The 53,598-nt window shown below is 60.1% G+C and carries 57 protein-coding genes and 3 pseudogenes; 31 read left to right on the top strand and 29 right to left on the bottom strand.

Annotated features, from left to right (window positions below; translation table 11 throughout):
• Positions 1-51 precede the first annotated feature (51 nt).
• Together L6D74_RS25370 and L6D74_RS25365 are read right to left on the bottom strand one after the other, a co-directional pair.
• Complete coding sequence (locus L6D74_RS25370) at positions 52-522, bottom strand: MaoC family dehydratase (RefSeq protein WP_003227420.1); 471 nt, start codon at positions 520-522, stop codon at positions 52-54.
• A gap of 43 nt (positions 523-565) precedes the next feature.
• Complete coding sequence (locus L6D74_RS25365; RefSeq protein ID WP_236190926.1) at positions 566-1,510, bottom strand: alpha/beta hydrolase; 945 nt, start codon at positions 1,508-1,510, stop codon at positions 566-568.
• 248 nt (positions 1,511-1,758) lie between these two features.
• Here L6D74_RS25365 and fadD2 point away from each other — a divergent pair, with 248 nt between their 5' ends.
• Together fadD2 and fadD1 are read left to right on the top strand one after the other, a co-directional pair.
• Positions 1,759-3,447: a long-chain-fatty-acid--CoA ligase FadD2 gene (fadD2, locus tag L6D74_RS25360; protein ID WP_236190925.1), complete on the top strand. Its 1,689-nt coding sequence runs from the start codon at positions 1,759-1,761 to the stop codon at positions 3,445-3,447.
• Positions 3,448-3,793: 346 nt separating this feature from the next.
• Positions 3,794-5,491: a long-chain-fatty-acid--CoA ligase FadD1 gene (fadD1, locus tag L6D74_RS25355; protein WP_074688296.1), complete on the top strand. Its 1,698-nt coding sequence runs from the start codon at positions 3,794-3,796 to the stop codon at positions 5,489-5,491.
• A 237-nt stretch (positions 5,492-5,728) separates the two neighbouring features.
• Here the strand turns inward: fadD1 and L6D74_RS25350 are convergent, their stop codons facing one another.
• On the bottom strand, positions 5,729-6,106 hold the full coding sequence (locus L6D74_RS25350; protein WP_007951149.1) for a hypothetical protein: 378 nt from the start codon (positions 6,104-6,106) through the stop codon (positions 5,729-5,731).
• 197 nt (positions 6,107-6,303) lie between these two features.
• On the opposite strand from L6D74_RS25350, the gene L6D74_RS25345 reads away from it, so the two are divergent.
• The 3 genes from L6D74_RS25345 to def all read left to right on the top strand — a co-directional run bounded on the left by L6D74_RS25345 (position 6,304) and on the right by def (position 8,165).
• Positions 6,304-6,495, top strand: coding sequence for a CsbD family protein (locus tag L6D74_RS25345; protein ID WP_064598911.1), 192 nt, complete (start codon positions 6,304-6,306; stop codon positions 6,493-6,495).
• A 177-nt stretch (positions 6,496-6,672) separates the two neighbouring features.
• Entirely contained in the window at positions 6,673-7,623 is a 951-nt protein-coding gene (locus L6D74_RS25340; RefSeq protein ID WP_039766115.1) for a YihY/virulence factor BrkB family protein, read from the top strand.
• A 2-nt stretch (positions 7,624-7,625) separates the two neighbouring features.
• Complete coding sequence (gene def / locus L6D74_RS25335; RefSeq protein ID WP_064598909.1) at positions 7,626-8,165, top strand: peptide deformylase; 540 nt, start codon at positions 7,626-7,628, stop codon at positions 8,163-8,165.
• Here def and L6D74_RS25330 read toward each other — a convergent pair whose 3' ends face one another.
• The gene (locus L6D74_RS25330; RefSeq protein ID WP_085647322.1) at positions 8,166-8,585 is read right to left on the bottom strand and encodes a GNAT family N-acetyltransferase; all 420 of its coding nucleotides are present in this window, start codon (positions 8,583-8,585) and stop codon (positions 8,166-8,168) included.
• A gap of 336 nt (positions 8,586-8,921) precedes the next feature.
• Here L6D74_RS25330 and L6D74_RS25325 point away from each other — a divergent pair, with 336 nt between their 5' ends.
• The 6 genes and pseudogenes from L6D74_RS25325 to L6D74_RS30200 all read left to right on the top strand — a co-directional run bounded on the left by L6D74_RS25325 (position 8,922) and on the right by L6D74_RS30200 (position 14,255).
• Entirely contained in the window at positions 8,922-9,863 is a 942-nt protein-coding gene (locus L6D74_RS25325) for a fatty acid desaturase (RefSeq protein WP_236190924.1), read from the top strand.
• A gap of 7 nt (positions 9,864-9,870) precedes the next feature.
• Positions 9,871-10,662 carry a phosphate/phosphite/phosphonate ABC transporter substrate-binding protein gene (locus tag L6D74_RS25320; RefSeq protein ID WP_236190923.1) on the top strand — a complete coding sequence of 264 codons (792 nt, stop codon included), beginning with the start codon at positions 9,871-9,873 and terminating at the stop codon, positions 10,660-10,662.
• A gap of 127 nt (positions 10,663-10,789) precedes the next feature.
• On the top strand, positions 10,790-11,335 hold the full coding sequence (locus tag L6D74_RS25315) for a sigma-70 family RNA polymerase sigma factor (RefSeq protein WP_085610775.1): 546 nt from the start codon (positions 10,790-10,792) through the stop codon (positions 11,333-11,335).
• Positions 11,332-12,345: an ABC transporter substrate-binding protein gene (locus L6D74_RS25310; RefSeq protein WP_236190922.1), complete on the top strand. Its 1,014-nt coding sequence runs from the start codon at positions 11,332-11,334 to the stop codon at positions 12,343-12,345. The genes L6D74_RS25315 and L6D74_RS25310 overlap by 4 nt, the downstream gene beginning before the upstream one ends.
• Positions 12,346-12,935: 590 nt before the next feature.
• Positions 12,936-13,706: pseudogene (locus L6D74_RS30205) on the top strand (PAS domain-containing protein); the annotation flags it as partial.
• 9 nt (positions 13,707-13,715) lie between these two features.
• The gene (locus L6D74_RS30200) at positions 13,716-14,255 is read left to right on the top strand and encodes a methyl-accepting chemotaxis protein (RefSeq protein WP_371320920.1); all 540 of its coding nucleotides are present in this window, start codon (positions 13,716-13,718) and stop codon (positions 14,253-14,255) included.
• Positions 14,256-14,341: 86 nt separating this feature from the next.
• Here the strand turns inward: L6D74_RS30200 and L6D74_RS25300 are convergent, their stop codons facing one another.
• The 3 genes from L6D74_RS25300 to L6D74_RS25290 form a co-directional block, all read right to left on the bottom strand.
• Positions 14,342-14,908 (bottom strand): hypothetical protein, encoded by a 567-nt coding sequence (locus L6D74_RS25300; RefSeq protein WP_085647327.1) that lies wholly within the window; start codon positions 14,906-14,908, stop codon positions 14,342-14,344.
• 153 nt (positions 14,909-15,061) lie between these two features.
• Positions 15,062-16,483, bottom strand: coding sequence for an MFS transporter (locus L6D74_RS25295; protein WP_236190920.1), 1,422 nt, complete (start codon positions 16,481-16,483; stop codon positions 15,062-15,064).
• A 125-nt stretch (positions 16,484-16,608) separates the two neighbouring features.
• A complete protein-coding gene (locus L6D74_RS25290) occupies positions 16,609-17,049 on the bottom strand; it encodes a PACE efflux transporter (protein WP_236190919.1) in 441 nt (146 codons plus the stop codon).
• Between the two features lie 121 nt (positions 17,050-17,170).
• On the opposite strand from L6D74_RS25290, the gene L6D74_RS25285 reads away from it, so the two are divergent.
• A complete protein-coding gene (locus tag L6D74_RS25285) occupies positions 17,171-18,043 on the top strand; it encodes a LysR family transcriptional regulator (RefSeq protein ID WP_236190917.1) in 873 nt (290 codons plus the stop codon).
• A gap of 1 nt (position 18,044) precedes the next feature.
• Here L6D74_RS25285 and gntR read toward each other — a convergent pair whose 3' ends face one another.
• Entirely contained in the window at positions 18,045-19,076 is a 1,032-nt protein-coding gene (gntR, locus tag L6D74_RS25280) for an HTH-type transcriptional regulator GntR (RefSeq protein WP_039766142.1), read from the bottom strand.
• A gap of 216 nt (positions 19,077-19,292) precedes the next feature.
• Between gntR and L6D74_RS25275 the strand changes: the two genes are divergently transcribed.
• Entirely contained in the window at positions 19,293-19,826 is a 534-nt protein-coding gene (locus L6D74_RS25275) for a gluconokinase (protein WP_064598881.1), read from the top strand.
• A gap of 83 nt (positions 19,827-19,909) precedes the next feature.
• A complete protein-coding gene (locus L6D74_RS25270) occupies positions 19,910-21,262 on the top strand; it encodes a GntP family permease (protein WP_064598879.1) in 1,353 nt (450 codons plus the stop codon).
• Between the two features lie 95 nt (positions 21,263-21,357).
• On the opposite strand, the gene alaC is transcribed toward L6D74_RS25270, so the two are convergent.
• Positions 21,358-22,569 carry an alanine transaminase gene (gene alaC, locus L6D74_RS25265; RefSeq protein WP_221397969.1) on the bottom strand — a complete coding sequence of 404 codons (1,212 nt, stop codon included), beginning with the start codon at positions 22,567-22,569 and terminating at the stop codon, positions 21,358-21,360.
• A 140-nt stretch (positions 22,570-22,709) separates the two neighbouring features.
• Here alaC and L6D74_RS25260 point away from each other — a divergent pair, with 140 nt between their 5' ends.
• The 3 genes from L6D74_RS25260 (at position 22,710) to L6D74_RS25250 (ending at position 24,741) form a co-directional block, all read left to right on the top strand.
• Positions 22,710-23,372 carry a LysE family translocator gene (locus L6D74_RS25260; protein ID WP_039766147.1) on the top strand — a complete coding sequence of 221 codons (663 nt, stop codon included), beginning with the start codon at positions 22,710-22,712 and terminating at the stop codon, positions 23,370-23,372.
• Positions 23,373-23,440: 68 nt separating this feature from the next.
• Positions 23,441-23,935: a GyrI-like domain-containing protein gene (locus L6D74_RS25255; protein ID WP_085647330.1), complete on the top strand. Its 495-nt coding sequence runs from the start codon at positions 23,441-23,443 to the stop codon at positions 23,933-23,935.
• Between the two features lie 317 nt (positions 23,936-24,252).
• Positions 24,253-24,741, top strand: a complete 489-nt coding sequence (locus L6D74_RS25250; protein WP_236190916.1) for a GNAT family N-acetyltransferase — start codon at positions 24,253-24,255, stop codon at positions 24,739-24,741.
• A gap of 135 nt (positions 24,742-24,876) precedes the next feature.
• On the opposite strand, the gene L6D74_RS25240 is transcribed toward L6D74_RS25250, so the two are convergent.
• The gene (locus tag L6D74_RS25240) at positions 24,877-25,482 is read right to left on the bottom strand and encodes a pyridoxamine 5'-phosphate oxidase family protein (protein WP_236190914.1); all 606 of its coding nucleotides are present in this window, start codon (positions 25,480-25,482) and stop codon (positions 24,877-24,879) included.
• A 17-nt stretch (positions 25,483-25,499) separates the two neighbouring features.
• Positions 25,500-25,985 carry a GNAT family N-acetyltransferase gene (locus L6D74_RS25235; RefSeq protein ID WP_221397967.1) on the bottom strand — a complete coding sequence of 162 codons (486 nt, stop codon included), beginning with the start codon at positions 25,983-25,985 and terminating at the stop codon, positions 25,500-25,502.
• 141 nt (positions 25,986-26,126) lie between these two features.
• On the opposite strand from L6D74_RS25235, the gene L6D74_RS25230 reads away from it, so the two are divergent.
• From L6D74_RS25230 to L6D74_RS25220, 3 genes are read left to right on the top strand one after another with little or no spacing between them, the layout of a single operon-like run.
• Positions 26,127-26,552, top strand: coding sequence for a YybH family protein (locus L6D74_RS25230; protein WP_085610764.1), 426 nt, complete (start codon positions 26,127-26,129; stop codon positions 26,550-26,552).
• Positions 26,553-26,592: 40 nt separating this feature from the next.
• Positions 26,593-26,937 (top strand): YciI family protein, encoded by a 345-nt coding sequence (locus L6D74_RS25225; protein WP_236190912.1) that lies wholly within the window; start codon positions 26,593-26,595, stop codon positions 26,935-26,937.
• Positions 26,930-28,174 carry an RNA polymerase sigma factor gene (locus L6D74_RS25220; protein WP_236190911.1) on the top strand — a complete coding sequence of 415 codons (1,245 nt, stop codon included), beginning with the start codon at positions 26,930-26,932 and terminating at the stop codon, positions 28,172-28,174. The genes L6D74_RS25225 and L6D74_RS25220 overlap by 8 nt, the downstream gene beginning before the upstream one ends.
• Positions 28,175-28,368: 194 nt before the next feature.
• On the opposite strand, the gene L6D74_RS25215 is transcribed toward L6D74_RS25220, so the two are convergent.
• Entirely contained in the window at positions 28,369-29,094 is a 726-nt protein-coding gene (locus L6D74_RS25215) for an SDR family oxidoreductase (protein ID WP_236190910.1), read from the bottom strand.
• 111 nt (positions 29,095-29,205) lie between these two features.
• Between L6D74_RS25215 and L6D74_RS25210 the strand changes: the two genes are divergently transcribed.
• A complete protein-coding gene (locus L6D74_RS25210; RefSeq protein ID WP_236190909.1) occupies positions 29,206-30,042 on the top strand; it encodes a LysR family transcriptional regulator in 837 nt (278 codons plus the stop codon).
• A gap of 75 nt (positions 30,043-30,117) precedes the next feature.
• Here the strand turns inward: L6D74_RS25210 and L6D74_RS25205 are convergent, their stop codons facing one another.
• Positions 30,118-30,972 carry a LysR family transcriptional regulator gene (locus L6D74_RS25205; RefSeq protein ID WP_064598861.1) on the bottom strand — a complete coding sequence of 285 codons (855 nt, stop codon included), beginning with the start codon at positions 30,970-30,972 and terminating at the stop codon, positions 30,118-30,120.
• Positions 30,973-31,060: 88 nt separating this feature from the next.
• Here L6D74_RS25205 and L6D74_RS25200 point away from each other — a divergent pair, with 88 nt between their 5' ends.
• Positions 31,061-31,498: a multidrug/biocide efflux PACE transporter gene (locus tag L6D74_RS25200; RefSeq protein WP_236190908.1), complete on the top strand. Its 438-nt coding sequence runs from the start codon at positions 31,061-31,063 to the stop codon at positions 31,496-31,498.
• 58 nt (positions 31,499-31,556) lie between these two features.
• Here L6D74_RS25200 and L6D74_RS25195 read toward each other — a convergent pair whose 3' ends face one another.
• Positions 31,557-32,312 carry an SDR family NAD(P)-dependent oxidoreductase gene (locus L6D74_RS25195; protein WP_064598857.1) on the bottom strand — a complete coding sequence of 252 codons (756 nt, stop codon included), beginning with the start codon at positions 32,310-32,312 and terminating at the stop codon, positions 31,557-31,559.
• 120 nt (positions 32,313-32,432) lie between these two features.
• On the opposite strand from L6D74_RS25195, the gene L6D74_RS25190 reads away from it, so the two are divergent.
• Positions 32,433-33,329, top strand: coding sequence for a LysR family transcriptional regulator (locus L6D74_RS25190; protein WP_236190907.1), 897 nt, complete (start codon positions 32,433-32,435; stop codon positions 33,327-33,329).
• A gap of 53 nt (positions 33,330-33,382) precedes the next feature.
• Here the strand turns inward: L6D74_RS25190 and L6D74_RS25185 are convergent, their stop codons facing one another.
• Positions 33,383-34,996, bottom strand: a complete 1,614-nt coding sequence (locus L6D74_RS25185) for an inorganic phosphate transporter (protein ID WP_064598853.1) — start codon at positions 34,994-34,996, stop codon at positions 33,383-33,385.
• Between the two features lie 108 nt (positions 34,997-35,104).
• On the bottom strand, positions 35,105-36,127 hold the full coding sequence (locus L6D74_RS25180) for a transporter (protein ID WP_085647339.1): 1,023 nt from the start codon (positions 36,125-36,127) through the stop codon (positions 35,105-35,107).
• Between the two features lie 275 nt (positions 36,128-36,402).
• Here L6D74_RS25180 and L6D74_RS25175 point away from each other — a divergent pair, with 275 nt between their 5' ends.
• Positions 36,403-38,025 (top strand): methyl-accepting chemotaxis protein, encoded by a 1,623-nt coding sequence (locus L6D74_RS25175; protein ID WP_236190906.1) that lies wholly within the window; start codon positions 36,403-36,405, stop codon positions 38,023-38,025.
• A gap of 112 nt (positions 38,026-38,137) precedes the next feature.
• Positions 38,138-38,581, top strand: coding sequence for a hypothetical protein (locus L6D74_RS25170; protein WP_085647341.1), 444 nt, complete (start codon positions 38,138-38,140; stop codon positions 38,579-38,581).
• A gap of 278 nt (positions 38,582-38,859) precedes the next feature.
• Here L6D74_RS25170 and L6D74_RS25165 read toward each other — a convergent pair whose 3' ends face one another.
• Positions 38,860-39,165, bottom strand: a complete 306-nt coding sequence (locus L6D74_RS25165) for a PepSY domain-containing protein (protein ID WP_085683630.1) — start codon at positions 39,163-39,165, stop codon at positions 38,860-38,862.
• A 138-nt stretch (positions 39,166-39,303) separates the two neighbouring features.
• A complete protein-coding gene (locus tag L6D74_RS25160; protein ID WP_064598845.1) occupies positions 39,304-40,431 on the bottom strand; it encodes a glycerophosphodiester phosphodiesterase in 1,128 nt (375 codons plus the stop codon).
• A gap of 218 nt (positions 40,432-40,649) precedes the next feature.
• Here L6D74_RS25160 and L6D74_RS25155 point away from each other — a divergent pair, with 218 nt between their 5' ends.
• Positions 40,650-40,976, top strand: coding sequence for a DUF2025 family protein (locus L6D74_RS25155; RefSeq protein WP_039773311.1), 327 nt, complete (start codon positions 40,650-40,652; stop codon positions 40,974-40,976).
• Positions 40,977-41,122: 146 nt separating this feature from the next.
• On the opposite strand, the gene L6D74_RS25150 is transcribed toward L6D74_RS25155, so the two are convergent.
• A complete protein-coding gene (locus tag L6D74_RS25150) occupies positions 41,123-41,437 on the bottom strand; it encodes an antibiotic biosynthesis monooxygenase family protein (RefSeq protein WP_236190905.1) in 315 nt (104 codons plus the stop codon).
• The gene (locus L6D74_RS25145; protein ID WP_236190904.1) at positions 41,434-42,141 is read right to left on the bottom strand and encodes a CTP synthase C-terminal region-related (seleno)protein; all 708 of its coding nucleotides are present in this window, start codon (positions 42,139-42,141) and stop codon (positions 41,434-41,436) included. Before L6D74_RS25145 ends, L6D74_RS25150 begins: the two co-directional genes overlap by 4 nt.
• A gap of 15 nt (positions 42,142-42,156) precedes the next feature.
• Here L6D74_RS25145 and L6D74_RS25140 point away from each other — a divergent pair, with 15 nt between their 5' ends.
• The gene (locus L6D74_RS25140; RefSeq protein ID WP_236190903.1) at positions 42,157-43,098 is read left to right on the top strand and encodes a LysR family transcriptional regulator; all 942 of its coding nucleotides are present in this window, start codon (positions 42,157-42,159) and stop codon (positions 43,096-43,098) included.
• Between the two features lie 6 nt (positions 43,099-43,104).
• Here the strand turns inward: L6D74_RS25140 and L6D74_RS30195 are convergent.
• The 4 genes and pseudogenes from L6D74_RS30195 to L6D74_RS25125 all read right to left on the bottom strand — a co-directional run.
• Positions 43,105-43,542, bottom strand: a pseudogene (locus L6D74_RS30195) (methyl-accepting chemotaxis protein); the annotation flags it as partial.
• 108 nt (positions 43,543-43,650) lie between these two features.
• Positions 43,651-44,334, bottom strand: a pseudogene (locus L6D74_RS30190) (PAS domain-containing protein); the annotation flags it as partial.
• A gap of 265 nt (positions 44,335-44,599) precedes the next feature.
• Positions 44,600-45,652 (bottom strand): diguanylate cyclase, encoded by a 1,053-nt coding sequence (locus L6D74_RS25130; protein WP_236190958.1) that lies wholly within the window; start codon positions 45,650-45,652, stop codon positions 44,600-44,602.
• A 146-nt stretch (positions 45,653-45,798) separates the two neighbouring features.
• Positions 45,799-46,407: a TetR/AcrR family transcriptional regulator gene (locus L6D74_RS25125; RefSeq protein ID WP_085647346.1), complete on the bottom strand. Its 609-nt coding sequence runs from the start codon at positions 46,405-46,407 to the stop codon at positions 45,799-45,801.
• Between the two features lie 215 nt (positions 46,408-46,622).
• Between L6D74_RS25125 and L6D74_RS25120 the strand changes: the two genes are divergently transcribed.
• Positions 46,623-47,675, top strand: coding sequence for an MBL fold metallo-hydrolase (locus L6D74_RS25120; RefSeq protein WP_236190902.1), 1,053 nt, complete (start codon positions 46,623-46,625; stop codon positions 47,673-47,675).
• A gap of 12 nt (positions 47,676-47,687) precedes the next feature.
• Here L6D74_RS25120 and L6D74_RS25115 read toward each other — a convergent pair whose 3' ends face one another.
• From L6D74_RS25115 to L6D74_RS25100, 4 genes are all read right to left on the bottom strand, one after another.
• A complete protein-coding gene (locus tag L6D74_RS25115) occupies positions 47,688-48,008 on the bottom strand; it encodes a helix-turn-helix domain-containing protein (protein WP_039773303.1) in 321 nt (106 codons plus the stop codon).
• A 2-nt stretch (positions 48,009-48,010) separates the two neighbouring features.
• Entirely contained in the window at positions 48,011-48,364 is a 354-nt protein-coding gene (locus tag L6D74_RS25110; protein ID WP_276574956.1) for a type II toxin-antitoxin system RelE/ParE family toxin, read from the bottom strand.
• Positions 48,365-48,406: 42 nt separating this feature from the next.
• Positions 48,407-48,724, bottom strand: coding sequence for a helix-turn-helix domain-containing protein (locus tag L6D74_RS25105; protein WP_236190900.1), 318 nt, complete (start codon positions 48,722-48,724; stop codon positions 48,407-48,409).
• 93 nt (positions 48,725-48,817) lie between these two features.
• Positions 48,818-49,585 carry an AraC family transcriptional regulator gene (locus L6D74_RS25100; RefSeq protein ID WP_236190899.1) on the bottom strand — a complete coding sequence of 256 codons (768 nt, stop codon included), beginning with the start codon at positions 49,583-49,585 and terminating at the stop codon, positions 48,818-48,820.
• 112 nt (positions 49,586-49,697) lie between these two features.
• Here L6D74_RS25100 and L6D74_RS25095 point away from each other — a divergent pair, with 112 nt between their 5' ends.
• From L6D74_RS25095 to L6D74_RS25085, 3 genes are all read left to right on the top strand, one after another.
• Positions 49,698-50,513: a sulfite exporter TauE/SafE family protein gene (locus L6D74_RS25095; protein WP_236190897.1), complete on the top strand. Its 816-nt coding sequence runs from the start codon at positions 49,698-49,700 to the stop codon at positions 50,511-50,513.
• Positions 50,514-50,569: 56 nt separating this feature from the next.
• Positions 50,570-51,289: a DUF6933 domain-containing protein gene (locus L6D74_RS25090; RefSeq protein ID WP_236190895.1), complete on the top strand. Its 720-nt coding sequence runs from the start codon at positions 50,570-50,572 to the stop codon at positions 51,287-51,289.
• Between the two features lie 86 nt (positions 51,290-51,375).
• A complete protein-coding gene (locus L6D74_RS25085) occupies positions 51,376-52,572 on the top strand; it encodes a hypothetical protein (RefSeq protein WP_236190893.1) in 1,197 nt (398 codons plus the stop codon).
• A 3-nt stretch (positions 52,573-52,575) separates the two neighbouring features.
• Here the strand turns inward: L6D74_RS25085 and L6D74_RS25080 are convergent, their stop codons facing one another.
• Positions 52,576-53,562, bottom strand: a complete 987-nt coding sequence (locus L6D74_RS25080) for a hypothetical protein (RefSeq protein WP_236190957.1) — start codon at positions 53,560-53,562, stop codon at positions 52,576-52,578.
• Positions 53,563-53,598 lie beyond the last annotated feature (36 nt).

Raw genomic sequence — 53,598 nt, 5'->3', positions numbered from 1 at the left:
AAACGCCAGCTGGTCTGGCGTTTTTTTGTGCCCGGATTTAACCGAGGACGATCAGCCGATGCTGATGGCCGGCAACGTCGGGAGGGTTACGGTCTGTTGCTTGCGCGGCGCCAGGATCTCGGCCTCGCCGTCCACCACCAGCTCATCGCGCTGGTTGAATACGCGCGTGGCAATACGCACGCGGAATTTCGGCAGTTTCTCCAGAATCTCCAGACGTACTGTCAGGGTGTCGCCGATCTTCACCGGCTTCTGGAAGCTCATCTGCTGGCCAATATAAATGGTGCCCGGTCCAGGCAGCTCGCAAGCCACGGCCGCACTGATCAGCGCACCGCTGAACATGCCGTGGGCGATGCGTTCCTTGAACATGCTGGCGGCGGCGAACTCGGCGTCCAGGTGCACCGGGTTGTGGTCACCGGACATCGCGGCGAACAGCTGAATGTCGCGTTCCTCGACAGTCTTGCTGTAGCTCGCGGTCTGGCCCACTTCGAGGGCTTCGTAAGGGATGTTGGTAACCTGGGTCATGGGTCTGAATTCCTGTGACGGATGAAATGAATCCACAAAAAAATTATTCGCTGCGGTGCGGCCGGCGATGGCTCAAGGCCTGGTCGATCCAGGCCAGCACATCGGCGGTCACTTCGTCGCGGTTGCTCTCGTTGAACAATTCGTGCCGCGCCTGCGGGTAGATCGTGAGTTGCAGGTTCTGGCTGCCGGCCGCGCGCAAGGCATTGGCCAGATCAGTCAGACGCTTGCCTTCGCTCACCGGATCACATTCGCCGCCGATCACCAGCAGCGGCAGGCCCGGATCAATCTGGGCGAGATTGGACGCTTTGCTGATTTGCTGCAACCCGCCGAGCAAGTCGATCCACAACTGATTGGTGCAGCGAAAGCCGCACAGCGGGTCGGTGGCGTACTTGTCGACCTCGACCGGGTCGCGACTCAGCCAGTCAAACGCGGTGCGCGCCGGTTTGAATTTATTGTTGAACGAGCCGAACGACAGCCATTCGATCAGCGCGCTGCGACCCTTGGCGCCCTGGCGCAGCTTTTCAAACCGGGCGATCTGCCGGGCCGCGCGGTACAGCGCAACCGGCTGGAAATTCGAGCCGCTGAGAATCGCGCCATGCAGGCTGGCGCTGTGATGCAGCAGATAAGCCTGGGCAATGTAACTGCCCATGCTGTGCCCGAGCAGCACGATCGGCACGCCCGAATGACGTTGGCCGAGGAACTGGTTGAGGCTGGCGAGATCCCCAACCACCTTGCACCAGCCGTCGTCGTCAGCGAAGTGCCCGAGCGTCCCATGATCGGCCGTTTTGCCATGGCCGCGCTGATCGGGTGCGTACACACCGTAGCCTTCGGCGCAGAACGCCTCTGCCAGCCGAGCGTAGCGGGCGCTGTGTTCCGCCATGCCGTGGGCCAGCAGAATCACCGCTTTCAGCGGCGCGTTCGGCAGCCACAGGTTGACGAAGAGGCGGCTGCGGTCACTCGCGTCCAGCCAGAAGGTGTCGTGGATCATGGCGATTCCTTTTGCGGCCTGTTTTTGCTCAAGCGTCTTGCAGAGCTTGCATTGTATAGCGCGTCCGATCAGCTCACGCCACGGCAGGAAGATTCACACGATCAATGACGAGCTTGCCCATATTTGCCTGATTGACCATAGCTGCTAGTGTCCGTGAAGCCCCGCTTTTTGCTCTCGGCTTTTTCAGGGACCGAAAGAAATGACAGCGAAGCGGCCCCGGATCGGCTCAGGTAAAGAGGACAAGAACAATGCAACCTGATTTCTGGAATGACAAACGCCCGGCGGGCGTACCCCTGGACATCGACGCGGGTGAGTTCAAGTCGGTGATCGAGGTGTTCGAGCGTTCCTGCAAGAAATTCGCTGATCGCCCGGCGTTCAGCAACATGGGCGTGACCCTGACCTACGCCGAGCTGGAGCGCCAGAGCGCCGCGTTCGCCGGTTATTTGCAAGCCCACACCGATCTGGCGCCGGGGGATCGCATCGCGGTGCAGATGCCCAACGTCCTGCATTATCCGATTGCCGTGTTCGGCGCGTTGCGCGCCGGGCTGATCGTGGTCAACACCAACCCGCTGTACACCGCGCGGGAGATGCGTCACCAGTTCAAGGACTCCGGCGCCCGGGCGCTGGTGTACCTGAACATGTTCGGCCAGAAGGTCCAGGAAGTGCTGCCGGACACCGACATCCAGTATCTGATCGAAGCGAAGATGGGCGACCTGATGCCCACCGCCAAGGGCTGGCTGGTCAACACTGTGGTCAGCAAAGTGAAGAAGATGGTGCCGGCGTATTCGCTGCCCCAGGCGATTTCCTTCAAGAGCGCGTTGCGCATGGGGCGGGGCCTGGGCATCAAGCCGTTGAAGGTCGGCCTGGATGACATCGCCGTCCTGCAATACACCGGCGGCACCACCGGCCTGGCCAAGGGCGCGATGCTCACCCACGGCAATCTGGTGGCGAACATGCAGCAGGTGCGCGCCTGCCTTGGTCAGTTCGGCAGCGACGGCCAGCCGCTGTTGCGCGAAGGGCAGGAGGTGATGATTGCGCCGCTGCCGCTTTACCACATCTATGCCTTCACCGCGAATTGCATGTGCATGATGGTGTCGGGCAACCACAACGTACTGATCACCAACCCGCGTGACATCGGCGGCTTCATCAAGGAGCTGAAGAACTGGAAGTTCTCGGCGCTGCTGGGGCTCAACACGCTGTTTGTCGCGCTGATGGATCACCCGGACTTCAAGACCCTGGATTTCTCCACCCTCAAGCTCACCAACTCCGGCGGCACCGCGCTGGTCAAGGCCACCGCCGAGCGTTGGGAGCAGATCACCGGTTGCCGGATTACCGAAGGTTACGGCCTGACCGAAACCTCGCCGGTGGCCTGCACCAACCCGTACGGCGAGCTGTCGCGGATCGGCACGGTCGGCCTGCCGGTGCCGGGCACCTTGTTGAAGATCATCAACGACGACGGCGTCGAGCAGCCCCTGGGCGAGCGCGGCGAGTTGTGCATCAAGGGCCCGCAGATCATGAAGGGCTACTGGAACAAGCCCGAGGCCACCGCCGAAGTGCTGGATGCCGAGGGCTGGTTCAAGTCCGGCGACATTGCAGTCATCGACCCGGACGGTTTCGTGCGCATCGTCGACCGCAAGAAAGACATGATCATCGTCTCCGGTTTCAACGTGTATCCGAACGAAATCGAAGACGTGGTGATGGCCCACCCGAAAGTTGCCAACTGCGCAGTGATCGGCGTGCCGGACGAGCGCTCCGGCGAGGCGGTGAAGCTGTTTGTGGTGGCGCGGGAAACCGGAGTCAGCCTGGAAGAGCTGAAGGCCTACTGCAAAGAAAATTTCACCGCTTACAAGGTGCCAAAACACATCGTGCTGCGTGAGTCGTTGCCGATGACGCCTGTCGGGAAAATTCTGCGCAGAGAGTTACGCGATATCGCATAAAAGAATTGCGCTTCACTCTATCGCGAGCGGGCTCGCTCCCACAGGATCATCAGTGAACCTGTGGAAGCGAGCCCGCTCGCGATTTTTTTGTTTCAAGCCCCCGAAAACCGGGACTTTCAAGGTGTTATAGGATTTTTGCTCTAAAATGACTGCCAGTAGTTCTTGAGTCATGAAAATGACTGTAGGGGCCGCTTTTGGCTCTAGTCGACCCTTGGCAAAGCTGCTACTCTCGGCGCGCTTTGTGACTTCTCGGCCTTGTAAAAAGCCAGACTCACCAATAAACAAACACCAATAATAATCGCATCAAATGCGGTGCTGAATTCGCGTTGCTGAGGAGTGGGCTTCCATGATCGAAGACTTTTGGAAGGATAAGTACCCCGCTGGAATTGCTGCCGACATCAATCCAGACGAGTACCCGAATATTCAGGCAGTGTTGAAGCAATCCTGCCAACGCTTCGCCGACAAACCGGCGTTCAGCAACCTGGGCAAGACCATCACCTACGGTGAACTGTACGAATTGTCCGGTGCGTTTGCCGCTTATCTGCAACAGCATACCGATTTGCAGCCCGGTGATCGAATCGCCGTGCAACTGCCCAACGTGTTGCAGTACCCGGTCGCCGTCTTCGGTGCCATCCGTGCCGGGCTGATCGTGGTCAACACCAACCCGCTGTACACCGCGCGGGAAATGGAACACCAATTCAACGACTCCGGTGCCAAGGCGCTGGTGTGCCTGGCGAACATGGCGCACCTGGCCGAAGCCGTGGTGCCGAAAACCGGCGTCAAACACGTCATCGTCACCGAAGTCGCCGACCTGCTGCCGCCGATCAAGCGCCTGTTGATCAACAGCGTCATCAAGTACGTGAAAAAAATGGTCCCGGCCTATCACCTGCCAAAAGCCGTCAAGTTCAACGACGTGCTGAGCAAGGGCCAGGGCCAGCCGGTGGCAGAAGCCAACCCGGACAGCGGCGACGTCGCGGTGCTGCAATACACCGGCGGCACCACCGGCGTGGCCAAGGGCGCGATGCTCACTCATCGCAACCTGGTCGCCAACATGCTGCAGTGCAAGGCGCTGATGGGCTCCAACCTCAATGAAGGTTGCGAGATCCTGATCACGCCACTGCCGCTGTACCACATCTATGCGTTCACCTTTCATTGCATGGCGATGATGCTGATCGGCAACCACAACATCCTGATCAGCAACCCGCGCGACCTGCCGGCGATGGTCAAGGAACTCTCGAAGTGGAAGTTCAGCGGTTTCGTCGGCCTCAACACGCTGTTCGTGGCCCTGTGCAACAACGAAGGTTTCCGCAAGCTGGATTTCTCGGCGCTGAAAGTCACCCTGTCCGGCGGCATGGCCCTGCAACTGGCCGCAGCCGAGCGTTGGAAAGCGGTCACCGGTTGCCCGATCTGCGAAGGTTACGGCATGACCGAAACCAGCCCGGTGGCCACGGTCAACCCGATCCAGAACATCCAGATCGGCACCATCGGCATTCCGGTGCCGTCGACCCTGTGCAAAGTCATTGACGACGCCGGTGTCGAGCAGCCGCTGGGCGAAATCGGCGAGCTGTGCGTAAAGGGCCCGCAAGTGATGAAAGGCTACTGGCAGCGTCAGGAAGCCACCGATGAAATGCTCGACAGCGAAGGCTGGCTGAAGACCGGTGACATCGCGCTGATCCAGCCGGACGGCTACATGCGCATCGTCGATCGCAAGAAAGACATGATTCTGGTGTCCGGTTTCAACGTGTATCCGAACGAACTGGAAGACGTGCTGGCGGCCCTGCCGGGCGTGTTGCAGTGCGCAGCCATCGGCGTTCCGGACGAAAAATCCGGCGAGGCGATAAAGATCTTCATCGTCGCCAAACCGGGTGTCACCCTGACCAAGGAACAGGTGATGGAGCACATGCGCGCCAACGTCACCGGCTACAAGGTGCCGCGTTCCGTGGAGTTCCGCGATGCGTTGCCGACCACCAACGTCGGCAAGATCCTGCGTCGCGAACTGCGTGACGAAGAGCTGAAGAAGATCAAGGCGAAGAACGCCGCGTAAAACAGAAAGCCCCGCAGATGCGGGGCTTTCTGTTGGTGCAGAGCAGAGCCTGGATTATGCGGTGAACCTGCCCCTCACCCCAGCCCTCTCCCGAGGGAGAGGGAGCCGATCGGGGGGCTGTTCAAAACCCGAGTTCGGCTCGATATCTCAGGTCGACGTACCTTGTCCAATCACCTCGGTCGGTCCCCTCTCCCTCTGGGAGAGGGCTAGGGTGAGGGGGGAGGGGCCCCCGAAATCTTACTGGCGGAACGGCGCAAAGTTCACGTTGGTCCCCGCCGGGCGCATGTCCTGCAGGTACGAGTCCTTGTCGGCGCTCAGTTCCAGGCTCAGGGCAGCCTTGCGTTTGCCTTCGTTGCGGATCACCAGGCCTTCGAGTTTCTCGCGCAGGAACACGGTCGGCACTTTCAGATGCAGCAGTTCGTCGGTGGCCGGGGTGTGCATCAACAGGTGGATCCACTCGTACTGACCGATCGCCAGGCGCGACACCGGCAGGTCGAACCACCAGATGTTGCGGTTACGGTTCAGTTCGGCGAAGTGGCAGTTGTTGGTGCCGAGCACGGCACCGCCCAATTCCTGGTTGCGACGGGCGATGGCCTGCTTTTTATCGAGTTTCATAACATTCCTGCGGGGTCGGTTCTGTGGCGCCTGGCGCCCTTTTGATGGGCATTCTCGGGGGTACGCTCGTAAACATAAAGCCCAACCTGCACACCGCGACGAAATGAAGCCCTGAAAATAAATGAAACTTGGCGCAAACCGGGTCAGTCAATCATTACGTACTGACTTTTCCCGTTAATGTTCCAAGGAGAATCACCATGGGTAGCACGAGCGATAAAGTGAAAGGCATGGCCAACGAAGCGGTCGGCAACGTCAAGCAAGGTGTCGGTAAAGCCACCGATAACACTAAACTGCAGGCCGAAGGCAAAGTGCAAGAGAAGAAAGGCGAGGCCCAGCAAGCGGTGGGCAAAGCCAAGGACGCGGTCAAGAAAGGCGTCGACAAGGCCTGATCAGGCCTTGAACGAAACAGCGAAGCGGCCATCCAAGGATGGCCGTTTTCGTATCCCGCTCACATGCGGTCAAGGAACACAGTGTTTCAAAGTCGCCAAGTAAGCTACTTTGATAAGAGAAAAACGGCCCCTGAGTCGCCACGACTTCAACCTGTTTTGCGGCGAAAGGAGACGCGAATGATTTTTCCGGACATGAAAGGTCTGCCCCTGCACCGGGTGATGGTGCGCACGGTCACCGAATTCGTCGACGACGAGATGTCGACCTATGCCTCGGCACTGGCCTACCAGATGCTGTTCTCGCTGTTCCCGTTCATTCTGTTCCTGATTGCCCTGATCGGTTTCCTGCACCTGCCGGACTTCTTCTCCTGGCTGCGCCTGCAATCGGAGCTGGTGTTGCCGCCCCAGGCGCTGGAGCAGGTCAACCCGGTGATCGATCAACTGCAGCAATCCAAGGGCGGCCTGCTTTCGGTGGGTATCGTCATCGCCCTGTACACCGCGTCTGCCGGCGTGCGCCTGATGATGAGCGCGATGAACGCCGCCTACGACGTGGTCGAGGGCCGGCCCCTGTGGAAGCGGTTTCCGCTGTCGATCATCTACACCGTCGGCATTGCCGGCATGTTGCTGGTGGCCGCAGCGCTGATGGTGCTCGGCCCGCAGGTGATGGGCTGGATCGCCGCGCAGGTCGGGCTCGAAGAAGTCATCGTCACCCTGTGGACCATCGCCCGCTGGCCGGTGATCGTGATCCTGATGATGGTGGCCGTGGCGCTGATCTACTACGTGATGCCCGACGTCAAACAGGAATTCCGTTTCATCACCCCCGGCTCGGTGCTGGCGGTGGTGGTGTGGATCATCGCGTCCCTGGGCTTCGCGTTCTACGTCAAGACGTTCGCCAACTACAACGCCATGTATGGCAGCATCGGTGCGATCATCGTGCTGTTGCTGTATTTCTACATTTCCGCCGCCGTGTTGTTGCTCGGTGCGGAGATGAATGCGGTGATCGAACACATGTCCAGCGAGGGCAAGGATTCGGGCGAGAAAGTCCCCGGCGAACTCGATGAACATCCCAAACAACACGTTTCCGGCCTCGGGCGCGATCACTCGCTCAAGCCGAACACTGACGAAGCCTGATCATGATCCGTGAAATCCTGAAGATGGGCGACGAACGCCTGCTGCGCATCGCGCCGCCGGTGCCCGCCGAAATGCTCGACAGTCCCGAGCTGTGGCAATTGATCGACGACATGTTCCAGACCATGGAAAGCGTCGGCGGCGTCGGTCTCGCCGCGCCGCAGATCGGTGTCGATCTGCAACTGGTGATCTTCGGTTTCGAGCACAGCGAGCGTTATCCGGACGCCGAAGCAGTGCCGCAGACGATCCTGATCAACCCGCTGATCACGCCGCTCAGTCCGCTGATGGAAGAGGGCTTCGAAGGCTGCCTGTCGGTGCCGGGCCTGCGGGGCGCGGTGGATCGATACCAGCGGATCCGTTACGAAGGCGTCGACCCCAAGGGTGAGCCGATCTCGCGGGTGGCCTCAGGGTTCCATGCGCGGGTGGTACAGCATGAATGCGATCACCTGATCGGGCGCCTGTACCCGTCGCGCATTACCGATTTCAGCAAGTTCGGTTTTACCGAAGTGATGTTTCCGGATCTCGATCCCAACGCTGACGACTGACTAGCCCGCGCGCGGTGCCAGTTCCATGGCAATCATCGGCTTGCTCCGCGCATAACGACTCAAGCGCTCGGCCATGGCCTGGGGCAGGGCAGGATCGAAAGTGAAGCCGCGCCGCTCGTAGAATCCGCGCAAGTCCGGGTGGCAGAACAGCCACACCGGCATATCCACACCCTTCACCGCTTCGGCAATCAGCTGCGCGGCAATGCCTTGCTCACGGCAGGCCGGATCGACGAACAACCCGGTCAACCAATGTCCGCCGAACACCGGCCGCAGGCACAGCGCCGCCACGATTTCCTCCCGCCGCGCCACCCACAATTGCGCCTCGCGCACGGCTTTCATCGACGATTGATGCTGGCGGTAGAACTTGTTCATCAGGGGCCAGGACAGGTCATCGAGCTGGCTGTAACGGATGTCGGTCATGAATCGGACTGCCGGTGCAAAAGCCGCGGATTATAAAACAACGTGCCCGCCGGGATAGGTGTATACCTGATCTCACATCCCCTCTGAGTGGAGTACGCATCATGTCCAAAGGTATGGATTCGAAAAAAGCCGCGAAGAAGAAACCGGCCAAGACCGCCATCGAAAAACGCCACGAGAAGAGGGCGAAAAAAGTCGACATCTTTGGCCATTGATCACGCCGTTCGGGAGCCCGGATCCGGGCTCCTGTCTTGCCTTGAAAACAGCCCGCAAAAATAATCTGCAAGATTTCCCGTTGGTGTTGCACAGAACGATCAGACCCTCGTTCCGAGCCACGCCATGCCCCACTATTTCGACGATGCCCATCGCCTACAGATCGAAACCCTGCGCCAGCGCTTCACCGCCCGCACCGAGTGGCCGACCTGGCTGCTGCTGATTGGCATATATGGTGGCTGGTTCGCGATTGTGCTGGGCAGCGAATGGCTCGGCGTCTGGTGGAGCACGCTGCTGCTGATTCCGTTACTGGTGCTGTGGCTGTCGGTGCAGCACGAATTGCTTCACGGTCATCCGACGCGCTGGACCTTCGTCAACAAAATCCTCGGCTATGCGCCGTTTGCGGTGTGGTATCCCTACACGCTGTATCGCGACAGTCATTTGCAGCACCATCGCGACGAAGACCTGACGATTCCCGGCGTCGATCCCGAAAGCCGTTACCTGAGCGCCGAACGCTGGCAGGGCCGTTCGTTGTTCGAACGCAGCCTGCACTGGCTGAACAAAACCGTATTGGGCCGATTCATTCTTGGCGCGCCGCTGGCGTTGCTGGCGCTGGCCGGTGAAGAACTGCAACGTCTGAAAAGCGGCGAGCGCCAGGCCTGGCTGATGTGGTTGACCCACGGCGCCCTGACCGTGCTGATGCTTTTTTTCATCGCCCGCTACAGCGTGTTGCCGGTCTGGCATTACCTGTTTTTGATCAGTGTGCCGGCGCTGTCGATCGCGATGGTTCGCTCCTACTATGAACACCGACCGCACACGCAACCGGAGCAGCGCACGGTGCTCAACGAAGCCGGATGGCCGTGGCGCTGGCTGTTCCTGAACCTGAATTTCCATCTGGTGCATCACGACTTGCCGAAGCTTTCGTGGTACGACTTGCCCGAGGCCTACCGCATGCGCCGGGAACAGTGGGTGGCGCGCAGTGGCGGTTTTCTGGTGCAAGGATATGGGCAATTGTGGCGCCGGCACGGCATCAAGCCGATCGACAGCCCGCAGCATCCTTTTATTTGAGGCCAGCATGACGTCAGGTTACGCAGAACTGTTGATGTACATCGCACCCGAGCCGATTCGCGCGGCGAACGAGCAGTGGCTGGCGCGGATTCTCGAACACCTGGGCCGTTCGCGGCTCGATGCCGACGGCTTGTCGTTGCTTGAACTTTGGCGCTCGCCTGATTTGTTGCTGACCCAGACCTGCGGCTATCCGCTGATGACCGCGCTGCGTGGGCAGGTAAAGATTGTCGGTCGTCCGCGTTACGAATTGCCTGACGCCACTGCCGGCAATCATTGCAGCCTGATCCTCACCCGTGCCGATGATCCGCGCCGCAATCTGGCGGAGTTCTTCGACAGTCGCGGGGTGATCAACAGCGAGGACTCCAACAGCGGCATGAACCTGTTGCGTCAGCGTTTGGCGCCGCTGCATCGGGACGGTCAGTTTTTCGCCTCTGTGGGCATCAGTGGCGGGCATCGCGAAAGCCTGCGCTGGTTGCGCGAAGACCGCGCCGATCTGGCGGCCATCGACAGCGTGACCTTTGCGTATCTGGCGCAATACGCCGCCGCAGAGGTCAGCGGCTTGCGGGTGGTGGCACGCAGTGCGTTCAGCCCGACCTTGCCCTTCATCACCGCAGCCAGCACGACGGACGAGCAGATCGAACACCTGCGCCGGGCGATGAATCGCAGCCTTCAAGATCTGCCCGATGTGGCCCGCATCCTCGGTTTGCCCGAAGTCCTGCCCGCCAGTGAAAGTGATTACCTCGTCCTGCTGGATTATCAGCGCGAGGCCGAAGAACTGGGTTATGGCCGCTTGCGCTAGCAGTCTCTTGTAATTCACTAATGGAATATAAAAATTCTTTTTAAGTATTTTTAACGCATAAGGCGCCTTGCTAGGATCGCGCCACCGGACGACCGGACATTCAGCGACCCTTGACCAAGGAGCCCCCATGTCCGGCGCCGACTCATCCCATCGCAATCATGTGCACACGTTGTTTGGCGACCATTACCAGTGGTTGTGCACACGTCTGCGTCGGCAATCGAATGATGCGGCCACCGCCGAAGACATCGCCGCCGAAACCTTCGCGCAACTGCTCGAAGCGCCGGGCCTGACCGCCATCCGTGAACCCCGCGCCTTGCTCACCACCATCGCCCAACGCCTGCTGTACGAGCGCTGGCGGCGGCGTGATCTGGAGCGTCGGCATTTGCATCAGCTTCATCAGGGTGACTTCGATCACCCGCCGTCTCCCGAAGAACTCGCCGACCTGTCGCAGAGCCTCAAGCACCTGGACCGGACGCTCCAGCGCCTGCCGGGCAAGGTGCGTTCGACCTTCCTGCTGGCGCGAATCGACGGCCTGACCTACCCGCAAATCGCCGCCGAACTGGGTATCTCCCAGCGTTCGGTGAGCCTGTACATGACCCGCTCCCAGGCCTTGTGCAACCGCCACAGCGCCAACCAAACCCTGATTTCCTCCCAGAACAAGAGGTCCGCATGAGATCGCTCAAAACCCTGCTCGGCAGTTCGCTGCTGGCCCTGACCCTGACCGCCGGCCACGCCGTGGCAGCGGAAAAAACCGCGCCGATCCACTTCGGTGACATCACCTGGGAAAGCGGCAGTTTCATCACCGAAGTGCTGCGCCTGATCGTCGAGAAAGGCTACGGCTACCCGACCGACACCCTGCCGGGCAGCACCGTCAGCCTGGAGGCGGCGCTGGCGAAAAACGACATTCAGGTGATCGGCGAAGAGTGGGCAGGGCGTAGTCCCGCGTGGGTCAAGGCTGCCGCCGAGGGCAAGGTGTTCGGCCTCGGCGACACGGTGAAGGGCGCCACCGAAGGCTGGTGGGTGCCGGAATACGTGATCAAGGGCGACCCGGAGCGCGGGATCAAACCGCTGGCGCCGGAACTGAAATCCGTGGCCGATCTGCCGCGCTACAAGGATGTGTTCAAGGACCCGGAAGACCCGAGCCGCGGGCGCTTCCTCAACAGCCCGACCGGCTGGACCTCTGAAATCGTCAACAGCCAGAAACTCAAGTCGTATGCGTTGAACGACAGTTACGTCAACTTCCGCACCGGCTCCGGCGCGGCGCTGGATGCCGAGGTGGCGTCGTCGATCAAGCGGGGCAAACCGGTGCTGTTCTACTACTGGTCGCCGACGCCGCTGCTCGGTCGCTTCAAACTGGTGAAGCTGGAAGAGCCACCGTTCGACGCCGAAGCCTGGAAAACCCTGGCCGATGCCACCAACCCCAATCCGAGAGGCACCCGCTCGATGCCGGCGAGCCTGGCGATTGGCGTGTCGGCGCCGTTCAAGGCGCAGTATCCGGAGCTGGTGACGTTCTTTGAAAAGGTCGACTTGCCGATCGATCTGTTGAACCAGACCCTGGCCGGGATGAGCGAGAAGCGCCAGCAGCCACGCCAGGTCGCCGAAGCGTTCCTGCGCGATCAACCGCAAGTGTGGAAGCCTTGGGTGCCGGATGATGTGGCGAACAAGGTGAGTGGGAGTCTGTAGTTCTTTTCTGATATTTCTGTAGTGCTGCACCGACGCCATCGCGGGCAAGCCCGCTCCCACAGGGTTGTGCGCAATGTTAAAGCCAGCGTGGTACCTGTGGGAGCGCGGCTTGCCCGCGATGGCGTCCGACCGGCAAAAACGTTTTCGCGCTGAACCGTTTCTCGTCCGCTTCCTGTCCGAACTCCCGCATTACTGGCCGACTAGTGGCCTTGCGCAAGGCCTTGCGCTGTCTATGCTCATTCATAACTAACTATGTCGACCGCCATTCAAAGCGCTCCGACGGCAATCGGTTAGCCGTGAACAAAGCTGCCAGAGTGCGCAATCCAAGGCACCGACACTTGACCGACAAGGAGCTGTTTTTTAAATGGAAGTTCTTTTGCATGTTAGGAATGGCCCGCCTGCGGGCTATCAAGAAAAGGATGTCTTGATTAGAGCGTCGCTGCATGGACTCTTTGATTAATCATCGTTTATCACCTGACAACTTCCTCCCGTGGAGGAAGGCGTGTGCCTGTTCTGTGGAACGTAGTGGTGGATTCTGAAAGACCTGAACTTTCATCAAATCAAAAGAACGCGCGGAAGGTGATAGAGACATGTTCAACCTACATCACAAGGCTGATCTGCAGGAAATCGAACGTTTCAGCTGTGCCCTGACCGAAGCCAACGCCAAGCTGGCGGCGATCAGCCGTTCGATGGCAATGATCGAATTCACCCCCGAGGGCATCGTTCTGGATGCCAATGAGAACTTCTGCAAGACCATGGGCTACAGCGCCGAGGAAGTGTGCGGCAAACACCACCGGATCTTTTGTGAAGAAGCGTTCTATCGCAGCGAGGAATACGCCAGGTTGTGGCGTGACCTGGCCCGTGGCGAACCCATCAGCGGCACTTTCCTGCGCTTGAACAAGAGTGGGCGGGAGATCTGGCTCGAAGCCAGTTACATGCCGGTGTATGGCCCGGACAAACAAGTCCGCAGTGTGATCAAAGTGGCGGCGGACATCACCGCGCGCGTGAACAAGGAAAAAGAAGAAGAGAGCATGCTGGCGGCGATCGGTCGCTCTATGGCGGTGATCGAGTTCACCCCGGAAGGCAATGTGATCACGGCCAACGACAACTTCCTCAAGACCATGCAGTACTCGCTCAACGAAATCGTCGGCCATCACCACAGCCTGTTCTGTCACCGGGTCGAAGCAGAATCCGCGCAATACAAGGCGTTCTGGGCTTCGCTCAATCGCGGCGAATATCACTCGCACCGCTTCGAGCGCAAGAACAAGTCCGGGCAGACCGTTTACCTCGAAGCTTCTTACAACCCGCTGTTCGACGCCAAGGGGCGGTTGTACAAAGTGGTGAAGTTCGCCAGCGACATCACCCACCAGATGACTACCTTGCAGACTGCTGCGGAATCGGCCCACAGCACCTCGGTACAAAACGACGCCTGTGCGCAAAAAGGCTCACAGGTCGTGCAGCAAACGGTGCAGATCATTCAGGACATTTCCCGCGACCTCAACGAGGCGGCGCTGAGCATCGATGCGGTCAGCAAACAGTCGGACATCATCGGCACCATCGTTCAGACCATTCGCGGCATTGCCGATCAGACCAACCTGCTGGCGCTCAACGCCGCCATTGAAGCGGCGCGGGCGGGTGAGCACGGGCGGGGTTTTGCCGTGGTGGCGGACGAGGTGCGCAGCCTCGCGGCGCGGACCAGTCAGGCGACCCTGGAGATCGTCGATGTGGTGCGCAAAAACCATGAGCTGTCGTTAAGCGCGGTGTCGAGTATGCAGTCGAGCCTGAGCCGCACCGGGCTCGGGGTGGAACTGGCGAACGAGGCGGGGGATGCGATCCGCGAGATTCAACAGGGTTCGCGGCATGTGGTGGATGCGATCAGTCAGTTCAATGAGACGTTGCAGTTGAACTGACTGATCGCAACATCCGAAAAACCTGTGGGAGCGGGCAAGCCCGCTCCCACAGGTGTCAGTGTTTAATCCGATTCAACCGGCAGCAGTCAGAGCGAAGCGAGGAACTTGTCAGCCGACTCGTCGCTGATCTTCGCCGAGTTGGCGTCTTGCTTGTTCTGCTTCTCGGCTTCGGCCAGCTTCATCTTGTCCTGCAGTCGCTCGGCGATTTCTTTGCCGATGGCCAGTTGTTTCTCCGGCGGCATGGCTTTGATGTCGTCCTCGGTCAGGCCCATTTCCTGGAGGATACTGTCGCGCAGACGCTGTTCCGGCGTTTTGCTCATGTAGTCCTTGAACTCATCCATAGCCGATGAGCCCGTGGATTTGGTCTGCGAAGAATCGGAGGTTTGCAGAGCGACACGGGTCTTGGCGAACGCCTCGTCGACGTTGTCGCTGATGCGCGTGGCTTCGCTGACTTGCTGGGTCGCCAGTTGCGTGGCCGATTCCTGCACCTTGGCGGTGGCTTCGGCGGTTTGCGCCTGGGCCTGGTTTTGCAGGGTTTGCAGCATCGCGCCGTGCAGGCCGCCTTGCAGTCCGGCTGCGGCGGTGGCGGTTGCATCGTCATTCAGCTGCTTGGGTAGATGAATGATTTGTTGTTGTTTTGCACTGACCAACATGATGAATGAACCTGTAGGTAATGACTGTCAGCCCTAGGCAGCAATTACCGTGCCTGTTGAATAAATTCATATTTATCAATGGCTTGTGGTTTTTCGTGAACAGGTAAAGCGGTCATCCCTTGCCGGTGGGCGGCAGAGGATGACCGTTGTCCGTCAGCGATGGGCAATGTTTTCCAGCGCCAGGTTTCGGGTGCGGGGGCCGAAATAGCCGATGGTCAGCATCACGATCAGCATGCTGGCGACGATGAACGCCAACACGCCCGGTGTGCCGAAGTGGTCGAGGAACAGACCGATCAACAGGCTGCTGAATACCGTCGACAAGCGACTGAACGAATAGCAGAAGCCCACCGCCCGGGCGCGGATGTTGGTGGGGAACAGCTCGCTCTGATAGGAGTGATAACTGAAGCTCAGCCAGGCGTTGCAGAAGGTAATCATCACGCCGCAAAAGATCAGGCCGAAGGCGCTGGTCTGCAACGCGAACAGGGTGCCGAAGGTCATGGCGCCGAGGGCCGAGCCGACGATCTGCCACTTGTTCTCGAAACGGTTGGCGAATTTGACGAACAGCAGCGGGCCGAGGGGGTAGGCGAGGGTGATGATGAACGCGTACATCAAGCTGTGAGTGACGCTGACGCCCTGACCGGAAAGCAACGCCGGCAGCCAGTTGCCGAAGCCGAAGAAACCGATGGCCTGGAAAATGTGAAAGACGATCAGCATCAACGCGCGGCGGCGATAGGGTGGTTGCCAGATATCGGCGAAACGGCCCTTGCCTTCGACATCGACGGTTACCGCTTCCGGTGCATCCAGTGGCTTGCGGTGATCCTTCTCGCAGCGCGACTCAATGTTATCGAGAATCCGGTTCGCCTCATCGAAGCGGCCATGCTGCGCCAGCCAGCGCGGCGACTCCGGCAGACGTTTGCGCAGCCACCAGATGAACAGTGCAAACACCGCGCTCGCCAACACCACCCAACGCCAGCCGGACACCCCGAACGGCGCTTGCGGCACCAGCCACCAGGACATCAACGCCACTGCCGGCACCGACAGGAACTGCACGAAAAATGCGAAGGCAAACGCCGAACTGCGCATGCGCTTGGGCACCAGTTCCGAGAGGTAGGCGTCGATGGTCACCAGTTCGATGCCGAGGCCGATGCCCACCAGAAAACGCATGCAGATGATCCCCAACGCCGAACTCTGCACGCCCATCAGTACCGTGGCCACGGTGTACCAGACCAGCGCGAAGGTGAAGATCGCCCGCCGACCGAACCGATCGGCCATCGGGCTCAGCAGACTGGCGCCGAGAAACAAACCGAGGAACGTCGCTGAGGCGAACGCAGCCTGATCGGAGAAACCGAACACGCCCTGATTGCCGGTGGCGAAGATGCCATCGCGGATCAGGCCGGGGCTGATGTAGGCGGTCTGGAACAGGTCGTAGAGTTCGAAAAAACCACCGATCGACAGCAGCGCCACCAGCCGCCAGAGGGTGGCGACTGCCGGGAGGCGGTCGATGCGGGCGGAGATCTCGGCGGCGCGTATCGGGTCGATGCCGTCGCATTGCGCGGCGGGGGCGTTTGCAGTCATGGGCTGATCCATTTTTTATTGATGGAAAAGCTTAGCCTGCTATCGGAAATCAAGGATTGTTTATATCGGCGGTTGGCGCAGTAAAACCGCCGATTTCTTGCAATATCCGCTTACCAATTAACGATTTATGTCGCGGGCTGCGGATTCGGCAATGCCGAGGCCGGAAGGCCGAACACCTTATCGAACAGCCAGTTGAACGCGAAGGTGTAGCAAGGGATGAACACGATCAGCGCCAGATCCAGCAAAAAGGCCTGCACCAGACTGATGTTCATCCACCAGGCGATCAGCGGAATCAGGAACACGATCAGCGTCAGCTGGAAGCCGACGGCGTGGGCGATGCGCCGTTTCACCGTGCGGGTGCGCGACACCTGACGGCTTTCCCATCGCTCGAACAGCGAGGTGTAGATGAAGTTCCAGGTCACGGCGATGGTGGTGATGATCACCGCCAGCGGGCCGGTGCTGCCGGGCGAAGTGCCGGACAACAGGGCCAGGCCAAGGGCCGAGAAGGTCATGCCGATCACTTCATAGAGCGACACATAGACCAGTTTGCGTTTGACGCCTTGCATGGGGAATTGCCTCTTTCTTGCGACTTGTGGCCAGTGGGACTGGCGAAGGCGACGAAAGATAGCTTCAATAGAGGTGACAGAAAAAGTCAGTAGCTTTCAGTTTTATTGACAGGTGTGAGACGTGAATTTCAACAGTGAAAGCATCGAGCTGTTTCTTGCCGTAATCGAGCGCGGCTCGTTTTCCGCCGCGGCCAGGGCATTGGGCAAAGTCCCGTCGGCGGTGAGTATGGCCATCGGCAATCTGGAGGCCGAACTCGGTTACTCGCTGTTTGATCGCAGCCATCGCGAACCGCAGCCCACTGCGATGGCGCTGTCGCTGGTACCCCATGCGCGGCTGATCGCCGATCAGCTCAAGCAATTGCAGGTACATGCAGTGCAGTTGTCGCTGGGGCTGGAGAGCAAGTTGTCGATCGGCGTGGCGGCGGATATTGATCGCCGACGGTTGCTGACGGCGATCAAGGACCTCAGCGAGCGTCATCCGCTGCTCGACATCGAAGTGCTGACTGCGCCGCAGGATGATGTGCTGGCAATGCTTCACAGTGGCCGGGTCAGCGTGTGCCTGGCGTTCGCCGGGTTGAGCGTGAATGTGCTGGAACGGTTTCAGTTTGTCGGTAGCGAACGGATGATCGCCACGCTGGCGGCGGATAGCCCGCTGTTGCAGGGACAGGATCTGTTTCTCGAGGATCTGGTGCATGTGCGGCAGATCGTCGTCGGCAGTCGTGATTTGCCGATCAGCGAAACCCGGCCGCTGGTGGCCGAATCCCACTGGCGCACCGACAACCTGGAAACGGCGCTGGAGATGGTCGAGGCAGGGTTGGGCTGGGGCAATTTTCCGCTGTCGTTGGTGCAGCCCTGGCTTGATAGCGGACGGCTGAAACGGCTGAATTTCCGCAACATCGAAAACGGCCTGGTGCTGCCGGTGCATGCGGTATGGCTCAAGAGCCAGCCGCTGCAGAAGGGTGCGCTGGCTCTGGTGAAGTTGCTGGGCGGTTGAGTCAGGTGCTCTCGCGGATTTTGAGTTCGAAGCCCATGTCCTCCACCGGCCGCGCCACGCTGTTGCCGGCCATCAGCGTCAGCATCTGTTCCGCTGCACGCTTGCCGATCGCTTCTCGGGGCGTGTTGATGCTGCTCAGGCGCGGCACCATGTGTTCCGACATCGGCAGGTCGTTGAAGCCGAGGATCGCCACTTGTTCGGGGATCCTGATCCCGTTGCGCAGCGCTTCGAGCAAGGCGCCCTGAGCCAGGTCGTCATTGCCGAAGAAGATCGCATCGACATCCGGATGCGCCGCCAGCAATTGCAGGAACAACTCGCCACCCAGGCCCACGGACGATGAACGCGGGGTCAGCACTTCCAGATCCGGATCGTAGCGACCGGCCTTCTGTAGCGCTTTGCGAAAGCCTTCACCGCGCAGCAGGGTGCGCTGATCGAGCTGCGCACCGATGTACGCCAGGCGCTTGCGGCCACGGGACAGCAAATGTTCGGCAGCCGTTTCGCCGGCGCTGAGCTGCGAGAAGCCGACGCAGTTCACCCCGGCGGCGCTGTCCAGTTCCATCATGTACACGCAGGGAATGTTGCTGGCCTCGATCATCCGCCGCGAACTTTCGGTGCGGTCGAAACCGGTCAGCAGCAAACCGCGTGGCTGATAGGCCATGTAGTTGCGCAGCAGGTTTTCTTCTTCATCGCGCGAATAGTGGAAGTTGCCGATCAGCACTTCGAAGCCTTTGGGCGTCAGTACCCGATGAATGGCTTCCAGGGTGTCGATGAATAAAAGGTTGGACAGCGAAGGCACCAGAACCACCACCGAATGGCTCTGGGCCGAGGCCAGGGCGCGGGCGGCGGGGTTGACCACATAGTTGAGTTCCAGCGCGGCTTTCTGCACTTTTTCCACCAGTTCGGTGGCAACCGTGCTGACCCCACGCAGGGCGCGGGAAGCGGTAATCGGGCTGACGCCGGCCAGACGGGCGACTTCATTAAGGGTGGGACGGCCGGTGGTGCGGGTGTTTTTATCGTTTTTAGGGGTGGTCATCGGGCAGCTTGCCAAACAAAAATCAAGGCACTAAGGTAGCGCTGTCCTTATGCAGCTGCAAATGCGTAAGCGAGGTCCTGCCTGATCCTCGCTTTTTGGCGTACGGACAAAACCTGCTGCAACCCAAAAAAACGACAAGAAGGCGTCGGCAACTTCTGCCTGTGCACTAGAGTCATAGCTAGCAAAGGTAGCGCTGTCTGCGCGCTGAGGTGTTACATGAATCATCCCATCACCGCCCTGGTCATCATGGGCGTTGCCGGTTGCGGCAAGACGTGCGTCAGCGAGGCCCTGTGCCAATTGAGCGGCGCCACTGCCATTGAAGGCGATACTTTCCATCCGGCCGCGAACATCGAAAAGATGAGCGCGGGGATCCCCCTGAACGACGAAGACCGTGCCGGCTGGCTCGACAGCCTGTGCGACGAACTGCGCCGCGTGGACGCCCTGGGCGAACGCCCGGTGCTGACCTGCTCGGCCCTCAAACACAGTTATCGCGAAGTGCTGCGCAGCGCCTTGCCGGGCCTGGGTTTCGTGTTCCTCGAATTGACGCCTGAAGTCGCCGCCGAACGTGTGTCCCACCGTCCGGGCCACTTCATGCCGGCCACCTTGATCGAAAGCCAGTTCGCCACCCTCGAATCGCCCAAGGGCGAGCCGTTGACCCTGGCCCTGAATGCTTCGATCCACAGCGTTGAAGAGCTCGCATCGCAAGCCCACGTCTGGTGGCAGGCCCATGGCCTGAAACAGGCGGTATGAGTGTGATTGCGAAGATAGCGCTGTCCATGCGACTTCTGATTAACCCGCTTTAATAACAACAACAAACCAGGAGACACCCCCTCATGTTTGGCATGTCCCATGACGCCTACCTGCTGCTCGATGCAGTGGTTACGGTGATCGGACTCATCGTCCTGATCACCAAATTCAAGATTCACCCCTTCATTGCCCTGACCATCGCCGCCGCGTTCCTCGGCCTGACCTCCGGCATGCCGATCGGCACCATCATCAAGGCGTTCCAGGACGGCTTTGGTGGCGTGCTCGGTTTCGTCGGCATCATCCTCGCGCTGGGTACGATGCTCGGCAAGATGATGGCCGAATCCGGCGGTGCCGATCAGATCGCCCAGACCCTGATCCGCGCCTTCGGCAAGGACAAGGTTCAGTGGGCGATGATGTTCGCCGCGTTCCTGGTGGGCATTCCGCTGTTCTTCGAAATCGGCTTCGTGCTGCTGATTCCGCTGGTGTTCATCGTGGCTCGCCGCACCGGTGTGTCGATCATCAAGATCGGTATCCCGCTGCTCGCCGGCCTGTCCGCCGTGCACGGTCTGGTGCCGCCGCACCCGGGCCCGCTGCTGGCCATCGGCGTGTTCGGTGCCGACATCGGCAAGACCATTCTTTACGGTCTGATCGTCGCACTGCCGACCGCCATCATCGCCGGTCCGATCTTCGGTACGTTCATCGCCAAGCACATTCCGGGTCATCCGAACCAGGAACTGGTCGATCAACTGGCCCGTGAAAACGATTCGGCCAATCTGCCGAGCTTCAGCATCACCCTGGTCACCGTGCTGCTGCCGGTGTTCCTGATGCTGCTGAAAACCTTCGCTGACGTGGCGCTGCCGGACGGTCATTTCTTCCGCACCTGGATGGACATGATCGGTCACCCGATCTCGGCGCTGCTGCTGGCATTGCTGCTGTCGCTGTACACCTTCGGCTACAAGCAGGGCATCGGTTCTCAGCAGATGCTCAAATGGCTCGACGCGAGCCTGGCGCCGACTGCCGCGATCATCCTGATCATCGGTGCCGGCGGCGGATTCAAGCAGATGCTGGTGACCAGCGGCGTGGGCGACGTGATCGGCCACATGGCGGTCAGCGCGCAGATCTCGCCGATCCTGCTGGCGTGGCTGGTGGCCGCGGTGATCCGCATCGCGACCGGTTCGGCCACCGTGGCGACCATCACGGGCGCGGGCATTGTGGTGCCGGTGGTGGGGATGATTCCGGGCGTGAACCGTGAGCTGCTGGTGCTGGCCACCGGTGCCGGCTCGCTGATTCTGTCCCACGTCAACGACGCCGGTTTCTGGCTGGTGAAGCAGTACTTCAACATGACCGTGGCCGAGACCTTCAAGACCTGGACAGCGATGGAAACCATCCTGTCCGTGGTGGGTCTGGGCTTTATTCTGTTGTTGTCGCTGTTCGTTTAACCCGAACGCAAGACACAAAAAAACCGCAGCGATGCGGTTTTTTTGTGTTTGGTGGATTGATCGTTCCCAAGCAGAGCGTGGGAACGATCATCACCTCAGGATTTGGTCACCAGACCATCCGCCCGGAACATCCCGCGAATCCCGCGTACCGCCTGGCGAATCCGGTCCTGGTTTTCGATCAGGGCGAAGCGCACGTGATCGTCGCCGTACTCACCAAAACCGACACCCGGCGAGACGCAGACCTTGGCCTCGGCCAGCAGCTTCTTGGCGAACTCCAGCGAACCGAGGTGCGCGTAGGCGTCGGGAATCTTCGCCCAGACGTACATCGAAGCTTTCGGGTTCTCGACCATCCAGCCCAGTTCATGCAGGCCTTTGACCAGCACGTTGCGGCGCTGGCGATATTGCTCGGCGATATCGCGCACGCATTGCTGATCGCCTTCCAGCGCAGCAATCGCGGCCACCTGCAGCGGGGTGAAGGTGCCGTAGTCGTGGTAGCTCTTGATCCGCGCCAGGGCGCTGACCAGTTCCGGGTTGCCGACCATGAAACCGATGCGCCAGCCCGCCATGTTGTAGCTCTTGGACAGGGTGAAAAACTCCACCGCAATGTCCTTGGCGCCCGGCACCTGCATGATCGACGGGGCTTTCCAGCCGTCGTAGACGATGTCGGCGTAGGCCAGGTCGTGCACCACCAGCACGTCGTACTGTTTGGCGAGGGCGATCACCCGTTCGAAGAAGTCCAGCTCCACGCACTGCGCGGTCGGGTTCGACGGGAAGCCGAGGATCATCATCTTCGGTTTCGGGATCGAACCGCGAATCGCCCGCTCCAGCTCGGCGAAGAAGTCCACGCCCGGCACCAGCGGCACCGACCGCACCTGGGCGCCGGCAATCACGGCACCGTAGATGTGAATCGGGTAGCTCGGATTTGGCACCAGCACGGTGTCGCCCTGGTCGAGGGTCGCCAGCATCAGGTGCGCCAGGCCTTCCTTGGAACCGATGGTGACGATGGCTTCGCTTTCCGGGTCGATATCGACCGCGTAGCGCTCCTTGTACCAGTTGGAAATCGCCCGGCGCAGGCGCGGAATGCCCTTGGACGTGGAGTAACCGTGGGTGTCTTCGCGTTGCGCAACCTGCACCAGTTTTTCAACGATGTGCGGCGGCGTGGCGCCGTCGGGGTTGCCCATGCTCAAGTCGATGATGTCTTCGCCACGACGTCGGGCGGCCATCTTCAGCTCGGCGGTGATGTTGAAAACGTAAGGGGGGAGTCGATCAATGCGCGCAAAGCGGCGCGGCGAACCTTGTTCAGCCATTGTTGCCTCGGATAACGTAAGCGCCCGGAACCGTCCGAGCGACGCTGGTCACTGCGGTGACCTGTGGCGGACGATAAGGTCAGCGATGGCATACTGTCCAGAGCCTTTGTAAACAAATTTTTCTCAAGGAAAACCGGTTGATGGAATTTACCAGCGGCTTCTTGCTGAGCCTTTCGCTGTGTCTGGATATCGGCGTGGCCAACATCGCGATGATCACGCTGGCGATGCAGCGCGGCTATTTTCAAGGCTTCGCGCTGGGCCTCGGCACCTGCGTCGGCGACCTGATTTACGCGGTGCTGGCACTGGCCGGGATGACCGTTCTGTTGCAATACGAAACCGTGCGCTGGGTGCTGTGGATCGGCGGTTCGGCGCTGTTGATCTACTTCGCGGCGAAGATGATCTATTCGGCGATCCACCACGAGGCGCAATTGGCGGCGACCGCCGAGGTCGGCCAGAACTCCCATCGCAAGGAGTTCTTTCGTGGGATTTTTCTCGCCATGTCGTCGCCGAGCGCCATCCTCTGGTTTGCGGCGGTGGGCGGTACGTTGATCGCCCGTTCCGGTGGCGGCGGTCCACTCAGCTCTGCGCTGTTTCTCGGTGGTTTCCTGTGCGCCGGGCTGCTGTGGTCAGCGGGACTGTGTTTCGCCGCGAGCCATGGCGGCAAGTTGCTGGGCGACAAACTGCTGCGCTATTCGTACATGGCATCTGCCGCGATCTTCTGCTATTTCGCGGTCTACGTGATCGTATCCGGTTATAACGAGTTTGTGGGCTCCGGGGCCGCCGAGGCCCTGCATACGCTGTAAATGTGCGAATCGGGTTTGGCTTCTATACTCCCAGCCGAACCCACTTTTTTCGTTCAAGGAGTCGAGTCATGGATGAGCAAAAACGCGTCGAAGTGGCTGAACCTCGCTTCGAACATGGACACTTCCTGCTGATTGCAGGTTTTCGCGATCGCTTCACCAAAGAGACCGTTCAGGACATCCCTGCGCTGTGGGAAAAACTGATCCCGCACATCGGACATATTCCGGGGCAGAAGGGCGAAGTGACCTACGGTGTCTGCAGCAATTTCGACGGCAACGGCGGTTTCGATTACATGGCCGGGGTCGAGATCAGCAAGCTCGATGAGTTTCCGCAGGAAAAGTATCCGTGGATCGAAATCCTGCCACGCCAGTACGCGGTGTTCGAACACAAGGGTTCGCTGGATCAGTTGCCGCAGACCATTGATTACATCTACAAAACCTGGCTGCCGGCATCCGAATACAAAGGGCTCAACGCCCCCGAGCTGGAACGCTACAGCGCCGATTTCAATCCGAAGCTCAATACCGGCAAGCTGGAAATCTGCGTCCCGGTGGAAAAGAAAACCTGATCGGCAACCGGCAGCGCGAACCCGCTTCGCGCTGCCGGTCGAGGCTTACTTGCCCTTGATCCGTCGTGCCCGCAACAGGTCGATGCCCAGGGTAATGAAGCCGAAGAAGCTGATGCCCAACACCATAAACAAACCGATTTCCACGCTGCTCATAAACGGTTCCCCCCTCGGGTGATCAGAGACAGGCACCAGAAATAGACCGTCCCGAATCCGAAGAAAAGCGCTTATACGCAGGCTTTACGCCCCCTGCGCGGATCGATATGAACACCTTATTCCTTTATCCTTGGCGACCTTGTTTCCACTGATTTCGAGCCGCCATGAACACCGTCATCCGCCACGTCATCGCCGCCGACCTGGATCGCTGCTACGCCATCGAAACCCTCGCCTATGAGGGCGACGAAGCCGCGACCCGCGAAAAGATCGCCACGCGCATCGCCACCTGGCCGGACGGTTTTATCGTCGCCGAGGTGGATGGGCAGGTAGCCGGGTTCATCAACTCCGGCGCGGCGTTTGACGTGCAGATGTCCGACGAGGCGTTCAAGGAGTTGATCGGCCACGACCCGGCGGGGCCGAACGTGGTGATCATGTCGGTGGTGGTGCACCCGGATTATCAGGGCCTGGGCCTGGCCAAGCGTCTGCTGGGTGAATTCATCGAGCGCATGCGCGAGCAGGGCAAGGCGACGATTCACCTGATGTGCAAGGAACGGCATATACCGCTGTACGCCGGATTCGGTTTTGCCTACATCAAACCGTCCGAATCCGCCCACGGTGGAATGGCGTGGCACGAGATGATCCTGACTCTCTGAAGAACACTGCAAATCCCCTGTGGGAGCGGGCTTGCTCGCGAAGGCGTCGTGTCAGTCGATATTTAGTTTGACTGACCCACCGCCTTCGCGAGCAAGCCCGCTCCCACAAGGGAAAATGGTGTTTGCAAGTTTTGGTCAGTACAGCGTGTCGAGCACTCGCTTCGGGGCCTCGCGGTCGTAAGCCTCGGCATCAAACTGCCCATCATTCAGACGCTTGTGAAACGCGCCCGCCGTCGGCAGCGCCGAGCGCGGCAAGTGGGTTTCAGGGTTCCACGCATCCGAACGCACGAATGCCTTGGAGCAATGAAAGAACGCCGCCTCCACCCTCACCAGCAACACCGTACGCGCCGGTTTGCCGTTCACAGCGAAGCTATCCAGCAACTGCGGATCAGCGCTGATGGTCGCCGTACCGTTGACCCGCAACGTTTCGCCAATCCCCGGAATGATGAACAGCAGCGACACCCGTGGATCGTGCAACACGTTGCGCAAGGTATCGATGCGGTTGTTGCCCGGGCGATCCGGCAGGGCGAGGGTGCGCTCGTCAATGATCCGCACAAACCCCGGCGCATCGCCGCGCGGGGAACCGTCGATGCCGTCGGCACCCACCGAGCTGACAATCACCAACGGCGAAACCCGGACCATCGCCTGATAGTCCTCGTTGAGAAACCCGATCTGTTTGCGCACCGCCCGTTCGTGGGGCAAGCCGTAGATGGCTTCCAGCGCTTCGATTGAATCGATCATCGTTGCTCCCTCGACGATTAGAAGAACAACCCCATGCGCCGCTCGTAACCGATGCGGCCCTTGTACGCTTCGCCGCTGTCGACAAAACCGTACTTGGCGTACAGCGCAATCGCAGCGTCGTTGTCGGCGTCCACTGACAGCTCCAGCCCTTTGATTTCCGGCCAGGTCTGGCGCGCAACTTCCGGCAGCGCCAGCAGACAGGCCTTGCCGTAACCCTTGCCCTGTGCGCGGTGATCGACCTGCAACGCATGCAGGGTGGCGCTGTGTTCATCGGCCCATTCCGGCAGAACCGGCGGGCGCTTGAGCAGCAGGAACGCCACTGGCTTATCTTCGGCTAGCAGGGCAAAACCCTTCACGCCAGGGCCGGGTTTCGACAGCAGCGTGTGCAGGGCGCCGTGGATGTCGCCGGAGAACTTGATCTGCTCGGCGTGGATTTCAATCGCTTCGACCTGCTGACGCTGCAAGGCGTTAAGGCTCTCGTACGGCACGAGTTTGGCTGACAAGGGAATTTCCTTTTTCCTACAAAGATGAGCCTCGGATTCTAGCGACTTTGCGTTCGCTGGATTTTTTTTGTTTCAGCTGTCGATCCGGCAAATCGCCGAACGACTAAGGGTGTCTTCACAACAAAAACCACGGAGAGCACCATGAGCGCACAAAGCGATATCCAGACCCTGATCAACACCTACCGCGAAGCCGTCATGACCAAGGACGTCGAGAAAGTCATGGCGCTGTACGCCGACGACATCCTCTCGTTCGATGCGATCAAGGCCCTGCAATTCAAGGGCAAACCGGCCTACCGCGCGCACTGGGTGGATTGCATGGAAATGTGCCCCGGCCCGCACATCTTCGAGTTCCACGAAATCGCGATCGAAACAGGCGACAACATCGCCTTCGCCCACTGGGTTGCCAACTGCGGCGGCACCAATGAACAGGGCGAAACCCAGAGTTGCTGGATGCGCGCCACCGCCTGTTATCGGCTGGTCGGCGGTGCCTGGAAAATTGCCCACGAGCACTGGTCGGCGCCGTTCGATCCGATGACCGGCTCGACCCTGTTCGATGCGAAACCCTGATCTTCAGCCATAGTTGATTCGTCCGATTCAGGAGAACGCCATGAAGTATTTATGCCTGGTCTACAGCGATGAGCGCCTGCTGCATTCGTCACCCGACAGCCCGGAGGACGCCGAATGCTGGGCCTACGCCGAGACGATCCAGGGCAGCGGCCGACTGGTCGCCGCCGAAGCGCTGGAGTCGGTGCAGACCGCCACCACGGTGCGCATGCGCAACGGCAAGCTGTCGATCACCGACGGTCCGTTCGCCGAGACCAAGGAGCAGTTGGCCGGCTTCTACCTGATCGACGCGCGTGACCTCAACGAAGCGATCCAGGTCGCCGGCAACATTCCGGCGGCCCGGGTCGGCAGCGTCGAAGTGCGTCCCGTGCGCCAGTTGAATGTCTGAAGTCAGGGCGCGGGTCGAGCAGGTCTATCGCGAAGACTCGCGGCGGATCCTCGCGACCCTGATCCGCCTGCTCGGCGATTTCGACCTCGCCGAAGAAGCCTTGCACGAGGCGTTCTTCGTCGCGGTCGAACGCTGGCAGCGTGACGGCGTTCCGGACAATCCGCGGACCTGGCTGGTATCCACCGGGCGCTTCAAGGCCATCGACGTGTTGCGCCGGCGCGCACGGTTCAAGGCCTCGCAGCCGTTGTTGCTGGCGCAACTGGAAGAACTGGAACAGTCCGAATGGGACGCTGAGGACGTGGAAGACGATCGCCTGCGCCTGATCTTCACCTGCTGCCACCCGGCGCTGGCGGCGGACGCGCAAGTGCCGCTGACCTTGCGTGAAGTCTGCGACCTCACCACCGAGGAAATCGCCCGGGCATTCCTCTCGGCCCCGGCGGCGATTGCCCAGCGCATCGTGCGGGCCAAGGCGAAGATTCGCGACGCGAAAATCCCTTATCAAGTACCGAGCCTGAGTGAATTGCCCGAACGCCTCGACAGCGTGTTGCGGGTGATTTATCTGGTGTTCAACGAAGGCTACTCGGCATCCGGTGGCGCCCAGGTGACCCGCGAAGACCTGACCCGTGAGGCGATCCGCCTCGGGCGGTTGCTGCTGGAGTTGTTGCCGGACCCGGAAGTCATGGGACTGCTGGCGTTGATGCTGCTGCATGAATCGCGGCGCTCGGCGCGGTCGACGCCGGATGGAGAACTGATTCTGCTGGATGATCAGGATCGCGGATTGTGGAATGCCGAGCTGATCGCCGAAGGCTGTGATCTGGTGGAAAAGGCGCTGACCACGGGACGCTTCGGGCCGTACTGCCTGCAGGCAGCGATTGCGGCGGTGCATGCCGAAGCGCCGACGGCGGGGGAGACCGACTGGGAACAGATCGTCGGGCTGTATGACGTGTTGCTGAGGGCGGTGCCGTCGCCGGTGATCGAGTTGAACCGGGCGGTGGCGGTGGCTAAGCGTGACGGGGCGCTGGCGGGATTGACGCTGATTGAAGGGATTCTGGGGCGTGGGGAGTTGCAGGATTACCACTTGGCGCATTCGGCGCGGGCGGAGTTTTGCCGGCAGTTGGGGCGGGTTGAAGAGGCGCGGGCGGCTTACCGGCGAGCCTTGGAATTGACCCGGCAAGAGCCGGAGCGGCGGTTTATCGAGGGGCGGCTTTCGGCTTTGGATCGCTTGCCCTCACCCTAGCCCTCTCCCAGAGGTAGAGGGGACCGATCCGGGGATATTGGGGATATACGCCGACCTGAACGGTTCGCTGTGAATCCATAATCGACCAGATCTTTCAGGTCGATGTATGACGTAAGACACCTCACCCTAACCCTCTCCCTCCGGGAGAGGGTTAGGGTGAGGGCGCTTTTGATTTTGCCTTTCGCCTTTCGCTTTTAGGCCTGCTGCCGAGTCGCAGCCATCACAATCTCGCGAATACAAACCCCCTGCGGCTGCCCATACGCATAAGCAATCGCCGTCGCCACATCCTCGGCGCTCAGCACCGTGCCGCCCATGTCCTGCTTCCAGGCCTGATACCCGGTCTTGATCGCCTCATCCGTGGTGTGGCTCAGCAACTCGGTCTCTACCGCACCCGGCGCAATCGTGGTCACCCGCACGTTATGCGGCGACAGCTCTTCACGCAGATTCTCCGACAGCCCATGCACCGCAAACTTGGTCCCGACATAGGCCACATGGTTGGGGAAGGTCTTGCGCCCGGCCACCGAGCTGACGTTGATGATGGTGCCATGCTTGCGCTCGATCATCCCGGCCACCACCGCGTGCACGCCGTTGAGCAGACCCTTCACGTTGACGTCGAGCATCTGGTCCCACTGCGCCGGATCCTGCTTGCTCATCTCGCCCAGCAGCATCACCCCGGCGTTGTTGATCAGCGCATCGGCCGGCCCGAATTGCGCTTCCGCTTCGGCCACAGCTTCCAGCAAAGCGCCGCGGTCGGTGATGTCGACGCGGCGGCTGAGGGTGTTCGGCAGTGCCAGAGCTTCAAGGCGTTCGATGCGCCGGGCCAGCAACAACAGTGGATGGCCGGCCGCGCTCAAGCGGCGGGCGGTGGCTTCGCCGATGCCCGAGCTGGCGCCGGTGATGATGATCAAGGGCTTGCTCATGGTTGAACTCCTGAGATAAGAAAAACAAATAACCAGATTCGTGACGCAGTATATTTAGCCCGCTGGAGGCTGAAAAATGCCTTATTCCTCTGTCTGCTATCGGAATCTCCTATGGATCTCCGCCATCTCAAAGCCTTCCTCGCGGTGTTCGAAGAACGCAACATCACCGCTGCCGCGCAACGGCTGTTCATCAGCCAGCCCACGTTGTCGGTGACCATCAAACAGCTGGAAGAAGAACTCGGCGCGACGCTGTTCGTGCGTCAGCCCCGTGGTGTGGACGTCAGCGACGAAGCGCGACTGCTGTACCCGCAGGCACGCCGGATGGTGGCCGAGTCCGAAGCGCTGAGCCGGATGTTTCGCGGCCGCGAAAACCGTGCGCCGCTGACCCTCGGCATCGAGGGCGACATCGCCGCCAGCCACATCGAAGCCTTCGTGCGGATGGCCCATCAGGCATTGCCCAATCTGCTGCTGACCCTGGAAGAGGGCTGTCACGGCGATGGTCGATTGGCGGTCGAGGACATGTGCTGCGAGGACGAACTGTTCCTGCCGCTGTGGGAAGAGTCGTATGTGATGGCGCTGCCTCTCGACCATCCGATGGCCAACGCGCAGGCAGGCTGGGCGCCGATCGAAGACTGGATCACCTGTCCGCAACATCCTTCGCATCAACGGTTGATGGCGCTGTACGGACGCTCGCCGGAAGCGGTGGCGGGGCATGCCGGTTCACTGCAACAGGCGTTGCACATGGTGGCGGCGGGTGTCGGCGTGGCGATGTTGCCGCAGTCGCTGGTGAGCGGGCATAAACGCATTGTCGTGCGTGCGCTGCACCTGCCGGCGCCGACCCGACGGGTGGGATTGTGCTACGCGGCGCAAGCGCTGGAGCTGCCGATGATGCGCGGGTTGCACGAGTATTTTCAGGTGAACCGCCCGGTCGGTATTGCAGCGGCCTGAGCGGCCGCCATCGCCAGCAGGCTGGCTCCCACAGATCCAGTGTGGGAGCTAGCCTGCTAGCGATTGAGGGCACCGCTATTCCAGCATCTTGCTCAGCAACCAGCTCCCCGCCGGCCCCGGCGGGTACAGCCTCGACCACAGCGCATCGACGAACACCGGTTTCGGCCAGCCGCGTACCTTCAGTTCAACCAGCAAGTCATTGCCGAAACGCTCCACCAGCCAGCGCGGCAGCGGGGCCCAGCCGAAGCCTTTCTCGGCCATTTCCAGCAGCATCAGATAACTCGGTGCCGACCACACCCGGCCTTTGCCGCGACTGTCATAGGGATTGACGATGGTGGCCAGGCGCAGCTCGCGATGCTGTTCAAGGACCGTTTGATCGATGGAATCGTGCGTCGCCAACGGATGACCACGTCCCACGAACAAAGCGATTTCCGTACGCTCGGCGACGGTCGCGCTCGCCAGATCCGGTGGGTAGTTGTCCTGCATCTCGGCGAACGCCAGATGCGCTCGACCGCGCTGCACCAGTTCGACCAGGTCATCGCACTCGGCGATCAGGCATTCCAGCTCCAGATCCGGATAACGCTGCTCGAACCCCACCAGTGCCGCTTCGAAACGGTCGGACTGATAAGTGTCGGAAATCGCCACCGTCAGTTTCGGCTCGACGCCCTGGGCCAATTGCCGGGCGGTCATTTCCATTCGGCTGGTGGCCGACAGAATCGCCTCGGCCCGTTGCAGCATCACGTGCCCGGCCGGGGTCAGGGTCGGCTTGCGGCTGCTGCGGTCGAACAGCACCAGATCCAGATCAATCTCAAGACTGGCCACCGCCGCACTCACGGTCGACTGACTGCGCCCGAGTTTGCGCGCTGCCGCGGAAAACGAGCCTTGAGTCGCCGCCTGGACAAACGCGAGCAACACTTCCTGAGACGCCATGAACTATCGCCTTGATCGATGGTTATTGGTTATGAAGTATCGGTGTGGTGCTGGATCATGGCAACCATCTTCACAGAGGACTTCGGCCATGACTGCCAACAAATCCATCACTGAGCGTATCTTCCAGGCCATCGGTTTCGAACTGTTGGCGATCCTGATCTGTACCCCGTTGCTGGCGTGGATCATGGGTAAACCGCTGGTCGAAATGGGCGCCGTCACCATCGCAATCGCGTTGCTGGCCCTGGGCTGGAACGTGGTGTTCAACGGCTTCTTCGACCGCCTGCTCAAGCGCTGGAACATCGCCCACAATGCCTGGGTGCGAGTGGCGCACGCGCTGCTGTTCGAGGGCGGGTTGATCGTGATGGGCGTGCCGCTGATTGCCTGGTGGCTGTCGGTCAGCCTGTGGCAGGCGTTCCTGCTCGACATCGGCGTGCTGCTGTTCTTCCTGCCGTACACCTACATCTACCACTGGGGTTATGACGTGGTGCGCGAGCGACTGGTGATGCGCAGCGCTTGCCAGAGCTGAAACAAAAAAATCGCAGCCTGTGAGGGCTGCGATTTTTTGTCCGGGTTTTTTGCAGGGTTTAGAGAAACATCCCGCCCGACGCTTCAATCCGCTGACCGTTGATCCACTGTGCCCCCGGCGACAGCAACAGCGCCAGCGCACCGCCGATGTCATCCGGCTGCCCGGCACGGCCCAGGGCGGTGTTGCTGGCGACCATTGCATTCAGCGCCGAATTGTCGCGCACCGCGCCGCCGCCGAAATCGGTTTCGATGGCACCCGGTGCCAGGATATTCACGGCGATCTGCCGCGCCCCCAATTCCTTGGCCTGATAACGGGTCAGCACTTCCATCGCGCCTTTCATCGCCGCGTAAGCCGCGTAACCCGGCAGGGTGAAGCGCGCCAGACCGCTGGAGATGTTGATGATCCGCCCGCCATCGTTGATCAGCGGCAGCAGTTGCTGAGTCAGGAAGAACGGCCCTTTCAACTGCACGTTCATCAGCAGGTCGAACTGCTCCGGCGTGGTGTCGGCGAACGACGCATGCACGCCAATTCCGGCGTTGTTGATCAGGAAATCGAAGCGCGGACGCTCGAGCTGTTGCAGCGCCTGCTCGACTCGCACAGCGAAATCGGCAAAGCCTTCGCTGCGGCCGACATCCAGTTGCAGCATCACGGCTTTGGCGCCGAGTGTTTGCAGTTCCTGCACCAGCGCCTGGGCTTCATCGGCGCGGCTGTTGTAGGTGCCGATGATGTCTACGCCTTGCGCGGCGAGGTGCAGGGCGGCGTTCTTGCCGAGGCCACGGCTGGCACCGGTGATCAATGCGATTTTGCGGTTCATGGGTCTTCCTCGATGGCGGTGACGGTTGATGGGGCACAGTTTATTTATCCGCCATGAGGTGATAAACAGACTGAAACCGGAATCACTGGTCGAACTGTCCGAACAATCAATGGGTGGCCCATGAACAAACTGGAACTGCTGCGCACCTTCGTCCGGGTCAGCGAATTGTCGAGTTTCACGATGGCGGGGGAGAGTCTGGGGCTGCCGCGCTCAACGGTATCCGAGCAGGTGCAGGCGCTGGAAAGCCTGCTCGGCACGCGCCTGCTGCAACGCACCACGCGCAAGGTCCAGGCGACTCAGGACGGCCTCGCGCTGTATGAGCGGAGCAAGGATCTGCTGTCGCACATGGACGAAATCGAAAACCTGTTCCGTCAGGACGAAGCGTCGCTGACCGGGCGGATCCGGATTGACATGCCGAACATTCTGGCGCGGCGGCTGATCATGCCGAAGTTGCCGGAATTCATGGCCCGTCATCCGAACCTGGAACTGGAAATCAGCAGCACCGATCGCCGGGTCGACCTGCTCGCCGAAGGTTTCGATTGCGTGCTGCGCATCGGCGCGCAGCCCGATCAATCGGTGGTGGCGCGGCACCTGGGGGATTTCAGCATGATCAACTGCGCCAGCCCCGCGTACCTGGAGCGCTACGGCGTGCCGCAGACCATTGAAGATCTGGCGCAGCATCGACTGGTCCACTACGTCGGTGTGCTGGGTTCGCGTTCAGAAGGGTTTGTCTACGAGCAGGACGGACAGGTCCACCGGGTGCCGATGGCCGGCAGTGTGACGGTCAACAGCACCGACGCCTACGAGTCGGCGTGCCTGGGCGGGTTTGGTCTGATCCAGGTGCCGCGCACCGGGATGAACACCTATCTGGACAGCGGCGAGATCGTCACCGTGCTGCCGCAATACACCGCGCCGGCGATGGGCATATCACTGTTGTACGCGCGGCAGCGTCATCTGCCGTTGCGGGTGCGGGTGTTCATGGACTGGCTGGGGGATTTGATTCGCTCGACGCTTTGATTCATGCCGCAAATCCCTGTGGGAGCAACGGCTCTCACAGGGATTCGGCTGGATCAGAAAATCTGGGTAAACAGCCAATACAGGCTGCCCGACAACAGAATCGCCGCCGGCAAGGTCAGTACCCACGCCATCAGCAGATTGCGGATGGTCTTCATCTGCAAACCGCCACCGTTGGCGACCATGGTCCCGGCCACGCCCGAGGACAACACATGAGTGGTCGACACCGGCAGACCAAACATGTCGGCGGCGCCGATGGTCAGCATCGCCACGGTTTCCGCCGAGGCGCCCTGGGCGTAGGTCAGGTGGGTCTTGCCGATCTTCTCGCCGACCGTGACCACGATCCGCTTCCAGCCGACCATGGTGCCCAGCCCCAACGCAATCGCCACCGCGATCTTCACCCACAACGGAATGAACCGGGTGGCGTTGTCGATCTGTTGCTTGAACAGTTGCAGCTTGCCGCTGGTGTCGGCGTCGAAGGTGCCGACCTTGTTCTTGTCCATCAGGCGAATGGTTTCGCTGGCCAGGTACATGTCGTTACGCACGTTGCCCATGGCCTCGGCCGGGACTTTCGCCAGCGAGCCGTAGCCTTTGACTTCTTCACCGATGTGCCCGGTCAGGACGGCGAGGGCCGGGATCAGTTGTGGCGTGGCTTCCTTGCTGCGCACGTAGTCGGAGAGCACGGCGCGCGGATCGGCCGGTGCCGGCAGTGGTGCACTTTTCACCAGCGCTTGCTGGGTCACTTGGGCGACGGCGGCGAATTGCAGCGACTGTTCTTCCGGCATGGTGCGGTTCAGTGCATAAGCCATCGGCAGGGTGCCGACCAGAATCAGCATGATCAGGCCCATGCCTTTCTGGCCGTCGTTGGAACCGTGGGCGAAGGACACGCCGGTGCAGGTCAAAATCAGCAGACCGCGAATCCACCACGGCGGCGGGGTGTTGCCTTCCGGCGCCTTGTACAGCGAACGGTTTTTCACGAACGCGCGCAACGCCAGCAGCAACAGCGCCGCGCAACCGAAGCCCACCAGCGGCGACAACAGCAGCGCGTAACCGATTTTGGTGGCCTGGGCCCAGTCCACACCGCTGGTGCCATCGCGGCCGTGCATCAGGGCATTGGCCACGCCGACGCCGATGATCGAGCCGATCAGCGTGTGCGATGACGAGGCCGGCAGGCCCAGCCACCAGGTGCCGAGGTTCCACAGGATCGCCGCGATCAGCAGGGCGAAGATCATCGCGAAACCGGCGGACGAGCCGACTTGCAGAATTAACTCTACTGGCAGCAGCGCAATGATGCCGAACGCGACTGCACCGCTGGACAGCAGCACGCCGAGGAAGTTGAAGAATCCCGACCACACCACGGCCACATTCGGCGGCAGCGAGTGGGTGTAGATCACCGTGGCCACGGCGTTGGCGGTGTCGTGAAAGCCGTTGACGAACTCGAAGCCCAGCGCAATCAACAGGGCTACGCCGAGCAGCAGGAACGGGGTCCAGGTGGTGACCACCGTGCCGAGTTCGTGCATGTCGTGCATTAGGCTGTAGGCGGTGAACAGCATTCCCATGGCCAGCACGGCGAAGAACACCACGTAAGTGAAGGGGCCGGTTTTTTTGTCGAGGGCCGGCCTGCCGCTGGCAGCGGAGGCCGGGCTGACGGTCAGGGAGGGAGTAGCCATGGGCGGACAATCCTGAGCGGGGGAAGGAGTGTCGCCCATGATCGTTGCTAAATATTACAGAGAGGCTGCGACAGATCAGTGTTTGGCGGATTAGCCGCGCCGCCGGTCTTAATAATCCCGGCGTTTGCGAAACGCCCAGCGCCCGGCGATCACCGTAAACGTTGCCACCAGCGCCACCAGAATCCAGAACCCCTCCGGATCGGTGGCCAGCGGCACGCCGCCGACGTTCATGCCGAAGAAACCGGCAATGATGTTGATCGGCAGCGCCAGCACCGTGACCACGGTCAGAGTGAACAGCGTGCGGTTGCTCTGTTCGTTGAGGTTGGCGGCGATCTCTTCCTGCAACAGCTTGATTCGCTCGCCCAGAGCCGTGAGGTCGTTGATGATCAGCGCGAACTCCTCGGTGGACTTGCGCAGCTCCTTCACGTCTTCCTTCTGCAACCACGGCGGCGGTCGATTGAGCAGGCGCAGCAGCGAACCCGGTTCCAGCGCCAGCAGCCGTTGCAGGCGCACCAGCACCCGCCGGTTGGCGCCGAGTTCGGCGCGGTTGGTCGACAGCCGCGAGGAGAGCAATTCGTCCTCGACCTGATCGACGCTCATGCTGGTCTTGCGCACGATCTGGGTCAGCACTTCGCCCTGGTCGCGCAGCAGGTGCACCAGCAGTTCCAGCGGCGAACGAAAACACTCGCCGGACTTCACCGACGACCGCAGCTTGTCCACCGAGTGCAGCGGTTGCAGACGCGCACTGACGATCAGTTTGCTGCGCACGCAGACCCACAACGTCGACACGTCCGACGACACCATGCTGCTGAGGTTGAACACCACATCGTTGACCACCGCCAGCAACGCCGAATCGACATGCTCGATGCGGGTCGAACGCGAACCTTCGTGCAGCGCTTCGAAAAATTCTTCGGGCAATTGCAGATGGCTTTTCATCCAGCGCTCGCACGCAGCGTGGGCGAGGTTCAGGTGCAGCCAGAGAAATTCATCGCTCTCGCTATCGTCTTGCAGGCAGCGCAGGGCGGTCGCGGAATCCACCTCGCGCCCGCGTTCGCCGGGGCGAAAGCGAAAGCCGTAAAGCAGGCCGAACAGGTCAGGATCGCGATGGCTGATATCGAGGCTGTGGTTCATGAAGGCTCGCTGCGAGGAGGCGTCTGTCGCGGGATTTGCAGATTCACCTGAGCCGCATCATCGCAATGTCACATGACGCTTGTGTGACAGCAAAGTGACGTCAAATCAACGCGTTACCGGCCGTCGGAAATGACTCAAGAAGGCCTCTGGCACGCCGATCACGCATGAGTTAGGTTGCGCGCCTTCGGCCAAGAGCCAAGGTCCGCCGACACGGATGTCCGGCTAAAAAATCACGTCTTACCGGACGTGCCTCATCCCTGTCCCGAGTACCTGCAATGCTGCAAAAATCCCTGAGAGCGCAAATTCTCGCCCTGCTGAGCGGCAGCCTGCTGGCGATGCTGTTGATCGCGCTGGCCTGCTTTCACTTCCTGTCCAATGGCGTGCAGAGTTACAGCCAGTTGATCGCCGGCGCCTTGCACACTTCGCAACTGATCGACGAAGCCAACCTGCAATTCAAGGTGCAGGTCCAGGAGTGGAAAAACGTCCTGCTGCGCGGCAAGCAACCGGCGGATCTGGCCAAGTACTGGGGCCAGTTCGAAGACCGTCAGCGCGATGTGCAGGGCATCCTCGGTGAGCTGGCCAACCAGAAAGGCCTCGAGCCTGCGCTGAAAACCCGCATCGAACGCCTGCGCGAAGAACATCGTCTGCTCGGCGCTGCGTACCAGAAGGGTCGTGATGCCTACGTCGCCGCCGGTGCCGATCCGACTGCTGGCGATGCCGCCGTCAAAGGCGTTGACCGTGCCGCCAGCGATCAGATGAGCGAACTGGTCGCCGAGTTGCGCAAGCAGGGCACCGAGCAATCGGCGCAGATCAGCGCCAGTGCTGATCGCACTGTGTGGCTGGGGCTGCTGGTGATGCTCGCGTCGGGTTTGCTGATTGGTTTGCTGAGCCTGTGGCTGGTCAACCGCAACCTGGTCGAGCCGATCCGCAAGCTCATCGACTACGTCACCCAGTTGAGCAGGGGCCGTCTGGTCGAGCGCGTGGTCAGCGACCGTCAGGACGAACTGGGCAACCTGGCGGCTGCCGCCAACACCCTGCGCGATTTCCTCGCCGAAACCTTCAATCATCTGCAGCGCAGCGCCAAGGATCTGGACAGTGCCAGCGGTGAGTTGAACGCCATCGCCACCGTGATGGCCGACGGCACCAACGAGCAGTTCAGCCGCACCGATCAGGTGGCCACGGCGATGAACGAAATGTCCGCCACTGCCCAGGAAGTCGCCCGTCATGCGGCCGACGCCGCTCGTGCTGCCGACGATGCCGATCAGTCCGCGCAACAGGGCGAGAAGGTCATGCAGAGCACCATCCACAGCATCACCCAGATGCGCGGCGAAATCGCCAACACCGCCACGGTGATCCGTCGTCTGGAAGCCGACAGCGGTCGCATCGGCAAGGTGCTGGAAGTGATTCGCGGGATCGCCGAGCAGACCAACCTGCTGGCGCTCAACGCCGCCATCGAAGCGGCCCGTGCCGGTGAAGCCGGGCGTGGTTTTGCGGTGGTTGCCGATGAGGTGCGCAACCTCGCGCAGCGTACGGCGGAGTCGATCATCGAGATCAACCAGATCATCCACAGCGTGCAGACCGGCGCGGTGGATGCGGCCCACGCCATCGACAGCGGCCAGACCCGCAGCGATGAAAGCGTCGAGCAAGTGACCCAGGCCGGCGCCATGCTCGAGCGCATCACCCACGCGGTGGAAGCAATCCGCGACATGAACCGTCAGATCGCCACGGCAGCCGAAGAGCAGACCTCGGTGGCCGAAGACATCTCGCGCAACCTGACCGAGATCACCTCGATCGCCAGTACCAACCTCGACAACGTGCAGCGCACCGAAAGCGCCAGCCAGAACCTGCATGGCCTGTCCGGCCAACTGAACGACGTCACCGCTCGCCTGAGCGTCTGACCGGCCAGGGACTGTGTACCGGTTCGGATACCGAGTCGGTACACAGTCGATCTCAATTCGTGCAGACCGCCGCCGATGCCCGGTCATCTATCACCGGCATTGGAGATTCCCCATGGTCAGCATCACGTCTGTTTCGATCAATCAGACCGTCACTACGTCTACCAGCAAAACCTCGATTGCCGACACGGGCGACGACACCTCGACCACTGCGGCGGCCAGCACTGGCGTGAAGGCAGACACCAGCAAAGTCGCAGCAGGCGGCGGTGCGGCGCCGGCGGGGGACAGCAGTTCCAGCAGCGATGAATCGGATACCGTGAAAGAACTGCGCAAGCAGATTGCCGAGCTGCAGAAGCAGTTGCAGGAAGAGCAGCAGGCGTTGCAAGCGGCTCAGGCCAAGCAGGAAAGTCAGGATGCGAAGGCTGCGGATGTGGCGGCTGCGCAATCGCAGATCGCGACGACGTCGGCGTCGTTGCAGACGGCGACGGCGGCGTTGTTGGCGGCATTGCAGGATTCGGACAGCGGTACTTCCGGTTCTTTGGTCAGTACGACCGCGTGAAGCCTTTCCCCCTCACCCTAACCCTCTCCCAAAGGGAGAGGGGACTGACGGAGTTGAATGTTCGAGTTACGCCGACCTGACAGTTCTGAGTCGAACTCAGGTTTGAACAGCATGAAGATCGGCTCCCTTTCCCCCTCGCCCCCTTGGGGGCGGTCCGACGTTTCGGGAGGGCTGGGGTGAGGGGATGGTTCTCACAGGCGAAACCGGAGTTTCGTCAAACGCCAGACACAAAAAAGCCGCACAACCCAAAAGTCGTGCGGCTTTGTTTTATCAGCCAATCAAGTATCTTGCTTGTTGCTCAGCACCTTGCCGGTGGTCGCATCGAAGTCCACATCGAACTCCTTGCCATCAGCAGTACGCAGTTCAACTTCGTACTCATAACCATTGAAGTGGTTATCCAGGTCAGTGTCAGTAATGGTCGCACCCGGATGCAGTTTCAGCGCTTCTGCGTTCATCGACTCCAGCGATTTGATCTTGCCTTCCTTGACCAGTTGCGGGATCTGGTCAACGCGAACGTCAGCCTGGGCCAGGCCAGCGGTGAGGGTCAGGGCGGCAGCGGTAAACAGGGCAGTCAAAGTTTTCATCGGTTATTCCTTTGGGTGATTCGTTTAAGTGAGTTCAGGTTAATCACCGCAACTTAATTCACCCTTAAAACGCAGCGAGCAGGCCGGACTCCCCGAGGGAGCGAGCCTGCTCGCGATACTGACGCCCGAATTTGCAGATCAGAAGCCGTTGTTCTTCAACACCTGATCCACACTGGCGGCGGCCGGGCGTTTGTAGAATTTCAGCAGTTCGCTGGCGCGGTTGGTGAAGATGCCGTCAACGCCGGCGGCCATGACTTTCTCGAAGTCCACCGGCTCATCCACGGTGTAGACGTGCACCAGCAGGCCCTGATCGTGGGTGTACTGGTTCATCCAGGGCTGCACCAGATCCGAATAGCTCTGATCGCCGCCGTGGGTCAGCTTCGCCGAAGGGCCGGTGCCGATCGCACCCTGAGCCTTGGCGTAGTCGATCCACTGCTTGAACTCGGCTTCGGATTTCGGCTCCTGCTTACCGTAGAAAGCGTTCTTGTCCTTCTCGCCGGATTCGGCAAAGGTCACTTTGGATTTCGGCTCGATGCTGCCTTCGCCGACCCACAGCAACAGGATTTTTGGCACCTGCGGCATTTCCTTCTGCAGCATTTCCAGGCTGCTCTTCTCGAACGTCTGCAGGATCACCTTGCCTTTGCCCTGACCGACACCGAGGGCGCTTTTCGCCAGTTTCGAACCGGCCGGGCTTAACCAGCCGCGATCCTGGAGTTTTTCCTTCAGGTCATGCTCGATCCCCGGGAACAGCTTCGGTTCCTTGGTTTCGATGTACAGGCCGGGTTTGTGCTTTGGGTTGGCCTGGGCGATGTCGATGATTTCGTCGAGGGTCAGAATCTTCAGACCGACGTAGGACGGGCGGGCGCGATCCGGGTACTTGGCGTTGTACCAGCTGCCGGCGTCGAGGGTCTTCAGTTCGGCCATGGTGAAGGCATTGGCCGGGCTGTCCTTGCGCTCCGGGAATTTGGTGGCGACATCGGTGGTGCGTTGCAGGTTGTCGTCGTGCAGGGCGAACAGCACGCCGTCCTTGCTGCGCTGCAAATCCATTTCCAGGTAATCGGCGCCCAGGTCGCGGGCCAGTTTGTAGGACGCAGCGGTGGATTCCGGGGCATCGAAGGAGGCGCCACGGTGGGCGATCACCGCCGGGTGCGGAATACCTTGAGTGGCGGCCAGTGCGACGGGGCTCGACTGGTTGGCGGCGTGGGCCTGACCGAGGCCGAGCATCAGGCTCAGCAGCAGTGCGCTTTTGGTGAAAGTGGCGGGCATTATCGAGTTCCTTTCGCAGGCATTTTCAAAGATGTACTTTTTAGCAACTCAAACGAAAACCTGCTATCGCGAGACCGACATAAACGTACTGAAAGCGAAAATTTGCGCACTTTTGTGCGTTCGTTTGCAGTACGCTTGGCCACGGCAACCGCCCCGGCAGAGGGCGCGCCACCCATTGCCCTGCGTGTAAACCTTCGATCACTTTTGTGAGGTTTACCATGCGCATCACATCGCAACTCATCTGCCAGGCCGCCGACGACCTCAAGGGCTTTGTCGGCCTCAACCGCAAGACCGGCCAGTACATCGTGCGCTTCAGTGAGGATTCGTTCGGCATGGACGTGGCCGATGACGGCATCATCCCGTGCAGCGAATTCGTCTGGGCACCGACCACCGAACAGACCATGACCCTCAAGCGCGAACTGATCCAGTTGCTGCTGGACCAGAATATCGATGACCGGATCAACATTACTGAGCCATTGCGCGTTTATATGAGTAAACGCGAAGTGCCGGAGATTGAGGCGGTGCGTAGTCTGGTGAAGGGCTGAGATTCTGCTGCGACTGTTCTGGCCCCTTCGTCGGAACGCCGCCCGGAGCAAGCCCGCTCCCACAGGTACAGTGTGATCTTGAGAGCAGCGCACTACCTGTGGGAGCGGGCTTGCCCGCGAAGGGGTCAGTGATTACACCGCAATACTCACTCCCCGAACCGATACTCCCGCTCCACCCGACACACCCGCGTATGAAACGCCGAATACCACTCGGCCCGTCCACGCGCCTGAATCACCCGGTGCTCCGGATGCTCGCGCCACGCCAGAATTGCCGCCTCACTCTCCCAGTACGAAACCGTAATCCCCACCCCGTCCGCGCCCCGGATCGAATCGATGCCGAGAAAACCCGGTTGCTCGGCAACCAATTGCATCATGCGCTCGGAGGCCTCGGCATAGCCGTTATCGCCCTCGGTGCGGGTCGAAGTGAAGATCACGGCGAAACACGCAGTGTTCGGATTCATCGACAGTGCTCCGAGCAGGCTTCGACAAACGCCCGCACCAGCGGTGGCAAGTTCCCCTTGAGCGCTGCGCGTTCCGGCTGGAACAGTGTGGCGACAAAGAACACATGGTTTTGCAGTTCGATGGCACGCAGATCGCCTGCCGAATCGTGACCCACGGCGTGTAGTTCATGGGTCAGCAACTCCCGTTCGAACTGCGGATTCACACCGTAGCGACAGCGATAACCTTCACGAATCTCCGACGTTTCGTACGCCCTGGCGATCAACGAGCCGGGCACCAGATGAATACTGTCCACTGCTTCCACCAACGAACACGTCAGCGGCGAGAGCACTGCGCGGCTGGCGTCGGGCGAAGTTTCGCCATGCTCGGCGTCGGCCCAGCCCAGCACGTTGCGGGAAAACTCCAGCACCGCATGCTGAAAACCGCCGCAGGTGCCGAGGAAAGGGCGCTGCTGCTCGCGGGCAAAGCGGATGGCCCGCAGGGCGCCGTCTTCACTTTTATAGGGGCTGGCCGGCACACACCAGAAGCCGTCGAAATGTTCCAGCGGTGTCTCCGTCAGGATTCGGTCGGTGGCCAACCATTGGAAATCAACCGGACGGCGAAGGTGTTCCGCCGCCAGTCCGAGGGCGACCGGGATGGCTTGGTGGGCGGTGACTTGCGGGTCGTAATCACCGATCAGCGCGATGCGCAGGGCTCTGGATTCCATGAGGACTCGCTGTGCTTGTTGAGGGACGAAGCTCACTATAGATTGGCGTTCACGCACTCGAAATTGGCGTTTGCCCAAGTGATCAATGCAGCCACGCAATATCAACTGGATTTCCCGGATCTGGCCCTGATTCTCGCCTTAGTGCGCGGCGGCTCTCTGGCCCGGGCCGCGCAGTTGTTGAAGGTCGATGTGTCGACGGTGTTTCGCGCCGTGCGCCGACTGGAAGCGTCCCTCGGCCAGCAACTGTTCGAAAAAAGCCGCGCCGGTTATTTGCCCACCAGCCTCGCGCAGACCCTGGCCGAGCAGGCCGAACGTGCCGAGCAAGTACTGGAAGCGGCGCGTATCGGTGTGGAGCAGGGCGGCGAAGTGGTCAGCGGTACGGTGCGCCTGACCTGCACCGATTCGGTGTTGCAAGGTCTGCTGCTGCCGGCGCTGGCGCAGTTCATGCCGAACTATCCGGCGCTGACCATCGAGCTGAGCACCTCAAACGATTTCGCCAACCTCAGCCGCCGCGATGCCGACATCGCCCTGCGCCTGACACGTACACCGCCGGAGCATCTGGTCGGACGTGAGCTGACGAAGATCTCCTACCGTATCTGCGCCAGTCAGCGTTATCTACAAAAGGTTGAAGCGACCGATTTGGCGGCACTGACCTGGATCGCCCCTGACGACTTTTTGCCTGATCACCCGACCGTCGCCTGGCGCCGTCAGCAGTTGCCCGGTGTGACGCCGAGCTATCGCTGCAATAGCATGCTGTCTGTCACGGAACTGGTCCGCGCCGGACTGGGCGTGGCGGCGTTGCCGGACTTTCTCATCAACGAAGGGCTGCAAGCCCTGAGCGAACCCTTGCACGGTTACGACACCGCGTTGTGGTTGCTCACCCGCCCGGACTGCCGCGCATTGCGCTCGGTGGTCACGCTGTTCGATGAACTGGGGCGGGCGCTGCGGTGGCCGTGATCGCGTTTAACCCGGCGCCCGCTCATTGGCGAACATGCTCACCGCTTCCACCGCTTCGCTGGCGCCGTCACGAATCTGCAAAATCACCGTACCGGCCTGATCCGCCAGTTCGACACCTTGCGCCGCGCGACCACGGGTGCCGTCCATGCTCTTGATCGCCTGACGGGTTTCGGTCTGGATCAGGCCGATCATGTTGGAAATTTCCGCTGTCGAGCCGCTGGTGCGCGCCGCCAGTTGCCGCACTTCATCGGCCACCACGGCAAAACCGCGACCCTGCTCACCGGCTCGCGCGGCTTCGATGGCGGCGTTCAGGGCCAAAAGATTGGTCTGATCGGCAATCGCGCGGATGGTGTTGACGATAGCGGTGATCTGCTCGGAGCGCTCGCCGAGTTGTGCGATCAGGGTTGAGGATTCGGCGATGTCGTCGGCAATTTCGCGCATTTCACTGGCCGCTTGCTGAATCACTTGCGTACCTTGCTCGGCGACTTTTCGGGTAGCCACCGAGATGTGATAGGCGGCGCTGGCACTGCGCGCATCCTGCTCGTGCTGCTCGACCCGGGCGGTCACGTCCGACGCGAACTTCACTACTTTGCACAAGCGGCCGGCGGCGTCGTAGACCGGGTTGTAATTGGCTTCAAGCCACACGGTCTGCCCGCGTTTGTCGACGCGTTCGAACTGGCCCTGAAACAGTTCGCCCTGATTCAGCCGGCGCCAGAAATCCTGGTAGGCGCTGCTGTTGACTAGCTGCGCGGGGCAGAACAAACGGTGATGTTTGCCTTTGAGTTCGGCGAGGGTGTAGCCCATGCGCGTCAGAAAATTCTGATTGGCGGTGAGGATATTGCCGTCGAGATCGAATTCGATCACCGCCATGGCGCGGTCGATCGCCTGCAATTTCGCATTGGCTTCGCTTTCCTGCTGCACTTTGGCGGTGACATCCATGGCGTACTTGACCACTTTCACCACGCGACCCGAGTCATCCTTGATCGGGTTATAGCTGGCTTCGAGCCAGATTGGTCGGCCCTGGCTGTCAATACGTTCAAAGGTGCCGGACTGGAACTGGCCGCTTTTCAATCGCGACCACAACTCGGTGTACTGATTGCCACGGGCAAACTCTGGAGAGCAGAAATGGCGATGGGGCTGCCCGATCACCTGTTCGCGGGTGTAACCCATGGTTTTCAGGAAGTTGTCGTTGGCGCGCAGAACCACACCGTCGACATCGAATTCGATCACTGCCATGGAGCGGTTGATCGCCTCCAGCAAGCCGGCTTGTTGGTTGATGGTGTTTTGGAGATCGACGAGGGCAGTCTTGTGGCGGTTGAAAATCATGTTCATGGCACTCTGGAAATAGGACTGAAGGTGGGGTCCCTGTTTCCGCGTCAGCCAGCCAGATATATCGATGGCTGGAAGCAGTGTGCCAGCATCCCGGCTGGCGGATTAACTTATACAAAACCTTATAAACTTGTACAAGAAATCGATTTTTCTCAATTTTGTACAAGTTTTTTCAGGCGGGTGATCGGCTCAACGCTACGCTGATTGTGTTACGTCCCGTGTGCTTGGCCGTGTACAGCGCCTTGTCGGAATCTTCGAACCACTCAAGGGCATCGGCGTAAGAGGTTTGATAGCGAGCAAGCCCGATACTCAGGCTGACTCGCAGCTCGGAAACGTCGGGATGGCGGTATCGATCCAGTGCCTGACGCAGTTGCTCCATCAGCGCTTCAGCCTTGCTCAGGGGCAGGTTGGGCAAGATCACGCAGAATTCATCGCCACCGTAACGCCCGGCCAGCTTGCTTTCGTCGAGTACGAATTTCAGCTCATGGCTTAACTGCCGCAGCACCGCGTCGCCGACGATGTGCCCGTAACTGTCGTTGATCGACTTGAAATGATCGATGTCGATCAGCGCCAGAATCGCTTGGGAATTGTGCTGTCGGCACTGCTGAAACTTGAGATGCAGCAGGTCTTTCCAGGCGCCGTGGTTGAGCAGGCCGGTCAGGCTGTCGGTGCGGCTCAGGGCGCTTAGAGTGCGTTTGTGTTCGGCGAGTTTGATCGCCAACCGGTAGCAAACCATTCCCAAAGCCAGCGGATAAAGCGTCAGCATCGGCAGGCAGGCCCAGACTTGAGTCTGCGTGGCCGTCAGAGTGAACTTGACCCCGAACATTGACCAGCCCAGCAGCACGCCGATCACCTGGGCGAGCGCGCCGAGCCAGAACAGGCGCACGCCACCGGCGGCGACGTTGTTCATGGTCATCATCGACAGAATGGTCACGGTGGTCAGTGGGTTGAACTGGAAACACGCGGTCCAGAAACCGCCGAACACCGAGTCATAGAGCAGGTTGCGGCGTTCGGCGCGATAGGGAAAGGCCGAGCGGGTCGACCATTGATAAGCCACGTGCGGCCAGAGAAAACCGTTAAACAGCAACAAGGCCCAGACCCAGCCCGGCATGTTCAACGGATACATCGCGGCGCCCACGCTGAAGAAGCCGATGCTCAGCCCGATGGCTCGCGGCAGGTAAATGCGTCTGGCGAATGACAAGCCTTTGCCGCGTTGGTTTTCCATGGTGTTCTGCGCCAGATTCATTCTGAAACACTTTGCAGTGTAATTCTTCAGCGTGACCGTTCATCGGCCAATGGCAGGCATTGTCATTTATTCCAGCGGGAAAATTCAGTGTCCTTGTGAGCCATTTACTGTGGCGCAGGCCTGATCTAGAGCTGATAGCAGGCCAGGAACATGTCGATTGCAGAATCGACCACGGCATTTTGCATCGTGCTCTCGAGCGAGGGCTGGCCCAGGGAGATCTGCGGCCAGAAGGCAAAGGTTTTCAGCAGCCCCTGCACTTGATGGGCGGCGAACTCTGGATCGACCGGTTTCAATCGACCATCCGCCTGGGCAGCACGAATCCACACGGTCACGCTTTCCTCACGTTCGCCCATGCGCGCCACCATGTTCTGCGCGCGTTCCGGCGAGTGGATCGCAGCCGCGATGGCGACACGGGCCAGATTCATGAAGTTGTCGTCCGCCATCATTTGCAACTTGGCCAACAGCATCGTTCGCAACTGATCCCGCAAGGGCTGATCGGGCTGATACGACACGGCCTGCTCGGTGCTGATCCGTGCCCACAACTGATTGAGAATTTCGGCGAAAAGCTCTTCCTTGCTGGGGAAATGGTTGTACACCGTGCGCTTCGACACCCCGGCGCTCGCCGCGATTTTGTCCATGCTGGTGACCTCGAAACCGTTGGCCCGGAACTCGGCAATGGCCGCGAGGATGATGGCTTCGCGTTTGCGGTCGGTGAGGCGCGTTGGAGCTGTCATAAATTGGATTCGGCAGGAAAAAGGAGAGAATTACACTCGGCAGTTTACTTGGCATCCGGTTTGATGCAACCTAGAAACTACACCGATCAGTGTAATGTTGCCTTAATCGGTGCACCCTAAAACCAGATGTCCGGCTGATGCGTGCGTGCCTTGGCCCTCTATCGTCCCACCGTGGAAAACCGTGAATTGTGCGGTTTTCCTGGAGTCTTTCAGTCATGGCCAAATCAATTTCTTCCGCGGTTAGTCCAGCACCTGAAGCTTCGCGCCAGGCCGAAGGGACTTTCCGTAACCACGCGCCGGTGCAGCGCGAAGGTTTGCGCAAGATGCTGCGGATCATGTGGAACATGATCTTCCACAAACCACGCAACACCCGGCCGACGGCAGCCATCCCAGTGCAGCCACTGACCCGCGCCGACCTGATCGCCGCTCCCAACCAGAGTGTCTACCGCCTCGGCCACTCGACCTTGCTGTTGAAACTGCAAGACAAGTTCTGGATCACCGACCCGGTGTTTGCCGAGCGCGCCTCGCCTGTGCAATGGGCCGGGCCGAAACGTTTTCACCAGCCACCAATCAGCATCGATGAATTGCCGCCGATCGAAGCGGTGATCCTGTCGCACAACCACTACGACCACCTGGACTACGAAGCGGTGTTGAAACTGGCCGACAAGGTCAACGTGTTCCTGACCCCGCTAGGCGTCGGCGACACGCTGGTCAAATGGGGCATCGATGCCGGCAAGGTTCGCCAGTTCGACTGGTGGCAAGGCACCGAAGTCGCCGGCATCCGCTTCATCGCCACCCCGTCGCAGCATTTCTCCGGCCGTGGCCTGTTCGATGGCAACCAGACCCTGTGGGCTTCGTGGGTAATCATCGACGGCGACACGCGAATTTTCTTCAGCGGTGACAGCGGCTATTTCGATGGTTTTAAACGCATTGGCGAACAGTACGGCCCGTTCGATCTGACCCTGATGGAGACCGGTGCCTACAACGTCGAATGGCCCCACGTGCACATGCAACCTGAAGAAACCCTGCAGGCCCACCTCGACCTCAAGGGGCGCTGGCTGTTCCCGATCCACAACGGCACGTTCGACCTGGCGATGCATGCCTGGCATGAGCCTTTCGACCGCATTCTTGCTTTGGCTTGGGAGCGCAGTGTTTCCATTACCACGCCGCAAATGGGCGAGGCGTTTAACCTGGCACAACCGCAACGAGGTAATGCATGGTGGTTGGCGGTTGAAGGGGAGAATAAGGCAGTGGTTCAAAGGGCGTAGTGGAGCTTCGCGTTATGCGAACACCACTTCAATTCGGCCCTCTTTGCGAGAGCGGGGGGCCGGTTTGACCACAATCTGCACATCTCGGCCGAGGTGGGAAAGGCATTCCATCATCTTGGCCTCACTGATGCCGCGGAATTTTCCTCTCAGCATTTCGGATAGCTTGGGTTGTGATAACCCCAAGATTTCAGAAGCTTGAGATTGAGTGAGATGACGCGCTTTGATGATTTCACCGATCTTTGCGGCGAGTTGAGACTTGACCTGCATTTCACTGGCGTCGGGCAAGCCGAGGTCTTGATAGACGTTGCCGCTGCCTTCTTCGATTTCAATCATTTCTAAGTTCCTTTCGCGTGGTCCTGAGCGGCTTGAAGTCTCTTTCGGATCAGATCGACATCACACTGCGCGGTTTTTATACCGGTGGTCGACTTTTTCTGAAAACAATGCAGGACGTAAATTGCATTGCCAAAACGGACCGTGTAAACGGCGCGGTAGGTATTCGTATCAAAGTCCTCAATCAACTCGAGGACACCCGCGCCTCCAAACCCCTTCAGAGGTTTTGCATCTGAATGTCTGAGACCGCTTTGGGCCAAATCCAGTGCGTAACCAAAAACATCCTGTACATCAGTGGGCATCTGCTTGAGATCTTTCTTGCTACTGCTAACCCACAGGAGTGGCTTCCTTGTACTCATGCGAAAAATATACCTATATTGGGATAATCTCAATCAATTGGTTCAGTCAGCCATCGCATAATCTCCATGACTCGCTGATTCCGGCATCGCACTTCTGACATTTCCCCCACGCCCCGGCGCAAACCCCGGAAAGAACACCAGCCCCTGCGCTTCAAACCGATAGGTCAACGCCAGCCGCACCTCATCCGCCACGTCCTGTTGCGCTTCGAACCGCTGAATGTCCTCTACTGAAACCTTGGCCTCCCGCGACAACTGTTCAACGCTCCAGCCCAACATCCCTCGGGCTTGGGCGCAATGGGTCGGGGTGAACTGGAAAAGGGCGATACGTTCGAGGATGAGGTTCATCGCTGAAGAGGCCATGGTGTGCTCCGGGCTCGAGAGTGCTGATGGAAAATGTACTGTGTTTTTGTACAGTTGTTTTCGGCCGGGATCAAACGCATTTTTTGATTTGCCCTAGTTCGCCGCCTCCAACCAGACGGACGGTGCCTGACCGAGGATCCGGCGGAACATCGTCGAGAACGCCGCCGGGCTGTCATAACCGAAATCCAGGGCAATCCGCGTCACCGCTTCACCCGCCGCCAGCCGTGCCAGCGCCAGTACCACGCAGGCGCGCTGGCGCCATTGACTGAAACTCAGGCCGGTCTGCTGACGAAACAACCTGTTGAAGGTGCGTAAGCTTACGTGCAGCTGATCGGCCCAATGCTGGGGGGATTGGTGGGCATTCGGCTGATGCAGAAAGGTCTGACACAGCTCGAGCAGTCTTCCGTCAGACGGCAGCGGGATATGCAACGGGAGTGGTGCACTGCGCACCAATTCATGCAGCAACAAGTCAATGAGCACGCCGTCACGCCCGCTCAGGTCATACGTCAGCGGCAGCTCCACGGCTTCCATCAGCAAGTGCCGCATCAACGGCGACACACTGATCACCTGACAACGCTCACCCAGATCCACCGCCCCCGGCTCGATATACAAACTGCGCGTGCTGACCCCCAGCATCAACACCTCATGCGCTACCCCCGGCGGAATCCACACCGCCCGCTGCGGCGGCACCACCCAGTTGCCGTCATGCGTGCTGACCTGCATCACCCCGGTCGCGCCGTACAACAATTGCGCCCGCCGATGCGTATGACGTGGCAACAGATAGCCGTGGGAATAATCCGTACCGATCGCCACCACCGAGCGCGGCGTGTCATCCAGCAGATTGATCGAAACATTGCGCATCGAGCGGCACCCAGCAGTTGGCGTAAACGCAAACATTATTGGCTGACTTGCTGAAGCAGGCCAAGCGCCGCCGCTCTATCGTCGACCGCTCCCAACCAACGGATGACGCGCCATGTACTACCTCCTGCTGACACTCTTCGGCTGCCTGACCGGCGTCACCGCCGTGCTCTTCGGTTTCGGTGGCGGCTTCGTCGTCGTGCCGCTGCTGTATCGCATGCTCACCGCCAGTCACGGCGCCGACGACCCGATCAGCCAATCCGCCATGCACATCGCTGTCGCCACCTCGACCTGCGTGATGATCGTCAACGCCCTGGTCGCCACCGGCAAACATCGCCGCGCCGGCAACCTCATCCGTGATTACCTGTGGCCCTTGGGCGGGTTCATCGGATTGGGCGCAGTCGTCGGCGCAATCGCCGCGGTGTGGGTCAGCGGCGAAATCATTCGTTATGCCTTCATCGCCTACCTCGGCGTGACGATTGTCGATTGCCTGCTGCGACGCGGATTTCTTACGCAGTCCGAAGGCGCCATCCCACGGCGATTGGGAACACTGGAAACGTCCGTCGGCGGTGTAGGCATTGGCGCCATCGCGACCTTTCTCGGTGTAGGAGGAAGCGTCATGACCGTGCCGTTATTGCGGCGTTGTGGGTTGAGCATGTCGCAGGCGACTTCGATGGCCAATCCGTTGAGCGTGCCGGTGGCGCTGGCAGGGACGCTGACGTACATGCTGATTGCGGGGTTCAGCGAGATAGAACTCGGACCATGGTTTATCGGGTATGTGGATCTGCTGGCGTTTGCGGTGCTGACGCTGGGCTCGATGTTGGGGATTCGACTGGCCACGCCGTGGATCGGGCGGATACCGGATCGGGTGCATGCTTGGGTTTATATTGGATTGTTGGTTATTGTGATGTTGGGAATGTCGGCGAAGTAGTTCGCAAGTCGACAGTCCATCAATCGACCACTTCCAGTATTTATTAGAGATCAAGGATGCTGATCTTCAATTGCACCGAAGCTGCCAGCAAGTTCTTCAGTCGTGTCCACCAGGGCAAAAAGATCACCCCGGTGGATTTCGCCCCGCCGTCATCAACCATCGAAGATGATGAGATGGACAGTGCTGTCGAACAGTGGTTGGTGCATGCGATCACTTTGCAACGAAAGCATGTGCTGTTCGCCATGCACATCAAGACTCGCTATTGCATGGTTTTCGCCGACATGAAAAAGGCCGATCTGGATGCATTTGTGGGGCAATTCGCTGATCGCTGGTTCAACGGTGTAATGCTTCATGCAACCCATCACGGGCTCTTCGAGTGGATTGATATCGAACCGTTGATTGAGCGATTCCAGTGGATGTGTCGACCGCAGCAGTTCTATCGCCGCAGCCATCGCAGCGCACAAAAACACATCGATGAAATTGCCTGGGTCTTCCAGGACAAGGCCACAGGGGCCGGTTGTTTACCGCCTGATGAAGTCGCAGCCATGGTGTTCGACGCGCAGATGAACGACACCCCGAGAAACAGCAAGGGCGCCAAGGGTTACTACTACCCGGATGAGGAGATGACCGTTCATTGGCTTCGTCGTTATTGCGCTCTGGATGAGGACGAAGTTCAAGCGGCAAAGACGCGCCGCATGCAAGTGTATCGGGAGATAGCAGCAGTCGAGCGCGAAGCCTGGCTGGAAGAGTACAAACGACGAAACTCGATTACTTAAGCAACCCTCGCCATAATCCGCCCCGCATTCACCGGCGCCGGCACTCACGTCCCGGCGCGACCTCCGACTCACTCAGGGATCGATCCATGCTCAAGGGACTGTTGCGCCTGGCGCCATACACCGCCGTGCTGTTTTCACTGCTTTCCACCGCTCAGGCTGACGATGGCAGACGTGTGTTTACCGGCACGCTGGGCAAGACGCCGATTGTGGTTGAGCTCAATACACAGCAGACGGATGAAGTGACCGGTCGCTACTTCTATGAGAAATACCATCGCGACCTGCCTCTGAGCGGTGCGTTGCAGGACAGCACGCTGACGTTGGTCGAGGGCAATAATCGCTACGGCGATGACAAGCCTTTGCCGACCCTCAAGCTGGAAGAAACCGCCAACGGCTGGCAGGGTGAATGGCAAAACCCTCAGGGCAAAAAACTTGCGGTACAACTCTCCGAGGCCAAATTCGCTGCGCCGACCGCCACCACGTTGCCCTTCATCGCCACGCTGCCCGCCAGCGAACCGTACGAATATCTGCGGCTACAGGGGCTCAAGCTCAAAGCCACGAAGAAAGAAGACTTCATGGGCTACACCTTGCAATGGTGGACGGAGCCCGAGTCGAAGATCGCGTTGTTTACCGTGGAATCCGGCCTGCCGAAAAATGACCTGCAGCGGGTCAACCAACAGTTGCTGGGGCGTTTGTGGAGCGAGGTCATCAGCTATCACGGCTGCCAGTTGCAGGGCGGGGAAAACGTCGAGTTCATGCAGCAGGCACAACCGCAACTGATCTCGCCAGCCGTGGTCAGCCTGAACATCTCGACCAGCTATTACTGCGGCGGCGCGCATCCGGACTTCGGCGATTCGCCGCTCAACATCGACGTGAACACCGGCCATCCGTTGTCGCTGGAAGATGTGTTGTGGGTAGGCGAGGGCAAACCACTTCTGCACGCCGAGCGCGATAGTCTGGGCGATCAGCCGCTGAGCGAAAAAGAAAGTGCAGCGCGCTCGACTTACCAGCGCGAAGTGCTGGTGCCGTGGCTGATCAAACAACTCACCACGCTCTACCCGGATGAAATGAAGAAACCGGCGGAGGGCGATGAGGACAGTTGCGACTACACCGATGAAAGCATCTGGGGCTATCCGTCCTGGCACTTCACCCCGAAAGGCCTGTACCTGGGCGCCTACTTCGCTCGCGTCGCCCGCGCCTGCGATGCGCCGGAGTGGTCAGTCCTGCCGTACTCCCTGATCAAACAACACCCCGGCGCCGTCCAACTGCAACTGCCCCAGGGCTAACCATCACGCCAGCCCCGGCGCTTCACGAATGATGAAGTGATCCAGATTCTCGATATTGGCATTGAAGACCTCGAAAGGCTTTTCGGGGTTCTTCTTGCCCGGCACCTGCTTCAACTCCGGCGTCACACCATAGAAGAAGCAGAACAACTCCTTATCACTGTCGATCGCGTGCTTGATCTCTTCCAGAAACGCCTTGCGCTTGCGGTAGTTGTCGATCAGCTTCTTGTTGAGATAGACACTGACCGGATAAGGCTTCTTCTTGCTGTCATCCGGCTTCTTGAACCAGACCTTGTCCTCGAAATCGATCCGGAAACTGGCGCTGTGAAAGTCCTCGATCTTCTTGATCCGACCCCAATAAATCAGCCCCTTGTTGTCCATCAAATACTCAATCTTCTTGAAGAACGAACTGTACGGCGCCGTGTGTTCCCCAATCTTCAACGGCATACGCTTGAGCAAATCCTTGTCCGCGAAGTTCGACACAAAACACTCCACGGGGTGGGCGAAGACACTGGTCTTGTCCGGCGCCGTCTCACGACTCGGCGATTCTTTTGAGGGATTAGTCGCCACTCGCACCGGATCATCCCGCAACACATCCGCCGCCCCCGCAGGCGCGGCAGGCTTGCGCACATACTCACGACGCGTCAGTAACAACTCCGACGGGAAATGCTCCTCCCGCCCGTCATCCGATTCCCCATCCGCCGCCTCAACTCCCGACGCCGACGTCTTCAAACTCACATACGGACAACCCGCCACATGCTGCGTACCGGGCAGATTCTTGAAGTGCGGCGTGCGCACGTAATTCACGTTCTTGGCGTTGAACGTACCCAACTCGTTGGAAGCATCGAACGCCGCACGACAGGCGTCGTTGGGGCACTGGAAGTGTTCCTTCGCGGAATCGAACGCCACCGTCTCATCGAAATTGAGATCGCGAACGTCATAGATCGACAACTTGTCGTCGAGGCTGAGGCAGTAGGCGAGGTCGAATTTCATGGTGGGGCTCGGGTCCTTGAGTGGGGGAGGGGTATT

The sequence above is a fragment of the Pseudomonas pharyngis genome (assembly GCF_021602345.1).
Classification (GTDB): Bacteria; Pseudomonadota; Gammaproteobacteria; order Pseudomonadales; family Pseudomonadaceae; genus Aquipseudomonas; species Aquipseudomonas pharyngis.
Note: the sequence above shows the minus strand (reverse complement) of the source record. Positions and strands in the feature narration are given on the sequence as shown.

Excerpts from the sequence above, each read along its gene's own strand:
- L6D74_RS25370 (WP_003227420.1), bottom strand. The coding sequence starts at position 522 with ATGACCCAGGTTACCAACATCCCTTACGAAGCCCTCGAAGTGGGCCAG.
- L6D74_RS25365 (WP_236190926.1), bottom strand. The coding sequence starts at position 1,510 with ATGATCCACGACACCTTCTGGCTGGACGCGAGTGACCGCAGCCGCCTC.
- fadD2 (WP_236190925.1), top strand. The coding sequence starts at position 1,759 with ATGCAACCTGATTTCTGGAATGACAAACGCCCGGCGGGCGTACCCCTG.
- fadD1 (WP_074688296.1), top strand. The coding sequence starts at position 3,794 with ATGATCGAAGACTTTTGGAAGGATAAGTACCCCGCTGGAATTGCTGCC.
- L6D74_RS25350 (WP_007951149.1), bottom strand. The coding sequence starts at position 6,106 with ATGAAACTCGATAAAAAGCAGGCCATCGCCCGTCGCAACCAGGAATTG.
- L6D74_RS25345 (WP_064598911.1), top strand. The coding sequence starts at position 6,304 with ATGGGTAGCACGAGCGATAAAGTGAAAGGCATGGCCAACGAAGCGGTC.
- L6D74_RS25340 (WP_039766115.1), top strand. The coding sequence starts at position 6,673 with ATGATTTTTCCGGACATGAAAGGTCTGCCCCTGCACCGGGTGATGGTG.
- def (WP_064598909.1), top strand. The coding sequence starts at position 7,626 with ATGATCCGTGAAATCCTGAAGATGGGCGACGAACGCCTGCTGCGCATC.
- L6D74_RS25330 (WP_085647322.1), bottom strand. The coding sequence starts at position 8,585 with ATGACCGACATCCGTTACAGCCAGCTCGATGACCTGTCCTGGCCCCTG.
- L6D74_RS25325 (WP_236190924.1), top strand. The coding sequence starts at position 8,922 with ATGCCCCACTATTTCGACGATGCCCATCGCCTACAGATCGAAACCCTG.
- L6D74_RS25320 (WP_236190923.1), top strand. The coding sequence starts at position 9,871 with ATGACGTCAGGTTACGCAGAACTGTTGATGTACATCGCACCCGAGCCG.
- L6D74_RS25315 (WP_085610775.1), top strand. The coding sequence starts at position 10,790 with ATGTCCGGCGCCGACTCATCCCATCGCAATCATGTGCACACGTTGTTT.
- L6D74_RS25310 (WP_236190922.1), top strand. The coding sequence starts at position 11,332 with ATGAGATCGCTCAAAACCCTGCTCGGCAGTTCGCTGCTGGCCCTGACC.
- L6D74_RS30200 (WP_371320920.1), top strand. The coding sequence starts at position 13,716 with ATGACTACCTTGCAGACTGCTGCGGAATCGGCCCACAGCACCTCGGTA.
- L6D74_RS25300 (WP_085647327.1), bottom strand. The coding sequence starts at position 14,908 with ATGTTGGTCAGTGCAAAACAACAACAAATCATTCATCTACCCAAGCAG.
- L6D74_RS25295 (WP_236190920.1), bottom strand. The coding sequence starts at position 16,483 with ATGACTGCAAACGCCCCCGCCGCGCAATGCGACGGCATCGACCCGATA.
- L6D74_RS25290 (WP_236190919.1), bottom strand. The coding sequence starts at position 17,049 with ATGCAAGGCGTCAAACGCAAACTGGTCTATGTGTCGCTCTATGAAGTG.
- gntR (WP_039766142.1), bottom strand. The coding sequence starts at position 19,076 with ATGACCACCCCTAAAAACGATAAAAACACCCGCACCACCGGCCGTCCC.
- L6D74_RS25275 (WP_064598881.1), top strand. The coding sequence starts at position 19,293 with ATGAATCATCCCATCACCGCCCTGGTCATCATGGGCGTTGCCGGTTGC.
- L6D74_RS25270 (WP_064598879.1), top strand. The coding sequence starts at position 19,910 with ATGTTTGGCATGTCCCATGACGCCTACCTGCTGCTCGATGCAGTGGTT.
- alaC (WP_221397969.1), bottom strand. The coding sequence starts at position 22,569 with ATGGCTGAACAAGGTTCGCCGCGCCGCTTTGCGCGCATTGATCGACTC.
- L6D74_RS25260 (WP_039766147.1), top strand. The coding sequence starts at position 22,710 with ATGGAATTTACCAGCGGCTTCTTGCTGAGCCTTTCGCTGTGTCTGGAT.
- L6D74_RS25255 (WP_085647330.1), top strand. The coding sequence starts at position 23,441 with ATGGATGAGCAAAAACGCGTCGAAGTGGCTGAACCTCGCTTCGAACAT.
- L6D74_RS25250 (WP_236190916.1), top strand. The coding sequence starts at position 24,253 with ATGAACACCGTCATCCGCCACGTCATCGCCGCCGACCTGGATCGCTGC.
- L6D74_RS25240 (WP_236190914.1), bottom strand. The coding sequence starts at position 25,482 with ATGATCGATTCAATCGAAGCGCTGGAAGCCATCTACGGCTTGCCCCAC.
- L6D74_RS25230 (WP_085610764.1), top strand. The coding sequence starts at position 26,127 with ATGAGCGCACAAAGCGATATCCAGACCCTGATCAACACCTACCGCGAA.
- L6D74_RS25225 (WP_236190912.1), top strand. The coding sequence starts at position 26,593 with ATGAAGTATTTATGCCTGGTCTACAGCGATGAGCGCCTGCTGCATTCG.
- L6D74_RS25220 (WP_236190911.1), top strand. The coding sequence starts at position 26,930 with ATGTCTGAAGTCAGGGCGCGGGTCGAGCAGGTCTATCGCGAAGACTCG.
- L6D74_RS25215 (WP_236190910.1), bottom strand. The coding sequence starts at position 29,094 with ATGAGCAAGCCCTTGATCATCATCACCGGCGCCAGCTCGGGCATCGGC.
- L6D74_RS25210 (WP_236190909.1), top strand. The coding sequence starts at position 29,206 with ATGGATCTCCGCCATCTCAAAGCCTTCCTCGCGGTGTTCGAAGAACGC.
- L6D74_RS25205 (WP_064598861.1), bottom strand. The coding sequence starts at position 30,972 with ATGGCGTCTCAGGAAGTGTTGCTCGCGTTTGTCCAGGCGGCGACTCAA.
- L6D74_RS25200 (WP_236190908.1), top strand. The coding sequence starts at position 31,061 with ATGACTGCCAACAAATCCATCACTGAGCGTATCTTCCAGGCCATCGGT.
- L6D74_RS25195 (WP_064598857.1), bottom strand. The coding sequence starts at position 32,312 with ATGAACCGCAAAATCGCATTGATCACCGGTGCCAGCCGTGGCCTCGGC.
- L6D74_RS25190 (WP_236190907.1), top strand. The coding sequence starts at position 32,433 with ATGAACAAACTGGAACTGCTGCGCACCTTCGTCCGGGTCAGCGAATTG.
- L6D74_RS25185 (WP_064598853.1), bottom strand. The coding sequence starts at position 34,996 with ATGGCTACTCCCTCCCTGACCGTCAGCCCGGCCTCCGCTGCCAGCGGC.
- L6D74_RS25180 (WP_085647339.1), bottom strand. The coding sequence starts at position 36,127 with ATGAACCACAGCCTCGATATCAGCCATCGCGATCCTGACCTGTTCGGC.
- L6D74_RS25175 (WP_236190906.1), top strand. The coding sequence starts at position 36,403 with ATGCTGCAAAAATCCCTGAGAGCGCAAATTCTCGCCCTGCTGAGCGGC.
- L6D74_RS25170 (WP_085647341.1), top strand. The coding sequence starts at position 38,138 with ATGGTCAGCATCACGTCTGTTTCGATCAATCAGACCGTCACTACGTCT.
- L6D74_RS25165 (WP_085683630.1), bottom strand. The coding sequence starts at position 39,165 with ATGAAAACTTTGACTGCCCTGTTTACCGCTGCCGCCCTGACCCTCACC.
- L6D74_RS25160 (WP_064598845.1), bottom strand. The coding sequence starts at position 40,431 with ATGCCCGCCACTTTCACCAAAAGCGCACTGCTGCTGAGCCTGATGCTC.
- L6D74_RS25155 (WP_039773311.1), top strand. The coding sequence starts at position 40,650 with ATGCGCATCACATCGCAACTCATCTGCCAGGCCGCCGACGACCTCAAG.
- L6D74_RS25150 (WP_236190905.1), bottom strand. The coding sequence starts at position 41,437 with ATGAATCCGAACACTGCGTGTTTCGCCGTGATCTTCACTTCGACCCGC.
- L6D74_RS25145 (WP_236190904.1), bottom strand. The coding sequence starts at position 42,141 with ATGGAATCCAGAGCCCTGCGCATCGCGCTGATCGGTGATTACGACCCG.
- L6D74_RS25130 (WP_236190958.1), bottom strand. The coding sequence starts at position 45,652 with ATGGAAAACCAACGCGGCAAAGGCTTGTCATTCGCCAGACGCATTTAC.
- L6D74_RS25125 (WP_085647346.1), bottom strand. The coding sequence starts at position 46,407 with ATGACAGCTCCAACGCGCCTCACCGACCGCAAACGCGAAGCCATCATC.
- L6D74_RS25120 (WP_236190902.1), top strand. The coding sequence starts at position 46,623 with ATGGCCAAATCAATTTCTTCCGCGGTTAGTCCAGCACCTGAAGCTTCG.
- L6D74_RS25115 (WP_039773303.1), bottom strand. The coding sequence starts at position 48,008 with ATGATTGAAATCGAAGAAGGCAGCGGCAACGTCTATCAAGACCTCGGC.
- L6D74_RS25110 (WP_276574956.1), bottom strand. The coding sequence starts at position 48,364 with ATGAGTACAAGGAAGCCACTCCTGTGGGTTAGCAGTAGCAAGAAAGAT.
- L6D74_RS25105 (WP_236190900.1), bottom strand. The coding sequence starts at position 48,724 with ATGGCCTCTTCAGCGATGAACCTCATCCTCGAACGTATCGCCCTTTTC.
- L6D74_RS25100 (WP_236190899.1), bottom strand. The coding sequence starts at position 49,585 with ATGCGCAATGTTTCGATCAATCTGCTGGATGACACGCCGCGCTCGGTG.
- L6D74_RS25095 (WP_236190897.1), top strand. The coding sequence starts at position 49,698 with ATGTACTACCTCCTGCTGACACTCTTCGGCTGCCTGACCGGCGTCACC.
- L6D74_RS25090 (WP_236190895.1), top strand. The coding sequence starts at position 50,570 with ATGCTGATCTTCAATTGCACCGAAGCTGCCAGCAAGTTCTTCAGTCGT.
- L6D74_RS25085 (WP_236190893.1), top strand. The coding sequence starts at position 51,376 with ATGCTCAAGGGACTGTTGCGCCTGGCGCCATACACCGCCGTGCTGTTT.
- L6D74_RS25080 (WP_236190957.1), bottom strand. The coding sequence starts at position 53,562 with ATGAAATTCGACCTCGCCTACTGCCTCAGCCTCGACGACAAGTTGTCG.